This window comes from Agrobacterium genomosp. 2 str. CFBP 5494 (assembly GCF_900013495.1).
Classification (GTDB): Bacteria; Pseudomonadota; Alphaproteobacteria; order Rhizobiales; family Rhizobiaceae; genus Agrobacterium; species Agrobacterium pusense.
Genome location: NZ_LT009719.1, coordinates 55,055 through 108,232, shown reverse-complemented (window position 1 = coordinate 108,232; position 53,178 = coordinate 55,055). Strand labels below are relative to the sequence as shown.

General features: G+C 60.0%; 60 protein-coding genes and 6 pseudogenes (1 of these 66 running past the window's edge). 33 read left to right on the top strand and 33 right to left on the bottom strand.

The annotated features are described in order from the left end of the window. The 5 genes in view from AGR2A_RS15430 to AGR2A_RS15415 are tightly spaced (each overlapping or abutting the next) and all read left to right on the top strand, a layout consistent with a single transcriptional unit that may run on beyond the window. On the top strand, positions 1–532 hold the 3' portion of the coding sequence (locus tag AGR2A_RS15430; protein ID WP_072493723.1) for a cytochrome c oxidase subunit 3. 86 nt of this gene lie to the left of the window's left edge; only the last 532 of its 618 coding nucleotides appear in the window; its start codon lies beyond the left edge, outside the window; its stop codon occupies positions 530–532. After that, positions 513–824: a hypothetical protein gene (locus tag AGR2A_RS15425; RefSeq protein ID WP_072493722.1), complete on the top strand. Its 312-nt coding sequence runs from the start codon at positions 513–515 to the stop codon at positions 822–824. Before AGR2A_RS15430 ends, AGR2A_RS15425 begins: the two co-directional genes overlap by 20 nt. Then, positions 812–1,342 (top strand): cytochrome c oxidase assembly protein, encoded by a 531-nt coding sequence (locus tag AGR2A_RS30360; protein ID WP_337442100.1) that lies wholly within the window; start codon positions 812–814, stop codon positions 1,340–1,342. Before AGR2A_RS15425 ends, AGR2A_RS30360 begins: the two co-directional genes overlap by 13 nt. After that, positions 1,273–1,698 carry a cytochrome c oxidase assembly protein gene (locus AGR2A_RS30355; RefSeq protein ID WP_337442101.1) on the top strand — a complete coding sequence of 142 codons (426 nt, stop codon included), beginning with the start codon at positions 1,273–1,275 and terminating at the stop codon, positions 1,696–1,698. The genes AGR2A_RS30360 and AGR2A_RS30355 overlap by 70 nt, the downstream gene beginning before the upstream one ends. Continuing rightward, positions 1,679–2,086, top strand: a complete 408-nt coding sequence (locus tag AGR2A_RS15415; RefSeq protein WP_072493721.1) for a c-type cytochrome — start codon at positions 1,679–1,681, stop codon at positions 2,084–2,086. The genes AGR2A_RS30355 and AGR2A_RS15415 overlap by 20 nt, the downstream gene beginning before the upstream one ends. Positions 2,087–2,090: 4 nt before the next feature. On the opposite strand, the gene AGR2A_RS15410 is transcribed toward AGR2A_RS15415, so the two are convergent. Further along, positions 2,091–3,032, bottom strand: a complete 942-nt coding sequence (locus tag AGR2A_RS15410; RefSeq protein WP_234797369.1) for a c-type cytochrome — start codon at positions 3,030–3,032, stop codon at positions 2,091–2,093. A gap of 195 nt (positions 3,033–3,227) precedes the next feature. Between AGR2A_RS15410 and AGR2A_RS15405 the strand changes: the two genes are divergently transcribed. Next, positions 3,228–3,425, top strand: a complete 198-nt coding sequence (locus AGR2A_RS15405; RefSeq protein ID WP_234797368.1) for a hypothetical protein — start codon at positions 3,228–3,230, stop codon at positions 3,423–3,425. A 40-nt stretch (positions 3,426–3,465) separates the two neighbouring features. Here AGR2A_RS15405 and AGR2A_RS15400 read toward each other — a convergent pair whose 3' ends face one another. Next, the gene (locus tag AGR2A_RS15400; protein ID WP_004444504.1) at positions 3,466–3,696 is read right to left on the bottom strand and encodes a hypothetical protein; all 231 of its coding nucleotides are present in this window, start codon (positions 3,694–3,696) and stop codon (positions 3,466–3,468) included. Between the two features lie 151 nt (positions 3,697–3,847). Between AGR2A_RS15400 and AGR2A_RS29615 the strand changes: the two genes are divergently transcribed. The 4 genes from AGR2A_RS29615 to AGR2A_RS15380 all read left to right on the top strand — a co-directional run bounded on the left by AGR2A_RS29615 (position 3,848) and on the right by AGR2A_RS15380 (position 5,590). Further along, positions 3,848–4,039, top strand: coding sequence for a hypothetical protein (locus AGR2A_RS29615; RefSeq protein WP_022563909.1), 192 nt, complete (start codon positions 3,848–3,850; stop codon positions 4,037–4,039). Further along, positions 4,008–4,265 carry a hypothetical protein gene (locus AGR2A_RS15390; RefSeq protein ID WP_048902941.1) on the top strand — a complete coding sequence of 86 codons (258 nt, stop codon included), beginning with the start codon at positions 4,008–4,010 and terminating at the stop codon, positions 4,263–4,265. Before AGR2A_RS29615 ends, AGR2A_RS15390 begins: the two co-directional genes overlap by 32 nt. A gap of 11 nt (positions 4,266–4,276) precedes the next feature. Next, the gene (locus AGR2A_RS15385; protein WP_072493719.1) at positions 4,277–4,969 is read left to right on the top strand and encodes a class I SAM-dependent methyltransferase; all 693 of its coding nucleotides are present in this window, start codon (positions 4,277–4,279) and stop codon (positions 4,967–4,969) included. A gap of 96 nt (positions 4,970–5,065) precedes the next feature. Next, positions 5,066–5,590 (top strand): sigma-70 family RNA polymerase sigma factor, encoded by a 525-nt coding sequence (locus AGR2A_RS15380; RefSeq protein ID WP_004444493.1) that lies wholly within the window; start codon positions 5,066–5,068, stop codon positions 5,588–5,590. Positions 5,591–5,592: 2 nt separating this feature from the next. Here AGR2A_RS15380 and treZ read toward each other — a convergent pair whose 3' ends face one another. Then, positions 5,593–7,383, bottom strand: coding sequence for a malto-oligosyltrehalose trehalohydrolase (gene treZ, locus AGR2A_RS15375; protein ID WP_072493718.1), 1,791 nt, complete (start codon positions 7,381–7,383; stop codon positions 5,593–5,595). Between the two features lie 197 nt (positions 7,384–7,580). Here treZ and AGR2A_RS15370 point away from each other — a divergent pair, with 197 nt between their 5' ends. Continuing rightward, positions 7,581–7,793, top strand: coding sequence for a hypothetical protein (locus AGR2A_RS15370; RefSeq protein ID WP_044458872.1), 213 nt, complete (start codon positions 7,581–7,583; stop codon positions 7,791–7,793). A gap of 24 nt (positions 7,794–7,817) precedes the next feature. On the opposite strand, the gene glgA is transcribed toward AGR2A_RS15370, so the two are convergent. The 6 genes from glgA to AGR2A_RS15340 all read right to left on the bottom strand — a co-directional run bounded on the left by glgA (position 7,818) and on the right by AGR2A_RS15340 (position 12,009). Next, a complete protein-coding gene (gene glgA, locus AGR2A_RS15365; RefSeq protein WP_080823114.1) occupies positions 7,818–9,332 on the bottom strand; it encodes a glycogen synthase GlgA in 1,515 nt (504 codons plus the stop codon). Positions 9,333–9,494: 162 nt separating this feature from the next. Further along, complete coding sequence (locus AGR2A_RS15360) at positions 9,495–9,677, bottom strand: hypothetical protein (RefSeq protein ID WP_004444486.1); 183 nt, start codon at positions 9,675–9,677, stop codon at positions 9,495–9,497. A 121-nt stretch (positions 9,678–9,798) separates the two neighbouring features. Beyond that, on the bottom strand, positions 9,799–10,413 hold the full coding sequence (locus AGR2A_RS15355; RefSeq protein ID WP_072493716.1) for a cysteine hydrolase family protein: 615 nt from the start codon (positions 10,411–10,413) through the stop codon (positions 9,799–9,801). 110 nt (positions 10,414–10,523) lie between these two features. Then, a complete protein-coding gene (locus tag AGR2A_RS15350; RefSeq protein ID WP_072493715.1) occupies positions 10,524–10,760 on the bottom strand; it encodes a hypothetical protein in 237 nt (78 codons plus the stop codon). Between the two features lie 113 nt (positions 10,761–10,873). Further along, entirely contained in the window at positions 10,874–11,635 is a 762-nt protein-coding gene (locus tag AGR2A_RS15345; protein ID WP_072493714.1) for a Crp/Fnr family transcriptional regulator, read from the bottom strand. Positions 11,636–11,649: 14 nt separating this feature from the next. After that, the gene (locus tag AGR2A_RS15340; RefSeq protein ID WP_022563920.1) at positions 11,650–12,009 is read right to left on the bottom strand and encodes a hypothetical protein; all 360 of its coding nucleotides are present in this window, start codon (positions 12,007–12,009) and stop codon (positions 11,650–11,652) included. Between the two features lie 243 nt (positions 12,010–12,252). Between AGR2A_RS15340 and AGR2A_RS15335 the strand changes: the two genes are divergently transcribed. The 4 genes from AGR2A_RS15335 (at position 12,253) to AGR2A_RS29610 (ending at position 13,649) form a co-directional block, all read left to right on the top strand. Further along, positions 12,253–12,753 (top strand): ferritin-like domain-containing protein, encoded by a 501-nt coding sequence (locus tag AGR2A_RS15335; RefSeq protein ID WP_004444481.1) that lies wholly within the window; start codon positions 12,253–12,255, stop codon positions 12,751–12,753. A 136-nt stretch (positions 12,754–12,889) separates the two neighbouring features. Then, positions 12,890–13,225, top strand: coding sequence for a DUF982 domain-containing protein (locus AGR2A_RS15330; protein WP_167378216.1), 336 nt, complete (start codon positions 12,890–12,892; stop codon positions 13,223–13,225). A 28-nt stretch (positions 13,226–13,253) separates the two neighbouring features. Further along, entirely contained in the window at positions 13,254–13,478 is a 225-nt protein-coding gene (locus AGR2A_RS15325; RefSeq protein ID WP_004444479.1) for a hypothetical protein, read from the top strand. Between the two features lie 24 nt (positions 13,479–13,502). Beyond that, a complete protein-coding gene (locus AGR2A_RS29610) occupies positions 13,503–13,649 on the top strand; it encodes a hypothetical protein (RefSeq protein ID WP_157952787.1) in 147 nt (48 codons plus the stop codon). A 71-nt stretch (positions 13,650–13,720) separates the two neighbouring features. Here AGR2A_RS29610 and AGR2A_RS15320 read toward each other — a convergent pair whose 3' ends face one another. The 3 genes and pseudogenes from AGR2A_RS15320 to AGR2A_RS15310 all read right to left on the bottom strand — a co-directional run. Beyond that, entirely contained in the window at positions 13,721–14,062 is a 342-nt protein-coding gene (locus AGR2A_RS15320; RefSeq protein WP_072493762.1) for a hypothetical protein, read from the bottom strand. An 88-nt stretch (positions 14,063–14,150) separates the two neighbouring features. Beyond that, positions 14,151–14,807: a UdgX family uracil-DNA binding protein gene (locus tag AGR2A_RS15315; RefSeq protein WP_234797367.1), complete on the bottom strand. Its 657-nt coding sequence runs from the start codon at positions 14,805–14,807 to the stop codon at positions 14,151–14,153. Between the two features lie 4 nt (positions 14,808–14,811). Then, a pseudogene (locus tag AGR2A_RS15310) lies at positions 14,812–15,252 on the bottom strand (TIGR04290 family methyltransferase); the annotation flags it as partial. On the opposite strand from AGR2A_RS15310, the pseudogene AGR2A_RS15305 reads away from it, so the two are divergent. Further along, a pseudogene (locus tag AGR2A_RS15305) lies at positions 15,250–15,933 on the top strand (zinc-binding dehydrogenase); the annotation flags it as partial. The pseudogenes AGR2A_RS15310 and AGR2A_RS15305 overlap by 3 nt on opposite strands. 172 nt (positions 15,934–16,105) lie before the next feature. Beyond that, complete coding sequence (locus tag AGR2A_RS15300; protein ID WP_044458864.1) at positions 16,106–16,879, top strand: Crp/Fnr family transcriptional regulator; 774 nt, start codon at positions 16,106–16,108, stop codon at positions 16,877–16,879. On the opposite strand, the gene AGR2A_RS15295 is transcribed toward AGR2A_RS15300, so the two are convergent. Both AGR2A_RS15295 and AGR2A_RS15290 read right to left on the bottom strand, forming a co-directional pair. Next, the gene (locus AGR2A_RS15295) at positions 16,835–17,074 is read right to left on the bottom strand and encodes a DUF6894 family protein (RefSeq protein WP_072493711.1); all 240 of its coding nucleotides are present in this window, start codon (positions 17,072–17,074) and stop codon (positions 16,835–16,837) included. The genes AGR2A_RS15300 and AGR2A_RS15295 overlap by 45 nt on opposite strands. A 47-nt stretch (positions 17,075–17,121) precedes the next feature. Further along, positions 17,122–17,310, bottom strand: a complete 189-nt coding sequence (locus AGR2A_RS15290) for a hypothetical protein (protein WP_004444474.1) — start codon at positions 17,308–17,310, stop codon at positions 17,122–17,124. Positions 17,311–17,452: 142 nt separating this feature from the next. Between AGR2A_RS15290 and AGR2A_RS15285 the strand changes: the two genes are divergently transcribed. The 9 genes from AGR2A_RS15285 (at position 17,453) to AGR2A_RS15245 (ending at position 24,044) form a co-directional block, all read left to right on the top strand. Further along, on the top strand, positions 17,453–17,656 hold the full coding sequence (locus AGR2A_RS15285) for a hypothetical protein (protein WP_022563935.1): 204 nt from the start codon (positions 17,453–17,455) through the stop codon (positions 17,654–17,656). A 14-nt stretch (positions 17,657–17,670) separates the two neighbouring features. Beyond that, complete coding sequence (locus AGR2A_RS15280; RefSeq protein WP_034497806.1) at positions 17,671–17,859, top strand: hypothetical protein; 189 nt, start codon at positions 17,671–17,673, stop codon at positions 17,857–17,859. Between the two features lie 21 nt (positions 17,860–17,880). Then, positions 17,881–18,171, top strand: a complete 291-nt coding sequence (locus AGR2A_RS15275; RefSeq protein ID WP_080823112.1) for a DUF3175 domain-containing protein — start codon at positions 17,881–17,883, stop codon at positions 18,169–18,171. 127 nt (positions 18,172–18,298) lie between these two features. Next, positions 18,299–18,625: a GCG_CRPN prefix-to-repeats domain-containing protein gene (locus AGR2A_RS15270; RefSeq protein ID WP_022563936.1), complete on the top strand. Its 327-nt coding sequence runs from the start codon at positions 18,299–18,301 to the stop codon at positions 18,623–18,625. 164 nt (positions 18,626–18,789) lie between these two features. Beyond that, complete coding sequence (locus AGR2A_RS15265) at positions 18,790–19,482, top strand: superoxide dismutase (RefSeq protein WP_072493710.1); 693 nt, start codon at positions 18,790–18,792, stop codon at positions 19,480–19,482. Positions 19,483–19,581: 99 nt separating this feature from the next. Continuing rightward, positions 19,582–20,571, top strand: coding sequence for a Bug family tripartite tricarboxylate transporter substrate binding protein (locus AGR2A_RS15260; protein WP_004444466.1), 990 nt, complete (start codon positions 19,582–19,584; stop codon positions 20,569–20,571). Between the two features lie 450 nt (positions 20,572–21,021). Then, positions 21,022–22,812, top strand: coding sequence for an ABC transporter ATP-binding protein (locus AGR2A_RS15255; RefSeq protein ID WP_072493709.1), 1,791 nt, complete (start codon positions 21,022–21,024; stop codon positions 22,810–22,812). A gap of 173 nt (positions 22,813–22,985) precedes the next feature. Beyond that, positions 22,986–23,279 carry a hypothetical protein gene (locus AGR2A_RS15250; protein ID WP_080823111.1) on the top strand — a complete coding sequence of 98 codons (294 nt, stop codon included), beginning with the start codon at positions 22,986–22,988 and terminating at the stop codon, positions 23,277–23,279. A 66-nt stretch (positions 23,280–23,345) separates the two neighbouring features. After that, entirely contained in the window at positions 23,346–24,044 is a 699-nt protein-coding gene (locus tag AGR2A_RS15245) for a glutathione S-transferase (protein WP_072493707.1), read from the top strand. A gap of 47 nt (positions 24,045–24,091) precedes the next feature. Here the strand turns inward: AGR2A_RS15245 and AGR2A_RS30125 are convergent, their stop codons facing one another. The 7 genes and pseudogenes from AGR2A_RS30125 to AGR2A_RS15215 all read right to left on the bottom strand — a co-directional run bounded on the left by AGR2A_RS30125 (position 24,092) and on the right by AGR2A_RS15215 (position 30,459). Then, a complete protein-coding gene (locus AGR2A_RS30125) occupies positions 24,092–24,988 on the bottom strand; it encodes a tetratricopeptide repeat protein (RefSeq protein WP_286079587.1) in 897 nt (298 codons plus the stop codon). Next, on the bottom strand, positions 24,921–25,550 hold the full coding sequence (locus AGR2A_RS30120; RefSeq protein WP_286079586.1) for a hypothetical protein: 630 nt from the start codon (positions 25,548–25,550) through the stop codon (positions 24,921–24,923). Before AGR2A_RS30120 ends, AGR2A_RS30125 begins: the two co-directional genes overlap by 68 nt. Before the next feature lie 393 nt (positions 25,551–25,943). Then, complete coding sequence (locus tag AGR2A_RS15235) at positions 25,944–26,753, bottom strand: cyclase family protein (RefSeq protein WP_072493706.1); 810 nt, start codon at positions 26,751–26,753, stop codon at positions 25,944–25,946. Between the two features lie 95 nt (positions 26,754–26,848). Continuing rightward, positions 26,849–27,625 (bottom strand): annotated as a pseudogene (locus tag AGR2A_RS15230) (FAD binding domain-containing protein); the annotation flags it as partial. Continuing rightward, positions 27,577–28,764 (bottom strand): oxalate decarboxylase family bicupin, encoded by a 1,188-nt coding sequence (locus AGR2A_RS15225; protein ID WP_234800353.1) that lies wholly within the window; start codon positions 28,762–28,764, stop codon positions 27,577–27,579. The gene AGR2A_RS15225 and the pseudogene AGR2A_RS15230, both read right to left, overlap by 49 nt. Beyond that, on the bottom strand, positions 28,736–29,113 hold the full coding sequence (locus tag AGR2A_RS30115) for a cytochrome P460 family protein (protein ID WP_080823110.1): 378 nt from the start codon (positions 29,111–29,113) through the stop codon (positions 28,736–28,738). The genes AGR2A_RS15225 and AGR2A_RS30115 overlap by 29 nt, the downstream gene beginning before the upstream one ends. Before the next feature lie 137 nt (positions 29,114–29,250). After that, complete coding sequence (locus AGR2A_RS15215) at positions 29,251–30,459, bottom strand: MFS transporter (protein WP_034497759.1); 1,209 nt, start codon at positions 30,457–30,459, stop codon at positions 29,251–29,253. Positions 30,460–30,676: 217 nt separating this feature from the next. Here AGR2A_RS15215 and AGR2A_RS15210 point away from each other — a divergent pair, with 217 nt between their 5' ends. Together AGR2A_RS15210 and AGR2A_RS15205 are read left to right on the top strand one after the other, a co-directional pair. Then, complete coding sequence (locus AGR2A_RS15210) at positions 30,677–32,620, top strand: ABC transporter ATP-binding protein/permease (RefSeq protein WP_072493705.1); 1,944 nt, start codon at positions 30,677–30,679, stop codon at positions 32,618–32,620. A 182-nt stretch (positions 32,621–32,802) separates the two neighbouring features. After that, the gene (locus AGR2A_RS15205; protein ID WP_072493704.1) at positions 32,803–33,624 is read left to right on the top strand and encodes a nickel-binding protein; all 822 of its coding nucleotides are present in this window, start codon (positions 32,803–32,805) and stop codon (positions 33,622–33,624) included. A gap of 31 nt (positions 33,625–33,655) precedes the next feature. Here AGR2A_RS15205 and AGR2A_RS15200 read toward each other — a convergent pair. Beyond that, positions 33,656–35,151, bottom strand: a pseudogene (locus tag AGR2A_RS15200) (cation:proton antiporter); the annotation flags it as partial. A 255-nt stretch (positions 35,152–35,406) separates the two neighbouring features. On the opposite strand from AGR2A_RS15200, the gene AGR2A_RS15195 reads away from it, so the two are divergent. Next, complete coding sequence (locus AGR2A_RS15195; protein ID WP_185933380.1) at positions 35,407–36,432, top strand: NADP-dependent oxidoreductase; 1,026 nt, start codon at positions 35,407–35,409, stop codon at positions 36,430–36,432. Continuing rightward, the gene (locus AGR2A_RS15190; RefSeq protein WP_072493702.1) at positions 36,429–37,391 is read left to right on the top strand and encodes a D-2-hydroxyacid dehydrogenase family protein; all 963 of its coding nucleotides are present in this window, start codon (positions 36,429–36,431) and stop codon (positions 37,389–37,391) included. Before AGR2A_RS15195 ends, AGR2A_RS15190 begins: the two co-directional genes overlap by 4 nt. Positions 37,392–37,501: 110 nt before the next feature. On the opposite strand, the gene AGR2A_RS15185 is transcribed toward AGR2A_RS15190, so the two are convergent. Next, the gene (locus tag AGR2A_RS15185; protein WP_080823109.1) at positions 37,502–38,338 is read right to left on the bottom strand and encodes an alpha/beta fold hydrolase; all 837 of its coding nucleotides are present in this window, start codon (positions 38,336–38,338) and stop codon (positions 37,502–37,504) included. A gap of 229 nt (positions 38,339–38,567) precedes the next feature. Here AGR2A_RS15185 and AGR2A_RS15180 point away from each other — a divergent pair, with 229 nt between their 5' ends. Beyond that, a complete protein-coding gene (locus tag AGR2A_RS15180; protein ID WP_080823108.1) occupies positions 38,568–39,566 on the top strand; it encodes a GlxA family transcriptional regulator in 999 nt (332 codons plus the stop codon). A 138-nt stretch (positions 39,567–39,704) separates the two neighbouring features. Here AGR2A_RS15180 and AGR2A_RS30110 read toward each other — a convergent pair whose 3' ends face one another. Continuing rightward, positions 39,705–40,106, bottom strand: coding sequence for a helix-turn-helix domain-containing protein (locus AGR2A_RS30110; RefSeq protein ID WP_234797363.1), 402 nt, complete (start codon positions 40,104–40,106; stop codon positions 39,705–39,707). 111 nt (positions 40,107–40,217) lie between these two features. Beyond that, positions 40,218–40,676, bottom strand: coding sequence for an AraC family transcriptional regulator (locus AGR2A_RS30105; protein ID WP_234797362.1), 459 nt, complete (start codon positions 40,674–40,676; stop codon positions 40,218–40,220). Between the two features lie 314 nt (positions 40,677–40,990). On the opposite strand from AGR2A_RS30105, the gene AGR2A_RS15170 reads away from it, so the two are divergent. Then, complete coding sequence (locus AGR2A_RS15170; protein ID WP_072493700.1) at positions 40,991–43,375, top strand: penicillin-binding protein 1A; 2,385 nt, start codon at positions 40,991–40,993, stop codon at positions 43,373–43,375. A gap of 171 nt (positions 43,376–43,546) precedes the next feature. Here the strand turns inward: AGR2A_RS15170 and AGR2A_RS15165 are convergent, their stop codons facing one another. The 8 genes and pseudogenes from AGR2A_RS15165 to AGR2A_RS15135 all read right to left on the bottom strand — a co-directional run bounded on the left by AGR2A_RS15165 (position 43,547) and on the right by AGR2A_RS15135 (position 50,736). Continuing rightward, positions 43,547–44,296 (bottom strand): glycerophosphodiester phosphodiesterase family protein, encoded by a 750-nt coding sequence (locus tag AGR2A_RS15165; protein WP_072493699.1) that lies wholly within the window; start codon positions 44,294–44,296, stop codon positions 43,547–43,549. 31 nt (positions 44,297–44,327) lie between these two features. Further along, complete coding sequence (locus AGR2A_RS15160) at positions 44,328–45,209, bottom strand: ABC transporter permease (RefSeq protein ID WP_072493698.1); 882 nt, start codon at positions 45,207–45,209, stop codon at positions 44,328–44,330. A 10-nt stretch (positions 45,210–45,219) separates the two neighbouring features. Continuing rightward, entirely contained in the window at positions 45,220–46,146 is a 927-nt protein-coding gene (locus tag AGR2A_RS15155; protein ID WP_072493697.1) for an ABC transporter permease, read from the bottom strand. Positions 46,147–46,156: 10 nt separating this feature from the next. Next, complete coding sequence (locus AGR2A_RS15150; RefSeq protein ID WP_072493760.1) at positions 46,157–47,095, bottom strand: ABC transporter ATP-binding protein; 939 nt, start codon at positions 47,093–47,095, stop codon at positions 46,157–46,159. A 48-nt stretch (positions 47,096–47,143) separates the two neighbouring features. Continuing rightward, a pseudogene (locus tag AGR2A_RS30350) lies at positions 47,144–47,472 on the bottom strand (oligopeptide/dipeptide ABC transporter ATP-binding protein). Positions 47,473–47,664: 192 nt separating this feature from the next. Further along, a pseudogene (locus tag AGR2A_RS30345) lies at positions 47,665–48,036 on the bottom strand (ATP-binding cassette domain-containing protein); the annotation flags it as partial. Positions 48,037–48,250: 214 nt separating this feature from the next. Continuing rightward, on the bottom strand, positions 48,251–49,885 hold the full coding sequence (locus AGR2A_RS15140) for an ABC transporter substrate-binding protein (RefSeq protein WP_072493695.1): 1,635 nt from the start codon (positions 49,883–49,885) through the stop codon (positions 48,251–48,253). Between the two features lie 131 nt (positions 49,886–50,016). After that, positions 50,017–50,736, bottom strand: a complete 720-nt coding sequence (locus AGR2A_RS15135; RefSeq protein ID WP_072493694.1) for an HAD family hydrolase — start codon at positions 50,734–50,736, stop codon at positions 50,017–50,019. A gap of 179 nt (positions 50,737–50,915) precedes the next feature. Here AGR2A_RS15135 and AGR2A_RS15130 point away from each other — a divergent pair, with 179 nt between their 5' ends. Further along, positions 50,916–51,854 carry a sugar-binding transcriptional regulator gene (locus AGR2A_RS15130; protein ID WP_072493693.1) on the top strand — a complete coding sequence of 313 codons (939 nt, stop codon included), beginning with the start codon at positions 50,916–50,918 and terminating at the stop codon, positions 51,852–51,854. The last annotated feature ends 1,324 nt before the right edge of the window (positions 51,855–53,178 follow it).

Sequence of the window (53,178 nt, the reverse complement as noted above, 5' to 3'; positions counted from 1 at the left end):
CTTCATGCTGATCGAAGGAACGGGCTTCGCGCTGGCGGTCGCTGTCTATTTCTACCTGATGAGCCTGGCACCACGATGGCCGATCGACGCCCCGCCGCCGGATCTTTCAGCCGGCACGGTGCTGACAGCGCTGCTTGTCGTCAGCGTCGTTCCGAATGTCCTCGTCAGTCGCTGGGCCAGGCAGAGGCGGCTTGTTCACGTCCGTTTCGGTTTAGTCGTCATGTCCGCAATCGGGTTTGTCCTGCTGGCGGTGCGCGCCTTTGAGTTCCCAGCCCTCCAGGTGAAGTGGGATGACAATGCCTACGGATCGATCGTGTGGACGATCCTCGGACTGCACACGACCCATATTCTGACCGACCTCATCGATACCATCGTCCTTACCTGCCTGATGTCTACCCGGCATGGCGACAGCGCCCGCCGTTACGGCGATGTAGAGGACAACGCGCTCTACTGGAATTTCGTCGTCGTGACCTGGCTTCCGCTTTACGCCTGCCTTTACTGGTACCACGGCTATGACCCTGAAAACCCTTGATATTGCCGGACTGTTCGGCGCTCCCCTGATCTGGGCGTTCAACACGCAGCTCGGCCAGATCTTGCAGGCGGTCGACTGCGGCAGCCGGACGGGCTTTACAGCTGTCGCTGCCTTCCTCTCTGCCGGGATAGCGGTTACCTGCGGCGTTCTTTCGGAAAGGGGCCGGAGTTCCACTGCATCGCGGATGGCGATGTTCCTGATGTCGTTGGGCGTCCTCGTCGCGCTGGTTTTTTCCTTCGCACTCCTTCTTCAGGGGGCAGCGACATTGCTGCTGAACCCATGCGCGCGCTGACACTGATCTTCCTGTTGCTGGTCAGCGCCGGGCCGCTCTCGGCCCATGAGGGGGAGGCGCATCCGACGGCGATGATATGGACTTTCGATGGCTGGATCATCGGACCGCTGCTTGTCGCAGCCGGCCTTTTCAGTATCGGTTTTTTTCGGCTGTGGAGACGGTCGGGCACCCGCCGGTGGATGGCGAGGTCCGCCTTCGCCTTTTCCGGCGGCTGGCTTGTTCTGGTTGCTGCACTTGTCTCTCCGATCCATTCCATGGGCGAGCACCTGTTTACGTTCCACATGATAGAGCACGAGATGGTTCTGGGGGTTGCCGCGCCGCTGATCGTGCTGGCGCGCCCCGTCGGTATCTTTCTCTGGAGCATGCCGCGCATGGTTCGTCGTCGTCTGGCTGCGGTGATGACCGACAGGCGCGTGCGGGCCACTGGAATGTTCTTGCCGGCGGGGCTGTGGCAACATCACTGCACGGGCTTGCCATCTGGGGCTGGCATGCGCCTGCGCTGTTCGATGCGACGGTGAGCGACATGCCACTGCACCGGATACAGCATCTCTTTTTCTTTCTGACCGCGATCCTGTTCTGGTGGGCAGTTTTCTGGCGCGCGGACCGGGGGCTTGCGGCCTGGCACCTGTTTGTCACGATGATGCATACCAGCATTCTCGGCGCCCTGATCGCGCTGGCGCCACAGGTGATTTACGTGGCCCAGACCCGAGACGCGCCGGCATGGGGCCTGACGCCCTTCGAGGACCAGCAGCTTGCCGGTCTCCTGATGTGGGTGCCTGGCGGTGTCATCTATGCCGGGGCGGCGCTCGCGATGCTGGCGATATGGATTTCCCGGTCGGGCAGGGAGGACCGATATGGCGCGTCCCTTCTCTAGAACCGGCCTTATACTCGTTGCGGTGCTTTCGGCGGCGCTTGCCACGGGCATTGCGGTCGCAATCGTCAAGAACGTGTCACAGCGCGGCGCCGTTGCCACGGCAATGACTGGCGGTGATGCGCGCCTGGCGCGCGGGATTTTCCGGCGCTACGGCTGCACGGGCTGCCACGCGATCCCCGGCGTTGCCGGTGCGGACGGGAAGGTGGGGGGCGAACTACGTTCACTTCGCCAGCGGGTGTATATCGGTGACGGCCTCAACAACACACCGGACAACCTGATTCGCTGGATTGTCTCGCCGACGCATTTTTCGCGGCAGAGCGCCATGCCCGAAACCGGTATCACCGAGGCCGAAGCGCGCCATGTCGCGGCCTATCTTTATGCTCACTGACGGGTCACGGATGCGGGGTTTGCCTTGCCGGCAGGGCCTTGATGTAGCGGGCAATCGCGTCGCGATCTTCCTGTGGCAACTGCGAAAGATTGGCGACCACGTCCACCATTGCGGACCCGACATGTCCGTCCTGTGGCTTCTGGCCTGTTGCGAGCATGGTAGAGATGTCGGTCTGCGTCCACCTGCTGAGACGTGCCGGCGTGATGTTTGGCACAAAGCCCGTGCCTTCCGCGTCGGGACCACCAGCGAAACGGGTTTCCGGGCGAATGGCGGCGAAGATATTACGGCTGGAATGGCATTCGGCACAGTGGGCAAGCGTCTCCGTCAGATAGGAGCCGCGATCAAGAGCGGGATCGCCGGTGATCGCCTGCGGTTTGCCGACCTCTTCAAAGAACAAAAGCTTCCAGACGCCAACGGCACGGCGCAACCTGAAGGGTGGCCACAGATCATGCGGCGGCGCTTTGCCGGAAACAGGCGGCAGGGTCCGCAGATAGGCGTAAAGGTTTTTTATGTCCTCGATCTTCATTCCCGTATAGCTCGTATAGGGAAAGGCCGGATAATAATGGCGGCCGTCAGGCGATATGCCGGCGACCAGCGCATTTGCGAAATCTTCAACGGTCCAGGAGCCGATCCCATCGGCAATGTCGGGGGATATATTCGGCGGACGGAAAACGCCGAAGGAGGAGCAAAGCGCCAATCCGCCTCCGAGCACGAGCGAGTCCGGCTGTCCCGGCGTGGCATGGCAGGACCCGCAGCTTGCAGCCAGAAATACCAGTTTTCCCTGCTGCGGATCGCCGGGCGATGATCCGATGTCGTTCGGTCCGAAGACCGGCTTCGGCGTGGTCAGAAGCCAACCCCCCAGACAGGCCGCGGCTGCGAGACACCATATCAACGGCCGGCCTGGCTGAACCGACAGATGAAAACCGGGAGTCTCGCGAACCATCATCGGAAAGGTCCATCGTCAGAGCATACTTTTATGATTGCGCCGGGTTCCGGCCGCACGGCTGATCCGCCGCTATCGAACTTCGCATGCCGTTTGTGGTTCCCGCGCGATCACGTCGCCAGTCATGGCCGCCGTTCGGGAACAACCGGAGCCGACCGTAGTTAGGCCGGCATGTCCAATCCCAATGGAGGTCGGCACGTGGACCCGGAAACTGATCACGAGACCTGCAACAGCCTGAACATAGAGGCCGCAACTCCCAAGGTGGTCAAAATCACCATCGACGGTCGAACGCTCCTCGAAGGCGTGCTGAACACCGGAAGTGTTCTGAGCGTGCAGACGAAGGAGGGCGCCGAGCCGCAATCCATCGAACTGGTTGTCGAGGTCTTGGCTCGGTAGCCGCTTCGCGAACACTCGGCGCGGCAAGGGCACCGCGTCTCTAGCCGCGAAAGTCGCCCTCGTTGCTTTCCCGCTCGTCGTAATTGATGTCCCAGTCTTTTTCCGGCTTTTTTGTACCTGGTGGCAGCTTGTTGGCGGTTGCGTCGTCCGAGCCGGTGATGACCCTCGGCTTCGCGCTCGCAACGCCGTTATTGGTCGAGGTCTTTTTGCCGGGGGCAAACTGGGGCGCGCTGTCCTTGTGAATCTGCTCGAGCTTGTCTTTTTTCGTCATGGCATCCTCCTGTCTGTCCCTAACCTTTTTACGCCAATGCTGTTCCCTCGAACCATTAGTACGGAACCGCTTTTTGCTCCCGGGGTTAGGAGGAGAGAGCGGACCGCAGGGTCTGCGCTGCAGGATGTTTTAAAAAAAAGGGGCTTCCGCGATGACCCGATCACAGGACGATGTCAGGCCCGAACCCGGCACCGATGACGCACGCTCGACTGAAAGCGATGAAAGCCGCAAAGACCGTGAAAAGGCGACAGAAAACGCCGAACGCGAAAGGCGCTCCCGGTATGGACGCGACGAAGACAAGGAGAACAACGATGACGGAATCGGCAACAACCACCGATCATGACACGATACGGAAATGGGCGGAGCAGCGCGATGGCCACCCTGCCAAAGTGGACGTCTCGGGCGATGGAGGGATCCTCAGGATCGATTTCGGTGAGCCGGAGGATGCGCTGAAGGCCATATCATGGGACGAGTTTTTTGAAATCTTCGAGGACAGGAAGCTGGCATTCCTTTATCAGGACAGAACGTCGGGCGGCGAGAGCCGCTTCAACAAGTTCATTTCACGCTGAGGGAGAGGCGAGTGAGCGACGAAACGGTATCGAGCATCCCGAACCGGGCACAGCAGCAAAAGGCATATCGGTTCTGGGCCCCGGTTTATGACCGTGTCTACGGCTTCTTTCTCAAGCGGGCGCAGATGGAGTTGGCCAGATGTGTGGGTGGTGCCGGTCGCGACATTCTCGAAATCGGCGTCGGCACGGGGCTGGTCCTTCCGCTTTATCCTCCGGCCAGCAACGTGACCGGGATCGACATTTCAGCGGACATGCTTCGGAAGGCCAAAACAAAGGTGGCACGCGGTTCACTGCCGCATGTGAAAGCACTGCATGTGATGGATGCCTGCGAAACCACGTTTCCGGATGCGTCCTTCGACGTGATTTCGCTGCCCTTCGTCATCACGCTTATTCCCGATACCGGCCGGCTGCTTTCCGAATGCGCCCGAGTGCTGAAGCCGCGTGGCGAGATCGTCATCGTCAGCAAGATCACCGACAGCAGCGGCGCAGTTCGCCGCATAGAACAGATGGTCTCGCCGGTGGCCCAAAACATCGGGCTCAGTTCGGCATTTCGTCTGGACGGGATTGAGGACTGGCTGCGCCGCAACCCGTCATTCCATCTGGCGGAAAACAGGACGATCCCCCCAACCGGGTATTTTCGTCTGCTGCGTCTTTCCCGCTCATCGCCGGAGACGTCTGAGAAGGCCTCCCCTTCGGGGCACTAGGACCTCTGGCACCGCCGAAAAAATACGCATTGTACGTTGGCGTACGGCAACCAAGCGGTAGATGGGCCATTTCCCTTCTATGTGAAAGGAAGGACCATGGCCAAACACGCTATAAATGAAGAGTCCGGCCCCGCACTAAGCGAAGCGCAACTTGAGACCTTGCGTATCGGAATTGCCGATCTCGCGCCAGCGCTGACGGCGTTTGCGCGTCGTTTCGTCAGAAATGACGAGGATGTCAACGATCTCGTTCAGGAAACCATGATGCGGGGGCTTCGTTCCCTGCACCGCTTCACCCCCGGAACAGCCCTGAAATCGTGGCTGTTCACCATTTTGCGGAACACCTTCTGTACCCGATACAAGGTTGCAAGGCGCGAATGCGTCGGGCTGCCGGCGGGAATAGAGCAAACGATGTCGGTCCCCGCCAGTCAGGAATGGCGGATGGAGCACGATGAAGTCATGCGCGCAATCCGCGATCTGGATGCGGATCAGAAGAAGGCGCTGCTGCTCGTTGCCGGAGGAACGAGTTACGCCGATGCAGCCTCCATCTGCGGCTGCAGGGTGGGCACCATCAAGAGCCGCGTCAACCGCGCCCGCGAATCCCTGCGGCGCAATCTCGCCTGACATCAGCGGGCTACCGCGAACAGCACACTGTAGCTGCAGGATTTCCCCGTTCGCCCGTCGATGTCGCCAAGCCGGTGGAAGATTTCCCCTTCCACCGGTGGCAGATCCGCCGGAGCATCGGATAAATTGGCCCTGAGCTGCAACCGGCCGGCCGCAAACGTCCAGTCTATGGCAAGCGTTCGCGCAGGCGAACCGAGTGCCGTCCCGCCTCCGAATTCCGAAGCGAGCAGGGGCCAGACATACTGCCGGCGCTTTGCAAGCAATCCCGCAAGGATCTCGCTTGCCCGTCTCCCATCTTCCTCATCGGCCTGACGCCAGTTCAAGGTAGAAAGGAGCCGCGTGCGCACATCATTGGGGTCCTGGACAAGATCGCGCGCGTTTTCGGGAAGAGCTCCCTGAAACATTTCAGCCTGCCGCAACCGCCCTTTTATCGCGGCTTCCCGATCGTGTTGCGGGTGGTCGGAAAAGAAGTAGAAGGGCTGCGTCGATGCGTGGTCGTCGCCCATGAACATCAGCGGCGTTTGGGGGGAGAGCAGGAGAATGCACTCTAGTATATCGAAAAGAGCTGGTTCGAGCAGGGCACGCAGTCTTTCGCCGCAAAGCCGGTTTCCGGCCTGATCGTGATTGTGAAGGAAATTCACGAAGGTTTGCGGGGATAGATGGTCGCTGCGTTCGCCGCTCCCCGCAAAGTCCCGGGAAGGGCGCGGATCGCCCTGGTAAACGAAGCCGGTCGCAAGCGACCGACGAAGCAGGCTCTCCGGGTTCGAAACGAAATCCTGATAAAGACCGCCATCTTCGCCAGTCGTCATGACGTGAACGACGTGATGAAAGTCGTCGTTCCACTGGGCGTCTACCAGCGGTGGAGCATCTTCTTCGGGCGTCATCGGCTTTGCCGTGTTTCTTGCATCCTCTATGACAAGATACACATGCCTGCCCGTCACCTTGTGCCTGATCGTCTGGGCAAGCTCTGTCAGGAAATCCACCTCGCCGCCGCCGCCGGCCAGATGGTCGGCGGCATCGATCCGCAACCCGTCAAAACGGTAGGTCTGAAGCCAGTAAAGAGCGTTTTGCAGGAAATATGATCGCACATCCACGCTGTCGAAATCGGGAGCAGGGCCCCAGGGTGTTTCGTTTTTCTGAAAAAAGTCGGGCGCATAAGTTTGAAGGAAGTTCCCCTCCGGCCCGAAATGATTGTAAACCACATCCAGCAAAACCATCATCCCCAGGCCATGGGCCGCGTCTATAAAGGCTTTGAGGTCGTCCGGCGATCCATAATCCCGCTGCGGCGCAAATTGCAGAACGCCGTCGTAGCCCCAGCCGCGATCTCCCTGAAAACTCGCGAGCGGCATCACCTCAATGACGGTGATGCCGAGTTCAGCCAGTCGTTCCAGCTTCTTTTCGGCTGCCCGGAAAGTCCCTTCTTCCGTGAATGTGCCGATGTGAATCTCGTAGATCACAGCCTCGTGCCACGGCCTGCCGGTCCAGTTCTCATGCCGCCACGCAAAGTCGTGATCGATGATGGTTGACGGGCCGTCCAGGCCGCCTTCCTGCCAATGTGAGGCCGGATCGGGGATTTCACGCCCGTCCGGCAGAACAAAGTGATAGGTGGCGCCGCCACTCACATCCGCTGCAACGGCTTCGTACCAGCCGTTCCCCTCAGACCGCATTTCGTATTCCGCGCCGTTTATAACGAGCCTCGGCGCATCAGAACCGGGCGCCCAGATGCGAAAGCGCGCATCTCCTGCAGCATCGAATTGCACGCCCCATTTGCGGTATTTCATTGCGTTGAACATTCACGGAACCTCCAGTCAGCCTCGTTTGGTCCTAACCGGATCGCCGTCGGTCGGTTCCTGCCTCCGCACCGGGAATATGCTGATGAAAGGAACAAACGGGTTTGGCCGTCGTTCGCCGTTGAACAGCCAAAACGACGGCTCGGCGGGCATCAGCTTGCCGCCCGATCGCTGACCTGAAGACAGAAAGAGACGGTGACATGACACAGGAAACCGACCTTGCCGACTTTCTCCGCGTGGCAACGGACGACGAATTATTCCACAAGATGCGCGAACTCGAAGCAAAGAGCGAGAAGGAGGGGCTTGAGGAAGTGGAAGCACTGGTGGATTTGACAGCCACGGAGATCGAAAACCGGTTTCCTGGCCAGTCGCTCGCTCCCTATGTCCGCTGGAAACAGGACCGGCTCCTCTGATGCGCGGTAAAGTCGGCGTTTGCCTTATTGTCTGGCCTGCCGCCGCTCGATACGCATTCTCGCAAATGCGTCCGGCAATATGTCGGGAAACGAAAGCGACTCCTGCGGCTCTTTGCTGACGAGCCCTTCAAAAAGCGCCAGATACTGCGCCGCACTCTTTTCCCAAGAAAAGTTGGCACGCATGGCCTGGGCTTGGAGGCGCTTGAGGAGTTCCCTGTTGTTGAACGCAGCGATGGCGCGCTCCAGCGCCGCCCGCAGGTCGTCGATATTTGCCGGTTCGAACTGAAAGCCGGTAGCAACCCCCGCATCTATGGCGGCGTCGTTGGCGTCGATGATCGTCTCGGCCAAACCTCCGGTGCGGCTGACGATGGGTAAGGCGCCATATCGCAATGCGTAAAGCTGGGTCAGGCCGCATGGTTCGAAGCGCGAAGGCTGGATGATGAAATCCGACCCCGCATGGATCATGTGGGCCAGACGTTCGTCATACCCGATAAGGGCACAGACCATTTCCGGATATCTTTTCGACAGGTCACGCAGGCCATCTTCCAGTTGCCCGTCTCCTTCTCCGTGAACGATCAGCCTGCCTTTCCGCGCGATGATGAGGGGAACAACATCGAGCAAAAGATCAACGCCCTTTTGCCAGGTGAGGCGGCTTACCACACCAAATACCGGGCCCTGTGTGTGGGCAAGGCCCAGAGCCTGAAGCAGCGCATATTTGTTCAGGCTCCGCCTTGCCACGGTCGCCGACATGAAATTCGCGAGAATGAAGGGATCGGTCGCAGGATTCCAGACATCCTGATCGACGCCGTTGACGATGCCGCGCACACTTTCGCTTCGCGTGCCGAACACGCCATGCATGCCCATACCGGCTTCCGGTGTCAGGATTTCGCGCGCATAGGTTGGACTGACCGTGGTGACGGCCGATGCGGTCGTCAGGCCGCCCTTCAGAAAAGAGATGTCGCCGTAATATTCGAGGCATTCCACCGTGCAGAGCTCGTCCGGAAGCCCCAGAACCTTCGCGCGCGAAAAAGGATATTGACCCTGAAATGAGAGGTTGTGAATGGTCAGGACGGTCGGCACCTCGCCCGGCGCCGCGTTGGCGAGATAGACACAGGTCAAGGCGGCGTGCCAGTCGTGAACGTGGACGATATCCGGCCTCCAACCCGGCATTGATCCAAGGGCAATGTCCGCCGCGGTCTTGGACAGGACGGCGAACCGGAGGTCGTTGTCCGGAAACGGGTGGTCCTTTTCGCCGTAAGGATGCCCATCCCGGTCAAAGAGGTCGGGCGCATCGAGCAGCAGCAAATTCTTCTGGTCGGCAACGAGCGAATATACCGTAACATCCTGTCCCAGCACGCTCCCGGAGAAGCAGGGCTGGTGCCCGCGGATGAAGGGACGCAGTTTGCGATAGAGCGGCAGCAGCGTGCGCACCTCCGCACCCAGTTTGGCAAGCGCGTCCGGCAATGCTCCCGTCGTATCGGCCAGCCCGCCGGTTTTGATGAAAGGGAACATCTCGGCCGTGACGGCAAGAATCTGCATGAATGCCTCCGCATTTCGTCGATCTGTCATCGTGAGGAGACGCGGGGCTTCTATTGTTTGCAAAGCCTCTCGCCGCTCTAGTGGGTGTGCCGTGTCACGGGGGCAGGCGGCGGCGCTCAGAAGGACGGCCGATCCGCAATTCTGCCTTGGCGCCGCAGAACGCTATCGATCCTGCTGATGTCCCTGATGGGTGGTGTTGATTTTTATGTTGGCCTGTCGTCCCGTGCGGGTGGAGGCGTTCTTCTCCTTCGCAGAAGAGGCTTCCTCCGCATTGAGGCGCTCATTGTCGCCCGGGCCCTTGTCCGTTTGGTTGTCTTTCGGAATGGGGAGCGTTTTTCTGGTCATTTTGAACCTCGTTCGCATCTGGTGCTGATCGTTTCGATCGAACGAGTCGAACCCTGCTTCCGAGCGATTGTTCCCGTCCGTTTCGTCGCGGTCGCTAATTTTCCACGCGGCGTTTTCGGGGTTAATCGCTGCGCAGGAATTCCTCTTTGGCCTGAAGCCAGTCCTGCGTGCTGACGAGGGTCAATTGTGCCGCGAAACGGCCCCTCAATACCGTCTGCGAGGCATCATGCGTTGCATCGCGTGCGCTGCAGACGGCGTCCTCAAGAAGGAAGATGCGATACCCCAGATCCACCGCCCCCAGCACGGTTGCGAGTACGCAGACATCCGTTTCCCCACCGGAAATGACAAGCGTGCCGACCCCTTGGCCTACGAGTTTTCGGTGCAGGCGACCATCCGTCCAGGGGGAATAGGTGGTTTTCAGGAATTCTTCCGCAGGTGGAACGTAGCCCGCGAACTCGCGGACGATATCGGTCATTTCGGGGCGAAGGTACTCGCCGGTCATCATCCACCATTTCTCATAATAACGCCCCCACCGCCCAGAGGCGGCGTCGGCATCCGGCGGTGGGATGAAGCGGGTGAAAATGGTCGTGTGCGGCGAGTTCTCAACCACCCGCCCGACATTGTCGATGATGCGCGGCATCCAGTCCACGTGCCATGGCGTCTCTTCCGCAAACATGCGCTGCATGTCGATGCAAAGATGACACCACCGGGGAAAGAGGCCCTCTTCAGAATTCATGGGAATGTCCGAATGATTTGTGGGTCAGCTACCGTCAGCTAACAATCCGGTCCGCCGAAAGTTCCGCCCGCACGGCCGCCTTAGCCCCGCCGCATCGACGACCCAAGGGCCTACGCCCGGCGTTGGCCGGCGCGCCTCATTCTGAAATAAAGCGCCGACATTTCATGGAGCTTGCCGGGATCGACAAGGCCCCGATTATACATTTTGAGGACGTAACGGGCGACGTCCTCCAAGCAAAGGCTGGGATCGTGCTCTCCGGCCAGGACGCTGTCATAAGCCGACTTGACCGTATTGATATCGTCATTCAGGAAGATACCCGAACTCTGATAGGCGCGATAGGCGGACAATTTCACCTCCTTGGCGGCTGCGTTTGCGAGGCCGAAAAAGGGATCACCTGTCTATCTTATACGGAAAAGAGTGGAGGTAAATGGTCGTGACCGTACCGAAGGCGCCGATCTGCCTATAATGCGAGATTATGTCTTCCGGCCACTTCGGGTATCTGCGCATGAAAGCGCGCGAATACCCGCGCACTTTCCTCCTCTGCCAGCCCGTAATATTCCTGCGCATATGTTTCCAGCGCTTGCCGGTCCCTTATGGTGATTTTCGCTCTCTCGGCGCGGATCAGGCGTTCGCTTTCGAGGACGTGCAGGGCGTCCGTCACGCTCGGGCGCCTCACCGCCAGCATCATCGACAGGAAATCGTGGGTCAACTGTAGCTGGTCGCCACGCACGCGGTCGTGACACATCAGGAGCCAACGCGCCAGGCGCTGGCTGACCGTGCCGGTGGCGTTGGCGGCGGCCGTGCATTCCACCTGCGTCCTCGCGACGTGCGAGGCGCAGATCACGATGTCCGAGAATATTTGATGTTTCGCCATCAGGCTGCGGAAAACCTCCATGTCCATAGCCACCGCCTTGCCCGGCGCCTGAACGACGATCTCGGTTAAGTTCTCCTCCGCGCCGGCGAGTGCGCCGGTGGGTATGAAACCTTCATGTCCGACGATGCCGCTCTCGGTTTTCCGTCCTGATCTGGAAACTACAACGATGGATGCTATGCCCGAGGCGAGAAAAAGCACGCGATCGATGCGCTGACCGGCTGAGAAAAGTTTGTCGCCAAGCGAAAGTGTCAACGATGTCGACGCCTTCAGCACTTCGCTCCGGATTTCCGCATCAAGAAGGGAAAGGAGGAAACCCGTTTCTTCTCGTCCGTTGCTCCGCTCCAGCATAACACTTTGCCTCGCTAGTGTCTTATGCCCCCTCCCTGCGCCATCAAGGCGGAGACAATGTTGTCTATGTCCTCTGAACGTGCGGAGAGCACAAAAGGTCCCGGTTCGCTCTCGAAGACCGGTCGGGGCACGAAAAACAGGTAGGGAACGGCCTTCTCTTCAAGCTGATCGGTCAGACGAAGCATGATCTCCGCCTCGTAGCGGACATCGATGATGGCGGCGGAAAACAGCAGCGTATCGTCATTTTCCATAACGTCGGCCGGGTAGGGACCTATCAGGCCGACCTGCGCTCGGGACCAGGCTTTTGCTATTTCCGGTGTGACTGTGTCGGCCGCGCCGATGACCATTATAGGGAGACGCTTGATAGTCTGCATGCCTTGCTCCTCGCACGCCACCGGCAATGCGTATCTCTATTCAATACTATAATGTCTAACTAACCGTAGTCGGTTCATCCGATTTCATCAAATATATGCGAGATAGCACTACTGTGTAGTTCTGAACATGCACCGGCGATGAACGCGGCACGTCCGGATGCGCTTTTTTCAGGTCTTTTTTGCCAGAGCGGAACAATTACGGGCACGCGGGGTTCGGGGCGTCGTTCACTCAAGGAGACGTAAATGGCTAGTCAAAAAACGCTCGATGATCTGTTTCTGGATGGCCTGAAGGACATCTATTATGCGGAAAAACAGATACTCAAGGCCTTGCCGAAAATGGCGCGCGCCGCGCAGCTCGAAGAGGCGAAACAGGGTTTCCTGCAGCACCGGGATGAGACGCAAGGCCAGATCGAGCGTCTGGAGCGCGTGTTCGAAATCATCGGCAAGAATGCGCGCGGCAAGACCTGCGAGGCCATTCAGGGCATTATTGCGGAAGCCGAGGAAATCATCGAATCCTTCAAGGATTCGCCGGCGCTCGATGCGGGCCTGATTGCCTCCGCGCAGGCCGTCGAACATTACGAGATTGCCCGTTATGGCACTCTGGTGGCGTGGGCGGGCCAGCTGGGCATCGATGAAGGCGTTCCGCTGCTTCAGGCAAACCTCGACGAAGAAGGCGCAACCGATAAAAAACTGACGAAACTCGCAGCGACGGTTGCCAACCCGAAAAGCCAGAAAGCCGCCTGACGGAAATAGCGCTTGGTCCGTCTTCCGCATTTCGGATGCGAAAGTCGACCCGTAAGTGACGGCGCGGGCTGCTTCCGCGCCCGAACCCTGCATAGTCCACGACCGCGTGGCAAATGCCACGGCGATGGAGAAAAAGATGACGACAATTCCGCTGCTCGGCGCATATCCGCTTGAAATTTTCCTGGGCGGCCGCTGCTTCAACGTTTCTGGCGTGGATGAGGCGGTTCGTTTGCTGGAGGAGGAATGGCCTGAAAAGGCAGGCGTCCATTACGCTCGGGCTTTGAGGAGTTGCCGCCTGGCCATGTTGAGAAACGGCTCTTCGGCGGTTGCAAGAGAGCATTTGATTGCAGCATGCCTGGAGGCCGGTATTCCGCTTGGCCCATCGTCGGGTATCGAAAATACTCAGCTGCCGCTCTTTCCGGGGGCGAAAGCTGGCGGCAAAGGGAGTTTGGCGGCCGCGCCCCGCCGTTAAGACCCGGAACAGAAAGCACGAGGACAAGATGGCCGAGCCACGCGACCGCATAAAACCGGAAGAGGACCTCAATCGCCCTGTCAGCGAGGAGTTCGATTCCAAATATTCGCCCGTCGGCGTCGATGACGGTGCCTTTCGCGGACGGAAGCGAACATGGAAGAGGATGATGATTTATGCTTTGGTTATCTTCGCACTGGCTATCGTGATTGCATTATCTTTCCTTGTCGGTACGCATCCTGGCCGCGTATCCTGACAAGTATCCCGTGAGGAGAGGCAGATGAGCGAACGGACAGACGAAAAATCGATCTATTGGACGATTGTCGGCGCAGACACCAATACCAATGAGGGGCTGGCGCGATTGCTTGGCGTCATCCTGGTCTTCATCCTTATCGGCGGCTTTCTCGTCTGGCTGCTGGCCAGCTGAACCGGCGCCTGGCGGATAGATGGAGCGATGCCGTCCGGGATCTTTTTCGGACGGCATCCATACCGTATCCCTTAAAATTTTCCAGTGACCAGGTCCCGGCCTTCAATCGAGACCGGCGCGTTTATTTCCCCGCGCCTGCGTTTCAAGGGAATGTCCACCTGGTAAGGCGCGGCGACTGTCAGCCGGAACGCTTCACCGTTTCGGCTCGATACCGCCCGGTCGGCCGCCATGACGTCCGTCGTCGAGTGACGCAGTGGCATGGCTTCGTCCACAAGGATGAAGTCCATGTGCCGCGCCTTCGCCGATGTTACCGCGAGATAACGGCTTGGATAAACAGCCTCCATGACGCTGCCGACCAGAACGGCCCAGCCATTTTCATGTGCCATGATCTCACATTCGATTTTCTTCTGCATCGCCATCAATCCTCCCTTTCGGCAGTGCCTAACCACGCTTGAAGAAGCTTGTTCCCGCGGCTGGAAATGATTGCTGCCAGCAGACCGCTTATTCTGCCGCCGCCAGAAATTTCGTTATCTTGCGCAGATCGGCGACGAAGGCCTGCCGTTGTAGTCGCGCCTCGTCGCGGTCGCGAAGGCGCAGCAGGTGGGAAGGGTGAATGGTCACGAGAAGGCGTGTTCCGCCAGGGGTGGTGGAGAGATGCCCCCGCTGCGCGGTCACTCCGCTGGTACGGCCGGTGAGCGAATAAAAAGCCGTCGCGCCCATGGCGACGATCAGCTCTGGTTTGAGTAACCGCAGTTCCGCTCCCAGCCACCACGCGCAGCGCTGCACTTCCCCGCTGTTGGGGCGCGCATGGAGCCGCCGTTTGCCCCTTTGTTCAAACTTGAAATGCTTGACGGCATTGGTGACATAACATTGCGAGCGATCGACGTCTGCTTCCTGCAGGCACGCGTCGAGCAGCCGGCCGGCGGGGCCGACAAATGGATGGCCCTTCAGGTCTTCGTCATTGCCGGGCTGTTCGCCGACAAGCACGACGCTCGCATCGGTTCTGCCCTCGCCAAAAACCAGCTGGGTGGCATTCTTGTAAAGATCGCAACGTTCGCAGCCTTCGGCCTGCCTGTGCAATGCAGCGAGTGAAGGCGCATCGGCATGATCGGGCTGAAAGGCCGGTGGGGGGCGGTTCTTGCGGGCTGCGGTCGGCACGGGGCTATTCTCCCGGCGGCGGATCTGCCGCATAGTGGCGTGCCCCGCGCCGGCATAGATAAACCTCCCGTTCCGGATGTCGCTCTATGATGAAGCCGGCGCTGCGAAGCATTGCCTCCACCGCGGCCCTGTTGGGTATGAACCAGTTCGTTGGATCGGCCGCATACCGTTCCTCCACGAAAAACAGTTTGGGATAAGCGGGATCCTCGAACATGGCCCATTCGGAAAACGGGTAATCTTCTTCAAGGTCGGGTATTCTCCCGTCACCCCGCTGGAGCGACTGGAAGAGCATCAGGTCGGCTGCGACATGTTCGTGGATGAGATCGAGCGCCAGCAGCGGATGCCGCAGATGGTAAAATACGCCCATGAAGATCACGAGGTCGAAACGCTCTTCAAGCTTGGCCACGTCATAAACCGACAATTGCCGGAACTCTATGTCGAGTCCAGCCATGATATTGCCGATGCCGGCCTCGTGGTGCGCCTGCCGTTCGAGCTGGATGGTCATCCATTTCCTGGCGAGCCCCTCGGCTGCGCCATGAACATCTTCGAACGCAGCGGGATTGAGGCAGGGCAGACGGTCGCCATCATCGGTATCGGCTTCATCGGCGCGTTGTTGACGCAGCTTGCCGCCCGCCGCGGGGCACGGGTCATTGCCATATCGCGGCGGCCTTTTTCGCTTGAAATAGCGCAACGGATGGGCGCGACTGAGCTTGTCGAGATGGATGATCACTGGCGGATCATTGAATGTGTCAGGCAGTTGACTGACGGGCGCTTCTGCGATCGTGTCATCGAAGCGGTGGGCAAACAGTGGCCGCTTGATCTCGCAGGCGAACTGACGGCCGAACGCGGCCGGTTGATCATCGCCGGCTATCACCAGGACGGGCCGCGCCAGATCAATATGCAATTGTGGAACTGGCGCGGGCTTGATGTCATCAATGCGCATGAAAGAGATCCGGCCATCTATATCAGCGGAATGAGGAAGGCGGCGGCAGCGGTTGCCGCGGGCGAGCTCGATCCGTCGACATTATATACTCACCGGTATACTCTGAATGATCTGGACCGGGCGCTGAACGATACCAGGGATCGTCCCGAGAGTTTTCTCAAAGCGCTGATAACTTACCCATAAGCGAACCGTGAGGTCGCCTGCATTGATGGGATTCTGGTTTTGCCCGGTTCGATCGCAAGGCCGCGATGGTGCCCAAGGGTACGGAAACGTACATGGCATTTCCTTGCAATTTCAAGCTGCTAAGTTGCCGCGCGTTTGGTGTCGTCGAGCGAGGGGGAAGCGGGTAACGGTTATGCCTGGATCGAGTATTTTTGCGCGCAACCGATTGCTGAGGGCGTTGGGTGAAGAGGGGTTTTCGCGGCTGGTCGCCCGGATGGAGATGATCAATCTGCCCGTGGGCTATCAACTGGTCGGCGCCAACACGCCCATCTCGCGAGTGTGTTTCATTGAGAGCGGTATTGCTTCGTCCGTGGCCCGGACGGAAGGCGGCAAAAGCATGGAGAACATGCTTGTCGGCCGTGAGGGCATGACCGGATGGCCTGTTCTGCTGGGCGCGCGGACAACGCCCGACGAGACGACGATGGGCGTCGCGGGCGAGGGATTCGTCATCGCTGCAGCCGATCTCAGGCGCGAGATGGAACGGGACGCACGCCTTCGCGACCTGTTGCTGGGATATATCAATATCTGTCTGCTTCAGGTGGGTCAGCTTGTCCTCGCAAACGGACAATATGCCCTGCGTGAAAGGCTGTCCCGCTGGCTGCTGATGTGCCACGACCGGCTGGACACCGATGATCTGCCCATTACGCATGAGTTCATGTCTAGTGTATTGGGGGTGCGACGGCCGGGAATCACCAATGAGCTGCATATCCTCGAGGGCATGCGGGCCATTCGGGCAACACGCGGCAATGTGCGAATCATCGATCGCAAGGTGCTCGAGGAGACAGCGGGGGTGACCTATGGTGTCCCCGAAAAGGAATATGAAAGCCTGATGGCGCAATGGCGGGCAGAGATTCCCATCCCCTCAGGGCTTCCTGTCGAGGGCATCGGCGAAGGGAACCACTTTTAAGAGCTCGCGGGCCGAATCGCGGATCACGACGCATCCTTCCGAGATGTCGCGTCCCTGAAGGATCGCCTCGCTCATCAGTTCGCGGGCGTCCTTGTGGGCTTCCTCTATGGCCTGATCGAGCGAGGCGAGATCACTTCCCTCGTTATCATCGAGAATATGCTGGCCACTGACGATGCTGAAGAAAAACCTTGGCATTGATGTGTCCCAAGAACCAGGCGGCTTCCGGCGGGTTTCCGCCGCCGCTAACCGAATTCCCGCAAAATTTGCGCCTGCTTTTCCAGCCGCCCGGCAAGCTCGGAAATGCTCATGTTCGTCGCACAGAGATGGATTGCGCATTCAAGGAACTGCAGCGACGACCGCCTCAGGAAGTCCTGCTGCTGCTCATACACGATCCGGGAGATGCGATCGGGCTCATGGGGTTTGTCCGTCATCATCGTGCTCCACCAGTTTGTGTCAAAACCGCCTAACTTCGACCCGGCGGAATGGTTTCGAAAAATTCGCCCTGGTCGCCGGGCCGGGAACATTACCCGGGCTGAGTGGTTCGGGACCACCGAAACGACGCAGGAGGCAAAAATAGGCAATAATTCGCCAAGCGACGGTGCGCCGGGCACCACCGACCAATCGCCGCGCTGGGAGGGGCCGGAAGAAAACAGGCCGCGCGGCTACCTGAAGCCCAAGGACGATCCAGAACGTGACAGGGACGCCGTGGGCGAAAATCTGCGCGATCCAAGGAAAAAACGTGTCTCCGACGCGATGAAGACCAAGGACGACCAATAAGACAGGAGGAAACGATGTCGACCTCGACAAAGACACCGGCAAGTATCCGCCAGGGCGGCCCCGGCGCGTCCCATGAAAACGCCAAGGCGCCGCTGGACATCAAGAAGCCTCCGGCAGACAGCGACAGGCGCTCCCAAAGCAAGGTCTCCGGCGGTGGCGGCGAGCGCGACAGCCATCACACGCATGATCCGAAGCGAAAATGATGCCGGGTCGGGAGAAGACCGATGAAAAAGGGCAAGAAGAAAAAGAAGTGGTCGCAGAAGGTAACCAGCGAAAGCGATGCGCTTGATCTCGAGAAGGATGTTTTCACGAAAAAGGATCCCACTGGCATTGCCCGGTCGCTGAAAGCCTCGACGGAGCACTCGACACGGCGCAAGGCCAACCCGTTCCGCTCTGCGATGTCGATGCTGGTTTTCTATATCAATCGGGCAGGTGGCAAACTTCCGAAAGAGCGTAAAGAGGTTCTGGAGGAGGCAAAGGACAAGCTGAGAAAGGAATTCGGCAAGTCGGGATAGGGCGGTTTTTCCGGGAATTCATCAGTCGGCGCTGCCGCCGAATTGCCACGAAAACACCCAGATTCATTCAGCCACAGTTCACCCGGCGAGGCGCTAAATCGCTCTATCCCATAAGGAGGGAGATGCGATGCGTAAGATGATTTTAACCGCTGGAGTAATTCTCGGCGCCCTGTTGGGCACTGGCGCGAACGCCATGCCCGTCGGTCAACCATCCGCACCTTCGGCATCCCACATTCAGAATGTGGACTATGCCTGCGGCCGCGGCTTTCATCTGACACCCCGCGGCTATTGCCGCCCGAACGGACCGCGCTACGAGCGTGGCTGGGACCGGCGCGATCGCTGGGAGGGTCGCCGCGAATGGCGCGAACGTCAGGCACGGCGCGAATGGCGCGAGTGGCGTGACCGGCGCGAGTATCGTGACTGGCGAGACCGTCGCGATTATTACCGCTACTGAGCAGACGAGGCCCTCCATCCGGAGGGCCTTTTTGCTTTCCTTCTTTGCGAAATGGCCCCGGGGTTTCTGACCGGGGATATCCGCCCGGACAATTCGGGAAAATCCAGGCAACCTCCGGCGTCCTTCAGGGTTTGCCTCTATCGTCACTGACAAGGAGGACCATCATGGAGATTACCAGACGCACGATTCTCGCCGCCGGCGCGGCAACCGCTGCCGCAGCCATCTTTCCCCGGCCGCACGTGGCGCGGGCGGCGCTTCCCCTCAGCCAGCCGGCACTTCCGTTCGCCGAGGCGGATCTGGCGCCGGTGATTTCGGCAAAGACGGTGGGGCTGCATTATGGCAAGCATCACAAGGCCTATTACGACAAGCTCAATACGCTGGCCGCCGGCACCCGTTATGCCGATATGGAGCTCGATCGCATCGTCGTCGAAGCCGCCCGGTCGAAGGAGGCTGCGGACGTCAGGATCTTCAACAATGCGGCCCAGGCCTGGAACCACGTTGCCTATTGGGATCAGTTCGTTCCGGGCGGCCCCAACCGGCCGCAGGGCGATTTCGCCGCTTCGATCGACAAGGCCTTTGGCGGTTATGACGGCTTCGTCGAACGCGCCGTCGATGTCTCGGACACCGTCTTCGGCACCGGCTGGGTGTGGCTGACGCGTGACGACAGCGGGCTTGCGCTGATCGGCTATGAGGATGGCAACAACCCTGTCGCCGTCGGACGGCCGGCTTATCTCGGCATCGATATCTGGGAACATGCCTATTACGTCGATTATGAAAACCGCAAGGCCGAACACATCCGCGCCGTGCTCGACAAGCTGGTCAACTGGCGGGTCGTGGAGGAGCGCATGAAAGCCTAGCCGCGTTCGCCGCCGGGCCATGTTTCCCGGCGGCTTGCCCTCAGGTGCATTTGAGCTACTATGCCGCCATGGCGGGGAGGCCATGTTACAGGAGGGTTCATGAATTACCGGTTTTCGAAACGGCGCATGGTGTTGAAACTTGCCGCGGCGGCAGTTTCTTTCGGCATGTTGGGAATGACGGCGAGCGCGCAGGGCTTTCCGGATCGGACGATAACGCTGGTGGTTCCCTTTGCGGCCGGCGGCTCCACCGATGTGGTCGCCCGCGTCATCGCTCAGAAGATGGGCGACGAACTCGGCCAGCAGATCGTTGTTGAAAATGTCGCCGGCGCAGGCGGCAATCTCGGCGCCGACCGCGTTGCCCGCGCGGAACCGGACGGCTATACTATCCTGATGGGCACGGTGGCGACCCATGCTCTCAACCCGCTCATCCTCAAGACCAAGCCCTATGATCCCGAAAAGGACTTTGCTCCGGTTTCATTGCTGGTGGTGGTTCCGAACGTGCTGGTCGTTAACCCGAAGCTCAACGTTAACAGCGTCGAGGAACTGATCGCACTGCTGAAAGCCGAGCCCGACAAACACGCCTATGCGTCATCCGGTAACGGAACACCGCTTCATCTTTCCGGCGAGCTGTTCAAGAGCATGGCTGGCGTCAGCATGCAGCACGTGCCCTACAAGGGTTCCGGCCCGGCGCTCAACGATCTTCTCGGCAACCAGATTTCCATCATGTTCGATAATCTGCCGTCTTCGTCAGGCCACATGAAATCCGGCACCTTGCGGGCACTTGGCGTCACCACCAGCGAGCGCGCTTCATCCTTCCCGGATTTGCCGACGATCGCCGAAACCGTACCGGGTTATGAGACCTATACCTGGAACGCGCTCTTTGCACCGGCCGGAACGCCGGCCGAGGTGGTCGACAAGCTGAATGCCGCCGCCAAGAAAGCACTTGCCGATCCGGCCGTCGCCGCCCGCATGGCGGATTTCAGCGCCAAAATCGTCGCCTCCACGCCAGAGGAGCTGAAAACCCATGTCTCGGCTGAAATCGCCAAGTGGGAACCCGTCGTCAAGGCGGCAAATGTCCAGATGGATTGATAGGGCTCGATAGACCGATCTTCCGATTTCCGCTGCGTCCCCAGAGGGGCGCGGCGGGGCTTCCGGCATCATAAGGCCGTGGCCGGGCGCATCGGCCAAGGATACAGTCGCCAAGCGCCAATGTGGCGTTTTCGCATCACTTGCCACAAGGTTGCAAAAACCGGCTTGGCAAGTCTGCCAGGTTCAGCTAGAAATTTCTTTACCGCGTCAGATCGAACCAAGGGAGGCGTTGCATGATACCAGCATTCATCGAAACCCTCCCGCAGGGAATGACCAGACACTAGGTCATATCCATTCGCGGCCCGCCTTTTGCGCGCCCCACATGCGGTTTTGTTTTTCTTCACAGTCCGATTGATCTGACGGGATCATTTTGTCTCCCGCCCGGGCTGTGCCTTCCAACTTCCATTTCAAGGACCGGTCGCCGAGCAGAATGGCGCCGTGCTGGTAAAAATGTCTCGCAAGAAGCTCGATTTCCGCGCCGATGCCTATCGCCATGTGCTCGGCTTTGTCTTTCACCACTGGAGCCACCGGCCGGCGCTGGTGGGTTTCATCATCGTTCTGGTCATCGCCAGCACATTGGCCGAAGTCATGGTGCCGGTCTTCTCCGGGCGGATCGTCGATGCCATCGCCGGCGGCGATGCGGCAGATCAGGCGTTGCGCGCCTTCGTCATCGTGGTGGCGCTGGGGCTGACCAGCGTCGCGCTGCGCTGGTTCATCTTCAACGGCATCATCCGGCTGACGTTGAAAACCATGGCGGATGTTACCAATAACGGTTTCCACAAGGTGCAGCGTTTCTCCACGGACTGGCACGCGAACAGCTTTGCCGGCTCCACGGTGCGCAAGATCACGCGGGGCATGTGGGCGCTCGATTCGCTCAATGACCTCCTGCTCATCGCGCTTCTGCCATCGCTCGTCATGCTGGTGGGCGCCACCATCGTTCTCGGCAGTTACTGGCCCGTCATGGGCCTCATCGTCGGTCTCGGCTCGCTGATCTATGTCGGTGTGACGGTGGGGCTTTCCATGGGATATGTTTCTCCGGCCGCACGGCTTGCCAATGCCTGGGATACGAGGCTTGGCGGCGCGCTGCCGGATGCCATCAGCTGCAATTCGGTCGTGAAGGCCTTTGGCGCGGAAACGCGTGAAGAAACGCGGCTCGGCCAGGTGCTGGTGAAGTGGGATAACCGCACGCGCAGGACATGGAAACGCGGCACGATAAACGGCACGATCCAGAGCTTCATGATGGTTTCCATGCAGGCCGGCATTCTCGGCACCGGCCTCATCATGTGGCGACAGGGACTGGCGACGCCGGGCGACATCACCTTCGTGCTGGCCATGTTCTTCGTGCTGCAGGGATATCTGCGGGACGTGGGGCAGGATATCCGCAACCTGCAGCGCGCCGTCAACGATATGGAAGAGCTGGTGCTGCTTTCCAAGATGCCGCTTGGCGTCGAGGACCGGCCGGATGCGAAACCGATTCATATTGGAAAAGGCGAGATCGTTTTCGATCACGTCACCTTCCAGTATGGCGCGCACGCCACGCCGCTTTATGATGACTTCTCAGTCACCATAAAACCCGGTGAGCGTGTGGGACTGGTCGGCCACTCCGGCTCTGGCAAGACGACCTTCGTCAAGCTCATCCAGCGCCTCTACGATATCAGGTCCGGTGCAATCCGCATCGATGGGCAGAACATTGCCGATGTCACCCAGGCGAGCCTGCGAGGGCAGATTGCCATCGTGCAGCAGGAGCCGATCCTGTTTCATCGCACACTGGCGGAAAACATCGCCTATGGCCGGCCGGACGCGTCGCGGCGCGAAATCGAGCAGGCGGCGAAACAGGCCAGCGCCCATGACTTCATCATGTCGCTGCCCAAGGGCTATGAGACCATGGTGGGCGAACGTGGCGTCAAGCTGTCGGGCGGGGAGCGCCAGCGGGTCGCGATCGCCCGCGCCTTCCTGGCGGATGCGCCGGTGCTGATCCTTGACGAGGCAACCTCAAGCCTCGACAGCGAAAGCGAGGTGCAGATCCAGCGGGCTATGGAACGCCTGATGGAAGGGCGCACCACGCTGGTCATCGCCCACCGGCTTTCGACCGTCAGGGCTCTGGACCGTCTGCTCGTATTCGACAAGGGCAGGATCGTTGAAGAGGGCGACCATCAGGCGCTGATCCGGCTCAATGACGGCATTTATCGCCGGTTGTTCGAGCGGCAGGCCCTGGAACTTACCAAGGGCTTGGTCGCATGACAAAAGCAACGCCGGAGCAAGTGATGCTTCGGCGTTGCCGTGCCGCATCGTCGATCCGCGCACTACTTTTCCGCTGCGGACGCGTATCTCCGAGCAAAAACTGACGGAGCCTGGAAACCACCAGCCTCTCCGGGCGTTTGGGTGTTTGAGTTAAGCCTGAAGGGAGAACAGCCATGGCCGACGATGCCACCGTCACCATTCGCGCCATTTTCGAAACACGCGAGGCAGCCGATATCGCCGTCGAGCATCTGGTCCAGCAGCACGGGATCTCCCGTCCGGATATCTTCATCCAGTCCACATCAGAGCAGAATACGACCGGCACCCAATCTTCACGTGGTGACCTGCCTCGCAGCGATGCGCCGCATGAGGGCGAGATCGAGGTGTCCGCCGATATTGCATCCAGCCGGATTGCAGCTGTCCAGCGCAGCCTCGGTGACGCGGGTGCGATCCGCGTTTCACACCGGTGATGTCAAAACCGGGAGGCCAATTCCGTACCTGCCGCCCGCGCCGCGCACCGCAATGAGGAGCCCGCAATGAGCAACTTCGAACTCTATTACTGGCCGGTCCCGTTCCGAGGCCAGTTCATTCGGGGACTTTTAGCGCATGGCGGGTGTACCTGGAACGAACACGATGCCGGTGCAATCGAGGAGATCATGGGCCGTGATGCCGGCAAGCAGCCCATAGCGTTCATGGGACCGCCGGTGCTGATCGATCGAGAGCGCAATTTCGCTCTCTCGCAGATGCCCGCAATCGCCCTTTATCTCGGCGAGCGGTTGCAGCTTCTGCCGCCGGGCGCCGAGGGCCGCGCGCTCACTGCCAAGATCGTAAACGATGCCAACGATGTGATCGATGAACTGACGCTCGACGGTGGGCGCGAGATGTGGACCCCTGAAAAATGGGAGGCGTTCGTTCCCCGGTTGCAGGAGTGGATCCGTATTTTCGAGGACACGGGGGCGAGACACGGTCTGACCGGCGATTCGGGGTTCATGCTGGGAACGGAGATACCCGGCGTCGCAGATGTCGTCACGGCCATTCTCTGGACGACAGTTGCAGACCGCTTTCCAGTCATCAGGCGCATAATCGAGGATACGTCGCCCGTCATCTGGGCCTATTCCAGCCGAATGAAAGAGACGGCCCCGCTGGCCGCCCTGAGCCGCCGCGCCTTTGACGACTATGGCGACGCTTATTGCGGCGGGCAGATTGAAAAATCGCTACGGAAAGTAGCTGGCTGAGGACCGGGGCATCATCGTCCCCTGGTCAGAAGGCGACCCGGCCACAGCTAGGGTTGCTCCAGCCTTTTTAGCGATTCCTGCGCAGTCGCGAGTCCCTGATCGGCGGCCTTGCGGAACCATGTGATGGCCTCGGCCCGATCCTGCGCAACGCCATGTCCCATTGCATACATGTTCCCTAGATTGCCCTGGGCGACGGCAAGCCCCTGATCGGCGGCTTTTTTATACCAGCTGACTGCTTCACCATAGTCGCGGGTAACGCTGAGACCCTGATCGTAGAGCAGGCCGACAGCGTACTGAGCGGTTGCAAAACCCTGATCGGCGGCACGGCGATACCAGATCAACGCCTGTGCATAATCCTGAGCGACACCCTGGCCGCTTTCGTAGCTGTACGCCAGATTGTACTGGGCGACGGCCAGCCCTTGCTCTGCTGCTTTGCGGCCCCAGGACACGGCGAGTTCCAGGTCCTGCGGAACATCCTGGCCGACCGCATAGAGATCGCTAAGGCTGCTTTGCGCTTCCGCCCAGCCCTGATCCGCCGCTTTGCGGATGTATGCGGCGGCGAGTGCCGTATCACGGTCGACGCCCAGACCCGCCTGGTAAAAAACGGCAACCTTATATTGCGCGGCCGCGCTTCCCCCATCGGCGAGCGGTTTCCACGAGCGCAGGGCGGCGCCATAATTGCCGCTGTCATAGGCCGCCTGTCCTTCTTCAAGTGCCGTTGGCGCGGTAAGTCCTGACGTGAGGGCCGGAGCATTGGCGCCACGTTCCGGCAACGGATCAATGGAGGCTGCAGATACGGTGTGACTGTTCCAGTCCGGCAGGTCTGGCAGATTTCGTGGCAGGTCCTCACGCCACACGTGGGTTTGGGTCCTGATTTTAATGCCGCCGCTTTCCGCCAAAACGGTTTCCGTCGCTTCGAGGGTCGATCCATCGCGCAGTGACATGACGACAGTCATCTGCACGTTTTTGCTTGCGTTTCTGGCGGCCGCCAGTTGCTCGTCGCCAAGCTGTTTGGCCTTTTTCACCGAAGCTTGAGATCACTCCTTCCACCGCAGAAGCCTGTGATTGCTGGAGCGCAACGCGGTCGTAGGTTTTTTGGAGGCTGAAGGTGGCTGTTTGTCCGGAGATATCTGCGGTCTCGAGCGTCCATTCGATGGCGACGGGAATGGGCGTTCCCCGCGCATATTCCACCACCGACGCCGTACCTGACTGGCCGATCTCGTATGTGGAACTATCCTGCTCCTGTACTGTGGAAAGAAGCTCTGCCTCCGGTGCGAGATTATGAACAACCAGGATTGGATTGCTTTTGATGCCCTCGACAATATCGCGCAAACCCGCTGGCTGGTTCGCAACGCTGCCATCCGGTCCGACAACCGAGGTGCTGTGCAGGTTGCCGAGGATGGCATCCAATCCGACGAGTTTGCCAGGAAAGCCGTTAAGTCCCGCTTCATATTCCACGTGCCGGACGCCATAGGCCGACAGAGTGTTCCGATAGAGAGCGTTCATTGCGTAAGTGTCTCCAGCGCCCTCGGCGTCCTGTGGCAAATCTGCGCTGAGGGACCAGCGCACGCGCATACCCTCCGCATCCCGCGACGGGACCGTCATGCGCTGCCGAAAATCTCCGCGCATGATCGCTGCCGGCCTGTCGAACCACAACGACATGTCGGTGGAGGTGGTTCTATGGGAACGGTAGAGATATTCCACCCCCGTTTCGGGGGCGTAGCCGGGAACGACCACGCTGTCGGCGGCAAGAGCTTGAACTCCGCTCAACAGGCATGGCGAAAGGAGCAAAACGAGGGTCTTCCGAAGGCCTTTCATTTTAGAATCCCTTTTGTACCTGCGATGGCAAGCGGATGGTATCCGTCTCGGATTTCGGGTTTGCGGCAAACTCTACCGGCGTCAGACCAGAGCCAAAATACGGGCTGGTCCGCCTGTTCCGCCTCGGTGGGCAGGCGCGCCGACGATGATGGTCGTCCCCTTGGCCGGCAGTGCTTCCAGATTGTTCAGTCCCTCGATCCCGTAGCGCCCAGCGGGTAGCCAGGAATTATGGACAGCGAAGTCTGCAGAATTGCCCGGATCCAGCGAGAGTGTGTCGACGCCGATGGCGACTGTATCCAGCGTGAGCAGGAGGTCGGTGGCCGACTTGCCGAAGCCGGGGAAGGCAAATTTTCCGGCATCGTCATTACGGAAGGCCGGGCTTTTCACCTTCGTTGCCCAGCCGGAGCGCAAAGCCACGATTGCGCCTGCCGGAATGTCGCCATTTTCCGATATCCAGCGTTCGATGTCGCCTGCCTCGACCGTGGAATTGGCGTCCTCCCTGGCGCGATCCGTAATGTCGATGATGACCAGAGGGGCGACGAGCTTTTGCGGCTCGAGTTGATCGACGCTGGCGCCGTCTGCGCTAAAGTGGAAAGGCGCATCGATATGCGTTCCGGTGTGTTCGAAGATGGTCAGCTTATGGAGTTGATAGCCGCTTTTGGCGATATCTGCTGCCCACACCATCTCAATGCCGGGTTTTCCGTCGAACGTCGGAAACGTGGAATCATAGGTATGGGTGAGATCGACGACCTGTCTGGGCGATTGCGCCAGAACCGGGGCCGCGAGGCTTCCCGCCGCCATCGCCGTTACACCCGCCACGGCTCCCTTGAACAGCAGACGCCGTGACAGCATGTTCTGTTTGACGTTCTCGATCACGCAGCTATTGCACATGCCTTATTCCCTCCAATGAGAAATTCCCCGGTTGCAAGCGTAACGCAAACACGCAGGGGCGCAGGGCGGGAGCGTGGCCGATTTTTCACCCGTATTCACATCGCGGTTTCGCCAAGTCGGCGTCCATAGGCCGCGATTGCCTTGCCCACTGGCAGGCGGGTGCTCTGATACCGCGCAAGGGCGGCAGGAAGGTCGTCCGTTTGCCGCAGGGCGTCGCGCAGCGCCATTGCATCGCCTGCCGCCTTTGAAACACCCATTGCCGTGTGAGGACGAACGACAAAGGCGGCATCTCCGACCAGGGCGATACGCTGGGAGACCATGTGTTCCGCCTCGTAATCAAAAATCCCCTGGATGGATGGCGTCTCCTCTACGTCCACGGCAAGCGCCATTTGCGGCGGCAGAAGGGAAAAAGCCTCTTCGCGCAGTTGCGCCCTCCGGCTGCCGGAGAGCTCGCCGCGGGGAAGGGAATGCTCGAAATGCCTGCCGTCCCGGCCCGTGAAGGTTCGGGCAAGATCTTCGGCAGGCGTTGGACGATACCAGACCCAGTTATAGCGACGCTGTCCCTGCCGGGTCTCGCCGCGCGATCCCGGCACGAGATAACCCAGAACATGAATTCCGGACGTGATGTAGAAGGCGAAACGGTCCAGCAGCAGGGCGGCGTCGGCAGGCAGTCTTGTTTCGGGGATCAGCCCGCGCCAGGCGACGTAGCCCGCATAGGTGTTTTCCGAATGGCGGTTGACGGCGCTGCGGATGGCCGAACCCAAACCATCCGCGCCGATAACGAGGTCAGCAGGTTCCTCCATGCCATCGGCAAAGGAGAGCGTCACTCCCTGCGGATCTTCGCGAACGGCGTTGACGTGATGGCCGAGACGGGAAACCTGGCGACATCCTCGATGCTGACATCCAGGTGCTGGGCAACGAGCGCCGGCGGGGTATGCGTTAGCCAGGAAGAGAGGCTGACTTCCTGATACTCTGCCGTCTTGAAGACCGCGACGAACTGCAGGTCGGTCTTGCCGGTATTCTCGATGATGTGGCCTTGGCTCCGTTTCACGTAGCCAATGTCGCCGGCGCGGAAATCGGCGGTCTGGCTGCGCGGACCGGCGTCGAACACGGTCATCCGGCCTTCACCCTTGATCCAGTATTGCCATTCGTCCGCGTTGGGGTGCCAGTGCATTTCGCGCACCCCGCCGGGCTTGATCGTTTCGATAGCGGCGGCGATGGTTTTGGACACGGTAAAGGCGCTGCTGTCGGCAAGGCGAATGACGCCAGCAGCGTTTTCCTTCAGCGGTTTGGAGGCCGCGAGCTTGTAGGTGAAGGGGTGAGGGGGAAGTCCTGCACCGGCAACGGCTTCCTGATCCCTGGAGAGAGGTCCGGGCTCCTTGCCCTGAAAAATCCAGAGGTTCTGCAGTGGAATATTGCGGAACACATCCTGCTCGACGCCGAAATTCTTCGCCAGCAGTTCAGGTGAGGTATGCGCCAGCCAGTCCGTCAGTAGCAGGGTGCCGTATTCGGACTGGTCGCCTTCGTCGAACACAATGACGAATTCGCACCCGTCGGGACCAAGTCCCTGCAGCGAATGGGGATAACCGGCCGGAAAATACCAGAGATCGCCGGCCTTGACGTCCTGGACATAAGCACGGCCTTCGGTATCGAGCACGGTGATACGGCAGCGTCCATTGGTCATGATCGCCCATTCTGCAGCGCGGTGCCAGTGCATCTCGCGAATGCCGCCCGGTGCCAGTCGCATGTTGACCCCGGACACGGCATCCGAAATCGCGAAATCGGATTTGGTCACCTGACGTGCCCAGCCGCCGTTCTGGATACGCTTGGCGGCATTGTTGAACGAACCCCAGAAGAGCTGCATGTCGCCGACATCCGTCGCGGGCGGGCTCTGGAAGGAGGGGAACTGGTCGTTGATAACAAGGTTCTTCGGGCCGGGATCGCTGAGCCCTGCGAACCGCCCGAAGCCCCAGCCATGGCTGTCAGGATATTTCCTGGAGTCCTTGACCATCACCTGCACGGTGGTTGCCCCGCCCGGCACCGTGGCTTGGTGGAAATTCCGCGGATTGCTGCCGCTTGTAGGCAAGCTTCACCAGTATCGAGCCATCATGGAAGGGCAGGGTTCCGCTCTTGTAAGCGTTCACGGCGATGTCGTTTGCCAGAACGGCACGAAGCTCATCGAGCGGCGGCGCTTCCTGTGCGGGAGCGATGAAGCGCCAGTCGCGATATCCCTCGGGAAGCGTAACGCCATAGAGGGGTGAGGCGTTTTCCGGCGGGCTGTCCGCAAGGCTTGAATAAGCGGCTCCGAAACCTGCTGCCGCAACTGCAAGAGCGACGGCAAAAAAAATCTGGTTCTTCATGACAAATCCTGCCTGATCCGAAAACGATCAGACGATGATCTGTGTGGCAGGTATCCGGCATGTTTCCTGAAACGGGGATTTATGTATCAGATCGTAGCAGCGATTGTGCCGGCGAGGGAAGCGCCGGCGCACACATATCAATCGGCGCGCTGCAGCAGCGCGAGCGCGACGGTGGATGTCGCGAGGATTGCGGTCAGAGCCAGCGGCGCGGTGGCGCCGTAGGAATCGACGATATAGCCGCCGAACACTGCACCGATGCTGATGGCCACCTGGAAAGAAACGACCATCAGGCTGCCTGCTGCCTCCAGCGCATCTGGCGCGCCCCGGGAAAGGTTGGTCGGCAGCACGACAGGCGCCATGCCGAAGGCAAGGCCCCAAAGGGCGACGAGAGCAAATGCGGCACCGGTATGGACGCCCCAAAGAACCAGGGAAATCGTTGCAAATGCCATCAGCGCGGCGGTGACGATGAGTGCGAGACGGATACTGGCATCAGCCATCCGGCCACCCGCGACGTTGCCAATCACCGAGGCGACGCCAAATCCAAGCAGTGCGAGAGCAATCGGTGTTGTACCGAGGAGCGTCACCTGCTCGAGGAATGGACGGACGTAGACCGATCCGGCGAAATGTCCCGTCATGAGCAGGAGGATCGCGAGCATGGCCAGCTGAACGCTACGCCGCCGCGTCAGGCGGAAAACATCTGAAAGGCTGTTGCTGGTGCTTGCCGGCAGCGACGGCAGGCTGAGGATTTGCAGCAGCATGGCAATGACGGCAAGCCCTGCCGTCATCGACATTGCCGTGCGCCATCCCAGCCAGTCGCTGATGAGGGCTCCCATCGAAGGCGCGGCGATTGTGGCGAGCGAAACGCCGAGGGTAACGATAGCCATGCCGCGCCCGGTCGCATTTGCGCCGACAAGCCTTGCGACGACGGCAACCGAAAGCGCCCAGAACCCGCTGAGAGCAATCCCGAGCCCGGCCCGGCCAAGCAACAGAAGCCAGAAATCGGTTGCAAAGGAAGCAAGAAGGTTTGAGCCGATCGCCAGTGCACTCAGACCGACTAGCACGGTCTTGCGGTTCAGCCTGCCGATGAGGACGTTGCTCAACAGCGCAGTCACTGCGCCGACGGATGCCGTGGCCGTGACGACCTGTCCGGCGGTCCCTTCGGTGATGCCGAGGTCACGCGCCATCGGCGTCAACAGTCCCGCCGGCAGGAACTCGGCCGATACCAGCGCAAAGCTGGTGGCCGCCATCGAAAGAACCGCGAACCATGTGGCGGCTGTCCACGCGGGTTGCTCCTCGATGTCGAGGGACATTGTTGTCCCGTCAAACTCTGATGTGGTGTCGGTCATGGTATCTCTCCTTGAGTTGGGAGAGTTTTAAAGGAATTTTGCTGGATGATATGTATCTAAAAGTCCGAATTTCATGCCTATTTGTCCAAGTTTGTGCGGCGCACAACGCAGGCGCGTGCGTTGACGCAGGGATGTGTCCGGGGGGCGTGAGCGTTTCTACCCGCGGGAAATCTTTGCGGGCGGGCAACCTTTCAAACCGCCATCCGTTTAGCCGTCCATGACCGATGCTGACGCAAATTCGAAACGAGCCGATGGCACCGGCAAGAATGGTGCAGGGAAAGTACATGTCGAGAATGCAGCCGATGAGCCGCTGCCGCCGGAGGAAATCGAACCTGCTGAGGGCCTGACGCCGGAGGAAGCCGAAAAGGCCCGCAAAAAATATCTACTGAAACGCTTCTGGATCAGCGCGCGCGGCTTCTGGAGCCGCCGCGGCGACGGGCTGGCATGGCCGTTCTCCATCGGCCTGCTGGTGATGATCGGCATCAATGTCGCTTTCCAATACGGTGTCAACGTCTGGAATCGTGGCATCTTCGACGCGATTGAAAAACGGGATGCGTCCACGGTCTATTTTCTCGCTTCCATATTCCCGCCGCTGGTTCTGGGCAGCGTCCTGATTGTAACGTCGCAGGTCTATGTCAGGATGCGGATCCAGCGGCGCTGGCGGTCCTGGCTGACGAAGGTGCTGGTCTCCCGGTGGATTGCAAATGGCCGCTATTACCAGCTTAACCTGATTGACGGCGACCATCAAAATCCGGAGGCGAGGCTGTCGGAGGACATGAGGATCGCCACTGAAGCGCCGGTGGATTTCGTTGCAGGGGTCATTGCCGCCTTCGTATCGGCATCCACCTTCATCGTCGTCCTGTGGACGATCGGCGGCGCCCTGACGTTGCCGATCGGCGGCGTTTGGATAACGATACCCGGCTTTCTGGTGGTGGCAGCGGTAATTTACGCGCTTATCACCTCAAGCTCGATTGCGTGGATCGGCCGGAACTTCGTCAAAGTCTCGGAAGTCAAGAACCAGCTCGAGGCGGAATTCCGCTATACGCTGACCCGTGTGAGGGAAAATGGCGAGAGCATTGCGCTGCTGGGTGGCGAAGAAGAAGAGCGCAGCGATCTCGACAGCAGGTTCCGCAATGTCCGGCATCAGTGGAAGCGAATGGCGCAGCAATATATGCGTACCACCGTCGTGTCGCATGGATCGATGCTGATTGCGCCCGTCGTTCCGGTCCTGCTGTGCGCGCCGAAGTTCCTCGACGGAAGCATGTCGCTGGGCCAGGTCATGCAGGCGGCATCGGCTTTCACCATCGTTCAGTCCGCCTTCGGCTGGCTGGTCGATAACTATCCCCGGCTGGCGGACTGGAATGCCTGCGCAAGGCGTGTCGCATCGCTGATGATGTCGCTTGACGGCCTCGAGCGGGCCGAACAGAGCGATACGCTCGGCCGGATCGTGCGCGGTGAAACGGAGGGTGAGACCATGCTGAGCCTCAAGCATGTATCCGTTTCGCTGGGCGATGGTACTGCTGTCGTCAAGGAAACGGATGTCGAAATCGGACCCGGCGAGCGGGTGCTCGTCGCAGGTGAATCCGGATCCGGAAAAAGCACGCTCGTGCGGGCAATCGCCGGCCTGTGGCCATGGGGCGGCGGCAGCGTCAGTTTTCGTGCCGGCAGCCGGCTGTTCATGTTGCCGCAGCGGCCATATATCCCGTCGGGAACGCTTCGTCGGGCAGTCTGTTATCCGCAGGCAGCGGAGAGCTGGACTGCCGAAGAGATCGGCGCAGCTCTCGATAAGGTCGGTCTCGGCCACCTCAAGGACAAGGTGGAAGAAGAGGCGCCGTGGGATCAGACGCTCTCCGGTGGTGAAAAGCAGCGGCTTACCTTTGCCCGCCTGCTGCTGAACGATCCCGATATCATCGTCATGGATGAAGCGACCGCCGCCCTGGATGAAAAAAGCCAGGACAGGATGATGCAGACAGTCATCGACGAATTGCCAGGTGCTACGATCATCAGCGTGGCACATCGCGCCGAGTTGGAGGCCTTCCACAGCCGCAAGATTACGCTGGAACGCCGGGAAGGTGGCGCGAAGCTGGTCAGCGATATCCACCTCATTCCGAGGAAGGCCCGGTCCGGCTCGTTGCTCCGCCGCATGGTCAAACGCAGGTAAGAAGCGGGCAATCGCGGACGAAAATCGCGCAGCACCTCCACCCCCAAACATAATGCGAATGAGTATCGCTCTTTCGGTGCTTCTATGTTTTCGACGTCACCCGTATGAACGGTGGACGGTCAATCGGTGACGTCGTAATCTGGCGGCCAGATGAGGCAACGACATACTCTCGGGAGGAAACAATGCCTATCTTCATGGACCGGCATGAGCTCGCCGGAGTCTCTGCAGCCGATATTGCGGCCGCACATCTTAAGGATATCGACATTCAGGACCGGTATGGCGTCCGGTTTTTAACCTACTGGTTCGATGAAAGGCGCGGTACCGCCTTCTGCCTCATGGATGCGCCGGATGCTGAAACCGCGCAATACGTGCACCGCGAAGCGCACGGTTTCGTCGCCAGCGAAGTTGTGGAAGTCGCCCTGTCGGCTGTGGAGGCGTTTCTCGGGCGAATACAGGACCCGACGCCGCTCGAGCATGCCCCCAAACACATGGACGCCGGCCACCGTGCGATACTTTTCACTGACATCGTCGGTTCAACCGAAATGACCGCTCGCCTGGGCGATCGTATGGCAGCTAAACTCGTCCGCGCGCATGATGCGCTCGTGCGTGGCTGTCTGGTAAGACGGTCAGGACGGGAGGTAAAGCACACCGGGGATGGTATAATGGCAGTGTTCTCTTCCACGCCACTTGCAGTCGACTGTGCAATCGATATTCAGCGCGCCTTCCATCGCTACAACAGCGACACGGGCGAACCCATTCACATCCGCATCGGGCTTGATTGTGGTGAGCCGATTGAAGACAGCAATGATTTCTTCGGCACGACCGTTCAACTGGCTGCAAGGCTTTGTGCTGCCGCCCATAGCGATCAAATCCTGATATCGGACAAGACCCTGCAGGAATATGGCAGCGCCGATGTCCCCGTATATGGCCATCGATACAGGCTTAAAGGCTTCGCCAAGCCGGTCCTAGCCTATTGCATTGATTATGGTGTTCTTCACGGCTAATCCTGACGCGGCACTACCGTTGCGATGCTTTCCTTCGCAGACGAATAAGTTCCTTTGTGCCGGCGGCGACAGCCTGAAGAACGACATCGAAGTGGGCATGAAGAAGTGGTGAATATTTCTCGGTACTTTCGGCGTATCTGACACTTGCCGCCAGCCGGTGTTCGTATCTCTTCAGGAGTTGGGGATGGATGAGTTCCCCACTTTCGTCGTAGGCAAGCCCCTGAACGGCTGCGAGCTGGACCTGCGCTATGGCGGCTTCAGCCTCACTCATTGTCATCGGTGCGCGCTTCGGTTCGATTTTGCCGAGCCCCGCCCAGGCGATAATCCACCCAAGCGTCGTTCCCTGTATGAGAACGGTTCCCACGATAACCGCGAATGCCATGACCAGAATGAAGTCACGTCCGGGAAAATCCTCCGGCAGGCTGAGCGCAAGTGCCAGCGTCACGACGCCGCGCATGCCTGCCCAGCCGAGCGCCGTCACCCCTCCTGCTCCGAGGGGCGTCGAGCGAGCGACCATGACCCCGTGCAAAACCTGATGACCAGATCCGATGTGAATATCCACACGAACCGCGCGATGACGAGCGTAATGAGGATTGCGGCCGCGGGGAGTGCCATCGAACCAACCAGTGAGCCAAAGCCGCCGCCACGTTCAACGACGTCCCGCAGCGATAGTCCTATCAGGATGAAAACCATAGCCTCCATCAGGAAAACAAGGACGTTCCAGAATGAGGTGCCGCGCATTCGCGTCGCCGCAGAAAAGACGGTGTGCTGATGCCATGACGCTATCAGTCCGGCCGTTACGGTGGCGATTACACCGGACGCATGGATCTGTTCCGCCAAAAGATAGGCGACCCATGACAAGATTGCGGTGGCGGCAATGATGAGGTACTCGTCGCCAAGGTGCCGGACTAGCTTTACCCATGCGAAGCCAACGACCACACCGGTTGCGGCACCTCCAAGAGCCAGAAAAATGAAGGTGCCGATTGCGTCGGTGGTGCTGAATGTACTTCCGGCCGCAGCCGCTACAGCAAAACGAAAAAGAACGAGCCCGCTGGCGTCGTTGAGAAGGATCTCACCTTCAAGAAGGATTTGCAGACGCCTCGGAATCTTAACCCTTTCCAACACGGCACGGGCTGAGACGGCGTCCGGAGGTGAGACGATGGCGCCAAGGGCTGCGCAGGCCGCCCATGGCAGAGACGGCATCAGGAGGTGCACAACGACCGCGATGACGATTGTCGTGAACAGCACTGCACCGATCGCGAGAGATGCAATTCCGAAGACGTGTCGTTTCAGGTGATCGACGGCGATCGACCACGCTCCGTCGAGAAGCAGTGGCGGTAGAAATAAAACCAGAACCAGTTCCGGATTGACAGCGATCGTGGGCAGGCCGGGAAGGAACGCCAGCGTTCCCCCGCCCACCAGTAGCGCTACGGATGGCGGCAGGCCCATGCGATGTGCGATGTAGTGCAGCACGATGATGGCGAGAAACATCGCGATCACGAGTTCGAACAGATGCGTGCCGTCCATATGCGCCCCCAATCCGCGTCGGACTCACATCAAATGACGAGATTTGCGAAAAAGCAACGTAGTCATTTTTGCTGGTTTGACTGAGTTCCGGCAATTATCACCGGTTCTTTAGGCAGCGCACCATATCAAAATGATCTACAACCCAAAACGCAAGCACGCCAGGAACAAGATGCCGCCATTCGCGGAGTTCGAGAACCGGTGGAACATCCAAGCCGATGGCGGCCCAAAACTCGGGCTAATATGAGGAATGACCTTATGATGACGATCAAACGCATTGTGCTGGTAAACCGCCCCTTGGCAGAGCCATCGCATGAAAATTTCCGCCTTGAGGATGCCGAGTTGCGCGAACCAGCCGAGGGCGATGTCACAGTCCGCGTTCTGTATCTTTCGCTCGACCCATACATGCGTGGGCGTATGAGCGATGCCAAATCCTACGCGGCGCCTGTACCCATCGGCGGTATCATGGAAGGCGAGACGATCTGCGAGGTCGTGAAGTCTCGGCACAACGGTTTTGCGCCCGGCGACATCGTGCGCGGGCGGACCGGTTGGTGTACGGGCGCGGTCATCAATGGGGGCATGCTACGAAAGGTTGAGACGCACGGCGCGCCGGTCACGACCGCGATCGGCGTCCTTGGCATGCCGGGATTTACTGCATGGAGTGGTCTGAAGTTCATTGGCAAGCCGAAGCAGGGTGAGACGGTTGCTGTCGCTGCAGCTTCTGGCCCCGTTGGTTCGATGGTCGGACAGCTTGCAAAGCTTTACGGCGCGAGGGCAGTCGGTATAGCCGGTGGACCGGACAAATGTGCATTCGTGAAGGGTGAACTTGGCTTCGACAGCGTGGCTGATCATCGCTCGGAGAATTTTGTCAGCGATCTGACCGCGGCCTCTCCAAACGGGATTGATGTCTATTTCGAGAATGTCGGAGGACGCGTCTGGGATGCGGTACTGCCTCTTCTAAACCAGTTCGGACGTGTTCCCGTCTGCGGCCTCGTTTCTCAATATAACGGTGCAAACTCGACGCAGGCAGACCGTCTTCCGGCAATGATGTCGGCGATCCTGAGACAGAGCCTTCTCGTTCGAGGTTTCATCCAGACTGAATTTGTGGCCGATCATTTCAATGACTTTCTCGCGGAGATTGGCCCAAGGGTCGCTAGCGGCGAGATCAGGTACCGAGAGGATGTCGTCGATGGATTGGAGAATGCTCCCGACGCCTTCATCGGCATGCTGAAAGGCAAGAATTTCGGCAAGCTTATCGTCAAAGTTGACGGCGTCGTCTCATGAGCCGTCGTGACGTAAAAAATATCGCGGTTTTGGATGACTACCAGAATGTGGCGATCACCAGCGCCGACTGGTCGCCATTGAACGACCGTGCCGAAATCACGATCTTCAATGACCACATCGCGGACGAAGAAGGCCTGATTGATCGTCTCTTGCCGTTCGATGCTGTCTGCGCCATGCGCGAACGGACGCCGCTGCCGCGACGTATTCTCGAGCGCCTGCCGAACCTGCGGTTCATCGCAACGACTGGAGGGCGCAATGCCTCAATCGACCTTGCCGCGGCCCGTGATCTCGGCATCGTTGTTTCGGCGACGGGTGCGAACGTATCGGGCGCCCCGGAGCTGACTTGGGCACTAATCCTTGCGGCGGCACGCCATATTCCCACAGAGATTGCCTCGTTTCGGAGCGGTGGCTGGCAAACCACGGTCGGGCGCGACCTTTCGGGCAGCACGCTGGGGGTAATCGGTCTGGGCAGGATCGGCCGCCAGATTGCAAAGGTCGGCCTTGCATTCGGTATGGAGGTGATCGCCTGGAGCCAGAATTTGACCGATGAGGCTGCAGAGGCTGGCGGTGTGAGACGGGTTGAAAAAGACACGCTTCTTCGCGAGTCCGACTGGGTGACGTTGCATCTTGTTCTGTCGGAGCGAACGAAGGGCATAATCGGTCAGGACGAGCTGGCGTTGATGAAGCCAACAGCCTGGCTTGTGAATACGTCACGAGGTCCACTTATCGATGAAGAAGCATTGATTACTGCTTTGGAAACCGAGAGCATCGCAGGTCTCGCATTGGACGTGTTTGATCGTGAGCCTTTGCCCAGTCATCATCCGCTTCGGACTTTAGGCAATGTGATCGCGACGCCGCATATCGGGTTTATTACCGAAAACTCATACCGGATTTTCTATCGAGATACCGTGGACAATATCGTCGCATGGCTGAACGGAACGCCACTGCGGGTTTTGTGAACTTCCGAGTTGATCCTTGGTTCACATCGCACCGCCTAGCGGCACCATCTAGCCTTGCCCGAATAAAAATGCGGCCGAATGATCGGCCGCATTCTGATGTCGCAAAGGTATCAGCCCTTGATGAAGGCCAGGAGATCGGCGTTCAGCACATCGGCATTGACGGTGAGCATGCCATGCGAGAAGCCGGGATAGGTCTTCAGCGTGCCGTTTTTCAGCAGCTTCACCGATTTCAGGGCGGAGCCGGCGATCGGAACGATCTGGTCGTCTTCACCGTGCAGAACAAGCGTCGGAACGCTGATATTCTTCAGGTCATCGGTCTGGTCGGTTTCCGAGAAGGCCTTGATGCCGTCGTAATGGGCCTTTGCACCACCCATCATGCCCTGACGCCACCAGTTCTGGATCACGCCTTCATGCACGGTCGCACCATCGCGGTTGAAACCGTAGAACGGGCCGGCCGGGACATCACGGAAGAACTGCGCACGGTTTGCGGCAAGCGCGGAGCGGAAGCCGTCAAAAACCTCCATCGGGAGACCTTCCGGATTGGCTTCGGTCTTCAGCATCAGCGGCGGTACGGCGGAAACGAGAACCGCCTTGGCGACACGGCCGGCGGGTTCGCCATGCTTGGCGACATAACGGGCAACTTCGCCGCCGCCGGTGGAATGGCCGATATGGACGGCATTTTTCAGATCGAGCGCTTCGACGACGGCGAAGGCGTCGGCGGCGTAGTGGTCCATGTCGTGACCATCGGCAACCTGGGCGGAACGGCCGTGACCACGGCGGTCATGGGCGACAACACGAAAACCCTTGGAGACGAAGAATAGCATCTGCGCATCCCAGTCATCGGACGAGAGCGGCCAGCCATGGTGGAAAACGATCGGCTGGGCATCCTTCGGGCCCCAATCCTTGTAGAAAATCTCAGTGCCGTCCTTGGTTGTTACGAAACCCATGTCAATTTCTCCTTGTGCTGAATGGTTACTGGAAGGGGTCTGCGAGAAGGCGATCGTCGGAATGCTCACGCTGGCAAGCGCGATGCTACCGATCAATACGCTGCGTCTCGACACGAAAAACCGATCTGCGTCAGATGTCATACATATCTCCTGTCGAGCTTTGCCTTCGAATGCCCTTGGTTGACTTGAACAACCTAGCGTCATCCGCCACCACAGGCACGTGGCGCAAATGACTTTTTCAGAGGCAAAAGTGACAAATCTCATGCTGGCTGAGTTCATCGAGGTCGGATTACTGATCTATCCGGATTGTCAGCTGGCTGCGGTCTACGGACTGACGGACTTATTCCGTGTCGCCGGCGATTGGGCGACGGATTTACAGGAGCCAACAAGCCTTCGAAAAATCCGCGTCAGTCACTGGACGGTTGAGGATGGCGCGATTTCTTGCACCTGGGATTCGGAAACCGGAGCATCGCATTCGTTGAGCTACATCATCGCGCCACCGAGCATCGTCATGCCGGAGAAGATGCAAAGCATGCGGCCTGCGTCAAAATGGCTTTCATCCCAGCATGCACTTGGTGTGACTGTCTGCTCGATCTGCGCCGGAGCTTTCGTTCTCGCCGAAACGGGGCTCATCGATGGACGGCGCGCCACAACCCACTGGGCCTTTGCCGAGAGACTTGCCGAGCGGTTTCCCAAAATAGACGTTTTGCCCGATAACATGATCATTGACGATGGTGACGTGATCACCGCCGGCGGCATTCTGGCTTGGGCCGATCTCGGCCTGCTTCTCGTTGAAAAGCTTCTTGGGCAGACCGTCATGCTGGAGACAGCACGCTTTCTGGTCGTGGATCCGCCGCGGCGCAGTCAAAGCCAATACAAGACTTTCATCCCCCGATTTGATCACGGCGACAGAGAAGTGCGTCAAATTCAGCATCAATTCCATGCAGCGCCAGAGCTGCAAAAATCGATTGGTGAACTTGCAGACAGCGTGCATCTTTCAGAAAGGACGCTTCAGCGTCGCTTTTTACGTGCGACGGGATTGAAACTGACTGAATATCTTCAGAACGTGCGCATTATGAAGGCGCGGCAATTGCTCGAGACGACGAATGGCTCGGTCGAGAGTATCGCCTGGGCGGTCGGCTATGCGGATCCGGCAGCATTCCGCAAGATATTTGGCAGGTTAACGGGAGCGACGCCGAACGTTTATCGTGGCGATGTGCGACTGTGATTACGCTTATGGGCGACCAACTTCCTGGTGCGGACCGAGGTCGCCGTCCCGTTGATGCCGAAATCTACCGTTTCGACATCAGCCCATCTTCAGCAATGTGCCTGTTCGGGCAAGTCTCGTCTGAACGGCGCAAACGGGTCATGTGGAGGTAGCCTTTGTCTTCTTCTGACGAAGCGTTTCTCCCAATTTCATCCGATAGGCACGCGCAAGCGTGGAGGGCGAGGAAAACCCTGTGCGAAAAGCAATTTCATAAAGCGACAGATTGGTTTCCACCGCGAGTGCGCGGGCATGAGAAAGTCTGATCTGGCTGTAATACTGGCCCGCGGACATGCCAAGATATTGGTGAAACAGGCGATCCATGCTGCGCTCTGAACCGGCAACACGGTCGGCAATGATTGGCAATTTGAGCGGCTGTTCTGCGGTTTCACGCATAACGATGATGGCACGCTGTAAGGCAGTGGGGTGGCCGTGATCGCTCATCCTGCCTACAAACCCTCGTGCCAGCCCCCTTTCAGCAGGTTTTTGAACACCGCCAAACATGTTGGCGACATCAAACCGCAGCGCCTCGCCCGCGTGTTTGCCGATGAGGTCGAGTGACCAGCTCAGAACACTCTGTGCATCTCCGCAAGTGACGATGTTACCGTCTACGGCTTAGGGTCCGTCTGTGACACGGACCTCGGGAAAATTCTCGGCGAATTCCTTCTTCTCCATCCAGTGGATCGTCGCCTTGCGTCCTCCCAGAAGACCCAAGCGCGCAAGTAGCCACGCCCCGGTGTCATGCCCGCCCACCACCGGCAGTCCGCGGGCTTTTCTGCGCACAGCAGCCGCTGAATCGTGATCAAGGTGATTTCGCACACCGTAGCCTGCGACTAGGACCAGTGCATCGGTCGCTCCGACACGGGACAGGGGTAGGTCAGCGCCAATCACCGCACGTGACGAACTGGCGATGGCGCCATCGTTCAAAAAGCAAAATTGCCATGAAAACAGTTGACGCCCCGAAAGATCGCGGGCTGCCCGCAGAGGTTCAATGGCGCTGGCGAGCACCATGTTGGAAAAGCCCTCGAAAAGCACGAACGTCAGGTGAAACGGCGATTTTGGCGACATTTGCATAAAGGTTGCATTCCAGTCCCCAAGAAAAAGTGTGCGATACGATACACCGCCGGGCCGCCGTCTTCAATGCCGTGGCGCAACAGATTGCCATCACGATCCGGCCAGATAACGGGAGCGACAGACGCGCACCCTTTGACAGCAGTGAGGAAGAATTCTGGAGCGATCGCGTGGTCATCCAGTTCAAAACCGCTATTCCGACACATTCTTGCGTGAGGCCAGTTGTATCCGATTTGCATTAGCGATTCAGATTCCACCAGATGCTGTTTTAGGGCGGAGGGCAGCGTCACTGTAACATTGTGAACAAGGCAGTCCGCATGATCCGTTTAGCCGGTTATCTCGTCTCCGTTCTTTTCACCGGCGCTTTGCTTGCTGCCGGCGGCGTGTGGATTGCGATTTCCGCTATCGAGCCGGATCTGCCGGATTTCGCCGGACTTGCTGATTACGAGCCCCCGGTATTGTCGCGCGTTTATGCCGCGACTGGAGAGCCGATCGCGCAATTCGCAAAGCAGTCCCGAATCTTTCTGCCGATAGAGGATGTGCCGGACCGGGTGAAGGCGGCGTTCATCTCGGCGGAGGACAAGAACTTCTACTCCCATCCCGGCCTGGATTTTTCAGGGCTTGCCCGGGCCGTGGCGGTGGATATAGCCCATGTCGGGAGTGGTCGTCGGCCCGTGGGTGCGTCGACCATTACCCAGCAGGTCGCCAAGAACCTCCTGCTGACGTCGGACCAGACGATCAGCCGCAAAGTGAAGGAGGCCCTTCTCTCACTCAAGATCGAGAGGGTTCTCTCCAAGGACCGCATTCTCGAAATCTACCTCAACGAGATTTTTCTAGGCGAACGATCCTACGGGATAGCCCAGGCTGCCATCAGCTATTTCGACAAATCGGTCTCGGACCTCAGCATTGCCGAGGCTGCGTATCTGGCCGCCCTTCCCAAAGGGCCTGCCAATTATAATCCTGATACCCACGCCGAAGCCGCGATCACCCGTCGTAACTGGGTCATCGATCGCATGCAGGAAAATGGATACGTCACTGCAGCAGAGGCCGGCACGGCCAAACAGCAGCCTCTCGGGGTCGCCGCACATCGTGATACCGGGATGACTGTCGATGCGGCTTTCTTCGTTGACGAGGTCCGAAGAACCCTGATTGCGGATTTCGGGCAGAAGTCTCTCGATGAAACCGGGCTTTCCGTGAGAACGACCCTCGATCCGAGGCTACAGGCGGCGGGGACACAGTCGCTTCGCGCGGAGCTTGTCGCTTATGATGAAGGTAGGGGCTACCGTGGGCCGGTAGACCATCTTGACAGCGTCAAGGACTGGGGCGCGAAGCTTGATAAATTGCATCTGGGTTTCGATGTCCCCGGGTGGTATCCGGCCATTGTCCTCGGCACTGATCGCCAGGATGCCCAAATCGGGATCGGAGGAGGCCTTAACAAAACGCATGCTCTTAAGGCAGCCGGTATGTATTGGGCCCTGGGAAAGAGAACCGTTTCACAGCTGTTGACTGTTGGCGATGTCGTCCTTGTTGAGCGTCAGTCCAACGCGTCGTTCGAATTGCGGCAGGTTCCCAAGGTTCAGGGTGCGCTGGTGGCGATGAACCCGAAAACCGGACGTATCGTGGCGATGGTCGGCGGCTTCTCGCACTCGATTTCGCAGTTCAACAGGGCTGTGCAGGCCATGCGCCAACCCGGCTCGACATTCAAGCCGATTGTCTATGCTGCGGCGCTTGATAGTGGTTACACGCCTGCAAGCGTCATTGTTGACGCGCCCGTGGAATTCCACTTAGGGGATCAGGTTTGGTCGCCCAAAAATGACGCGAACGAATATGAAGGCCCAGCCATTCTTCGATTTGGGATCGAACATTCCCGTAACGTTATGGCTGCGAAGTTGGCAGATGTCGTCGGTATGGATACCGTCACCTCCTATGCCCAGCGGCTGGGCATCTACGACAAGAATGTAAGACCATTGCTGTCGATGTCGATCGGATCGGCGGAGACAAGTTTACTGCGAATGGTTGCGGCCTATGCCGTCATCGATAATGGTGGCATGCAGGTTAAACCGACAATGATTGATCGCGTGCAGGACCGACATGGCCGAACGATTTATCGTCAGCAGAGTGTGACCTGCAATGATTGTGTGGCGAGCAAATGGCAGGGCCAAGACGAACCGGTTTTACAGGATGGGCGTGAGCGCGTACTTGATCCCATGACCGCATACCAGGTCACCTCCATGATGGAGAGTGTCGTATCGGAAGGCACCGCTGCGAAACGCATATCCCTCGGGCGGCCGGTGGCCGGTAAAACCGGCACAACAAACGACAATCGTGACGCATGGTTTGTGGGCTTCACCCCGGACCTCGTGACCGGAATCTATATCGGCTTTGACGAACCAGAGAGTTTGGGCAGGGCAGCCACCGGCAGCGGGGTAGCAGCTCCGGTCTTCAATTCATTCATGCAAGTTGCCCTTGCCGGCCAGCCGCCTGAGAACTTTCACATGCCGGAAGGCATGCAGGTCTACAACATCGATGTCCACTCCGGAATGGAAGCACTCCCCGGCGCACCGGGAGCAGTGCCCGAACCGTTCAAGCCTGGAACGAAACCGGCGGATGTCTTCTCGACTGTTGACGAGACAGAAATATCGGGCGCCACGAGCGCGCAGGTAAGGAATGCACTGCAATCGAACGCTGCGGGGTTGTACTAGGCATGAAACGTGATTCGAAATTGGATTACCATACATCTGTGTTTGGGAAGTACATCAACTTCGCCGTTGGCGATGACGGGGAGATCTCGCCATTGTCCGAGCCGGCATTGAAGCCGGTTGCGATGATATCGCTCATGTTTTCACTCCAGATGTGTGGGTTGGGCAAGGGCTTCAGGCGGCAGCCACGATCTTCTCGCGCAGGGTCAATGCGAGGTCCGGGCTGTCGGAGGTCAAGTGACCGATGCCGCGCTCCAGCCATCGGGTGATTAGCGCCTCGTCGTTCAGCGTCCAGACGCAGAGACGGTCTAGCGGCAGCAGGCTTGTGATCAGGTCCCATTCCGTCTCCATCAGTTCGTGATGGATGGCGACGATCTCGACTAGACCTTCGTCCTGCTCGAAGAAGTGCTTCAGTCCGCCCTGCCTTTCGGCCCAGGCGGCATTGACCGAGACGAGCCGGGCGATGTCCGGAGCAATGCTGCGGCAGCCTTTGAGCACGGAGACGTCGAATGAGGTCAGGTAGCTGCGATTGGCAAGGCCGTTGGCGACAAGTTCAGCGGCGACCTTCTCGATGATGCCCGGGTAGGGCGTTCCGGTGTCGTCGCTCTTGAGCTCGACGTGCAGGGGCAGGCCGTCGGCCGCCGCCAGCACCGAAAGCACTTCGGACAGCGTCGGGATGGTTTCGTTGCTGTCCCTAAGCCTGACGTTCATTCGCGCCTCAGGCGTCAGCGCCCGGACCGCGCCGTGGCCATCCGTCGTGCGCTCCAGGGTCGCGTCATGGATGACGAGGAGTTCGCCGGCATCGGTGACGTGGACGTCGAATTCGACGGCGTCGACGCCGAGCTCGAGCACGTTGCGAAAGCCTTGAAGCGAGTTTTCGGGCCAGAGATTGCGGGCGCCGCGATGGCCGGTGATCAACGTCATGAATGTGGTCCTGTATTTGGGGTAAGAGAGGTCAGCGCACTGTCGGGTCGAGCTTGTCACGCAGCCAGTCTCCGACCAGCGAGATCGACAGCGTCGTCAGCATGATGACGAAGGCCGGGGCGAGCATGATCCATGGCGCGCGCGTCAGGTATTCGCGGCCGAAGCCGACCATGTTGCCGAGGCTGGTTTCGGGCGGCTGCACGCCGAGCCCGAGGAAGGAGAGGCCGCTTTCCATGAGAATGATCTCGGGGAAGGTCAGCGTCATCGAGACGATCAGTGTCGAGGCGACATTCGGCAGGATGTGGCGGAAATAGACCCGTAGAGGCGTGGCGCCGAGCTGGACCACTGCCGAGGCATAGCCCTGGGCGCTCGCCGAGATCGCCAGACCCCGGGCGATGCGCGCGTAGCGCTCCCAGCCGTAGAAGCCCATCAGGCAGACGATCAGAAGCATCGACGAGCCGAAGAAGGCGAGAACGGCCAGCGACATAATGAGGAAGGGCAGGGCCGCCTGGAAGTCGGCGAGTACGAGCACCAGGTGTTCGACCCAGCCGCGGAACTTCGCCGCGGCAAAGCCGAGCACCGTGCCGAACACCGCCGAAAGGATCGTGGCGCTGAACGCGATGACGAGCGACACGCGGATCGACTGGATCAGGCGGGCGAGCACGTCACGGCCGAGCTCGTCGGTGCCGAACCAGTGCTTGGCATTGCCAGGGGGAGCCAGGCGGTTGGCAAGGTCCATCGCCGTGATGCCGTAAGGGCGCAGCAGATCGGCGAAAATCGCTACCACCACCATGGCAACGAGCCACAAAATACCGAATCCGATCGAGAGGGGAACGTTGCGGTGAAGCGCGGAAAGGAAGCTGGTGCGGTGGCCGCTTTGCGGCTGCGCCTGTGCCATGTCTGTCGAGCTCATGGCGTCCTCCTTAATGGGCGGTTTGGGCGCGAAGGCGCGGGTCGAGCCAGCCGTAGAGCAGGTCGACGATGAGATTGGAGACCACCATGGTGGCGGCGATCATCAACAAGATGCACTGGACGACGGCGAGATCGCGGTTGGCGACGGACACTACAAGCAGGCGGCCGATTCCGGGCCAGGAGAAGATTGATTCTACCACGACTGCGCCGGCGATCAGCGAACCGACCATGAAGCCGACGATGGTGACGATCGGCACGGCGGCATTCGGCAGCGCGTGTTGCCAGACGACATCAGGCCATTTCAGCCCCTTGGCCGAAGCGGTGCGGATATAGGGCTGGCCCATCACCTCAATCATGGCGCTGCGCGAGAAGCGCGCGAGGATGCCGATGCCGCCAATGCTCATAGTGATTGCCGGCAGCAGGCCGTGCACCCAGGTGTCCTGTCCGCCGGACGGGAGGAGGGCGAGGCAGACGGAAAAGATCAGCACGAGAAGCAGGCCCATGACGAAGGACGGGATAGTAAAGCCGAGGATGGAGAGCATGATCACGCCACGGTCGATTATGCTCTGGCGGTGAAGTGCAGCATAGACGCCGGCCGGGATGCCGATCAGCAGTTTCAAAACGAGCGCCGGAATCGTGAGTTGCAGCGTGGTGGGAATACGTTCCAGCACCAGTTGCAGTGCGGACGCCTTGTCGCGCATCGAAACGCCGAAATCGCCGCTGAAGATCGATTTGATGTAGGCGAGGTACTGGATCCAGAGCGGCTGATCGAGGCCCCAGGCCTTGCGGAAAGCATCGACCGCATCCTGCGGCACGTCGGGGCCGAGCATGACCTGGGCGGGGTCGCCGGACATGCGCAGCACGACGAAGGCGAAGGTGACGACGGCCAGGATGGTGATGAAAGCGCGAAGCAGGCGGGTGAAGACGAAACGGATCATGGTCGTTTCCTTACGCGGCGAGCGGCGCGTCGGCGCCTCTGACGAGATGGCAGGCGGCGGTTCGTTGGACGTCGATGGTCCGCAGCGGTGGCACGGTGGTGCGGCAGATATCGGTCGCCAGCGGACAGCGCGGATGGAAGGCGCAGCCGGACGGCCGGTTGGCCGGGTTCGGCGGCTCGCCTTGAAGTATCGTTCGGCCGACGAGCAGCTTGCCCGGAACCGGTACGCTGGAGACGAGCGCGTGGGTATAGGGATGTTTCGGCGCGGCAAAGATCACGTCGGAGGAGGCCTCTTCGACAATCCGGCCAAGATACATGACGGCGACGCGGTCGGCGATGTTGCGTACCACTTTCAGGTCATGGCTGATGAACACCATGGCGATGCCGTTGTCTTCCTGCAGGTCGCGCAGCATGTTGACGACCTGCGCCTGGATCGAGACATCGAGGGCCGAGACGGGTTCGTCGCAGACCAGCAGTTTGGGGCGGGTAGCGAGCGCCCGGGCGATGACGGCCCGCTGGCGCTGCCCGCCGGAGAGTTCGTGCGGAAAGCGGTCGGCCTGGTCTTGGCGCAGCCCGACGGCCGCCATCAGCGTCTCGACGCGGGCGGGGCGTTCATCCTTCGGCAAGAGGTCGTGGATGTCGAGCGGTTCGCCGATCTGGGCGGCGATGGTGAGCCGCCGGTCAAGTGCCGCCAGCGGGTCCTGGTAGACGAGCTGCATCTTGGCTCTCAGCGCCCGCCATTCGGCTGTGCCGAATTCCGGCATGGACTTGCCCTCAAAGGTCACCCTTCCGGCCTGTGCCGGGTCGATGCCGAGCAGCATGCGCCCCAGCGTCGACTTGCCGGAGCCGGATTCGCCGACGATGCCGAGCACCTCACCCGGCATGACGCTCAGGGAGACGCCGTCGACGGCGCGAACGGAGGTCGGCCTGCCGAACAGGCCGCGCCGCATCGGGTAGACGCGGGTCAGGCCCTCGGCCTTGATGAGGGGAATGTTCACTTATGCGCCTTCCAGGATTTTCGTCTTGACGGGGTGGGGGCGGCCTGCCGGAACGGGGCTGAAGCAGGCCAGCCGGCGGCCGTCCTCCATCGGTTCGAGCAGCGGCCGCTGGTCAGTACAGGCGTCGGTGGATCGCGCGCAACGCGGTGCAAAGGCGCAGCCGGCCGACAGGTGTTTCGGGTTGGGAACGGTGCCGGGGATGGGGATCAGGCGGTTGCGCGGCCGTCGATGCGCGGGATAGCGTCGAACAGGCCGCGGGTATAGGGATGGCGCGGCTCAGAGAACAATTGCTCGATGGAACCCTGCTCGACGATCCGTCCGGCATACATGACGCAGACGCGCTCGCAGACCTGGGACACGGCGCCGAGGTCATGGCTGATGAACACGGTCGCCATGCCGGTCTCGGCGCGAAGGGCGATCAGCAGGTCGAGGATCTGCGACTGGATTGTCGCGTCGAGCGCCGTGGTGGGCTCGTCGGCGATCAGGAGATCCGGTTGTCCGGCAAGCGCCATGGCGATCATCAGCCGCTGGCACTGGCCGCCGGAGAATTCGTGGGAATAGAGATCGAAACGCCGCCGAGCATCGGGAATGCCGACGAGGTCCATCAGCCGCAGCGCCTCGGCTTTGGCGGCGGCCCCCTGGACTCCGCGATGGAGCACGAGTGCCTCGGTGATCTGCCGTCCGATGCGCAGCACCGGATTGAGCGAACTCGACGGATCCTGGAAGATCATCGCGACACGTCCGCCGCGCACGCTTTCCAGTGCCTCGCGCGGTGCGCCGCAGATCTCGCGTCCTTCCACGCGCACCGAGCCGGAGACGCTCGCCTTGCCCGGCAGCAGGCCGAGCGCTGCAAGCCAGGTCACCGACTTTCCGCAGCCGGATTCGCCGACCATGCCCAGCGCCTCGCCGGGTTTCACGTCAAGATCGATGCCGTGCAGGACCTGAATGCCGTCAAAGGCGACCTTCAGACTGCGAAGTTCCACGAGATTGGGGCTCATTGCGGTCATCTTCTTCAAGGCTTGGTGCGGCTTGGCCCTTGGCCCGCCGCTGCGGTTGCTGAAAGGGCAAATCCGGCGGCGCGGGCCCCGCCGGATCGAAATGAGGCGATCACATCGTCCAGTTGTTAGAACGGAAGTCCATGGCGAAGGCGGGCGCCGCCTTCCACTTGAGCGAGGACTTCATACCGGTGAAGACGGCGTTCTGGTGCAGGACCTGATAGGCCGGGTCTTCGCGCTCGCAGATTTCCAGCATGCGCGCATAGGCCTTCTTGCGCAGCGCGCGGTCGGTCGAGGTTTCCAGCACGACCGACAGCTCGTTCATCTCGGCGTTCGACCAGTCTTTCTTCTGCTGCATCTCACCGTTCGGGCCGAACTGTGTGACCATCGGCGTGACCGGGTCGTTGATATTGGCTGAGGCCGACCAGTCGCGCACGCCCTTGACGCCTTCCGGATCGTGGATCTGCGCCCAGTTTTCCTTCATCTGGATCTCGACGTTGAGACCGACCTGCTTCCACATCTCGACCATGACCTGACCATTGGCGGTCTGGTTGGTGTAGTAGTTGTTGAGCAGGCGGTATGGGATCGCGTCGCCCTTGTAACCGGCCTGCTTCAACAGGTCCTGAGCGAGCTGCGGATTGTATTCCGGTGCTGCCCAGCCGTCGATGAACATGTCCGTCGTCTTGAAGATGCCGAACTGCAATCCCGGCGGAACCACGGTCTGACCGCCCCAGAGCGCGTCAACGATCGCCTGGCGATCGATCGCATGGGTCATGGCGCGACGTACCAGCGGATCGGCGAGGATCTCGTTCTGGGTGTTGAACACGGAGATGCGGTGGTTGAGGATGGTCGAGTTCTGAACCTCGAAGCCTGGGGCGGCCTGGACGGTCGCGATCTGATCCGGGGGCAGGTCGCAGGCGAAGTCGTACTGGCCGGAAAGCAGCCCGTTGACGCGCGAGGCGACCTCCGGAACCTCGACGAAGCGGATTTCCTCGAGGGGCGGGCGGCCACCCCAGTATTCATCGAAGGCGATGAGGGTGAGCGAAACGTCCGGCTTATAGTCGCCTACCATGTAGGGGCCGGTGGTGATCGGCTTGCGCGCCCAGTCGGCATAGGTGGCGGCTTCATCCCAGGCGCGGCGGTTGGCGATCTGGCTGCCGCCGGAATAGAGGCGTCCTTCCAACGTTACGTCGGGCGTCGCGTTATGGAAACGCACGGTGTACTTGTCGACGGCTTCTACGCCGGCAAGCGCCGGCCACAGGCGGCGGCCGATGCCCGGAACGGAAGCCGGCAGTTCCTTGACGGTGGTCGGCTTGTTGTCGGATTCGAAGATCGTCTTGCCGCCCTTCGGCTCGGTATTGCCGAACACGCGCTCCTTCGAGAAGGAGAAGACAACGTCTTCGGCGGTCAGCTCGTCGCCATTGTGGAACTTGACGCCCTGGCGCAGCCTCAGCTCGAGCGTCTTGTCGTCGATGCGCTTCCACTCAGTAGCGAGGCCCGGAAGCGGGCCCTGGTTACCCATCCAGTCACGCTGGATCAGGCCTTCCCAGAAGTTCGGGAAGAAAACGCGTTCGCCGACGTTCGACTGCTCGTTCCAAATGTCGAGCGTGTTGTTGTTGGTGATCTTCTGCACGGCAATCGTCGCCGAGGGGCGCTTGCCCTGGGCGAAGCTCATGCGGGGCAGGATCAGGCTGCCGGCGGTCGCGCCGATCAGTCCAAGCGCGCCGCGTCGATTGATGGAAAGCATCGAAATCCTCCTTTTGGCGTGGGGTCACTCGAACAGAGACCTTCCTCTTGCGCGTCTCGAGTGTCGGTTTGTTAATGGGCTCATGTATTTTGCATGACGGGGCCCGTCGCGGCGTCCGCGGCGGGCATCGCTCAGACGGGCAGGGGCAAATCCTGAGAATTGCGCACAGGACCGGGCTGCAAAGCCGGGGCCAGGACCGAGTCGAAGGCACGCGAAAGTTCGTCCGCGCCAGTTACGACAAGCATCGCGCCGGCATCGGCGAGCACGCCGCGGCGCCCCTCGCGCGGGTCGGCCGTATCGACGAAACCGATCGCCCGCATTCCGGCCGCCACCGCGCCGGTGATGCCGTGCGGGCTGTCGTCGACGACTAGGCAGCGGGCCGGCTCGACGCCGAGCGTTTCGGCGCAGAGCAGGAAGAGATCGGGCGCCGGCTTGGGCGCCGCCACCATTTCGGCGCTGAAGATATGCGGGTCGAAGGCGTCCCACAGGTCGAACAGGCCGAGGCTGTGGCGCAGCCGCTCCAGCGTGCTGTTGGACGCCACGCATTTGCGCTGCGGCAGCGAGCGGATGAGCGCGTCCATGCCCGGCATCGGCTGAAGCGAGCGGGAAAACTCGGCATAGAGCTGGTCGCGCGATCGGGCGAAGGCCTGGTCCACGTCCACGACGCCGAGCTCGTCGAGACAGATGCGCCGGGCATCACTCTCCGAATAGCCGGTGAAGCGCCGGTGGACCTCGGCATGCGAGATCGCCACGCCGGCAGCCTGCAGCGACTGCCAGAAGACGCGGCTCGCGACCGGCTCGCTGTCGATCAGCACGCCGTCGCAATCGAAGATGAGGAGGTCTGCCGTCATGAGATTCCGCTATTTGTTTACGAGCGATGGCCATTCCTTGTGGAGAATGCCGCGCCGCCGCTAAATCGATTGCCGACCGCAGAGCTTTCCGGGACATTGCTTTCGGCCCCGCGGTCATTTATGCGGAGTCTCTAGGTTACATATGTTACGGCAGTGTGACATTTGGTCGAGGACGCGAGTTGGATATTCAGGAACTCATGGTGCGGGCGTCGTGGCTCTATCACGTCGAGGGTTTGACCCAGGCGCAGATTGGCGAGCGCATGAGCCTCACCCGGCGGCGGGTGAACGAACTGTTGGGCGAGGCCCTAGATAAGGGTGTCGTGCGAATCAGCTTCAGTTCCTCGCTCGCCGAAAACGTCGCGTTGGAGGCGCGCCTGTGCAGCCGCTTCGGCCTGGAGGAAGCGGTCGTCGCGCCGACCCCGTCAGATCCGGCGCATATGCACGCCGTCATCGGCCGCGCCGCTGCCGCCTTCCTCGACCGTGTGGTACGGAACCGCAAGCCGCGCGCGATCGGCGTCGGCTGGGGCGCGACCCTACACGAGACGGTGCTGCACATGACCGGCGCGAACGAGCCGGACATGCGGATACGGTCGCTGATGGGGGGGCTGACGCGGGGCTCGGAGATCAACACCTTCGAGATCGTCCGCAGCTTCGCCAAAGTGCTGAACGCCAAGTGCCACTATTTCGCGGCACCTATCTATGCTGGCAGCGAGGGAGCGCATGATGTGATCATGGCCCAACCGGTATTCCAGGAGTTCCTGCGTGATGGCTCGAATGTCGATCTGTCCTTCCTCAGCGTCGGCGACGTGACGGGCAAATCACTGCAGGTCCGTTACGGCCTTCCGTCGCAGACGGATATCGGTGAATTGGTGGCGGCCGGTGCCGTTGGCGATCTGCTTGGACGCTACCTGGACACCGAAGGGCGGCCAATCGACCATCCGCTGAACCGCCAGGTGATTTCGCCCGACCTCGAGGCCTATAGGGGCATACCGAGCCGCATCATCGCCTCCGGCGGGCCGCACAAGCACGCCATCCTGCGCGCGACGGTCCGGGCCGGACTTGCAACGGCAATCGTTACGGATGCCGACAGCGCCCGATGGCTGCTCGACGGTGGTTGACCGTGCTGTGGGCCATTGGTCTGGCAAGGGAAGCGGCTTCCCAGCCTCCGGACTTTGAACCGTTCGCCGTAATTCTTGGTTGCCGCCATTTCCCGTAACCGCCAATACGAGCTTTACGGTGACACCACGCACCACAGCGACAAATAGATCGCGAGCCGAATTGGCTCACTAGAAATGTTCCCTGATTGTTGGCCGTTGCCTCATCTGATTTGCTCCCAGCATTTGTGGGTGCGGAGCAAGTCAGATGAGGCTGATCAGCGCGACGACGAAGACGGAATTGGTTGCTGCTCTGGCAAAGCGTTATGCGGCGGGAAAGCGGGAGGAAAAATCGCGGATCCTCGCATGAAGGGAAGTCAAAAGAACCCGATCGGGATGAATTTAGGATTATTGGCGCCAACGGACCGAAATAGACCCGCTCAGGATGAAACTACAGCGGAAGACTTAATCGCATGTCAGAGGAGCAGGCAGCGAGGCTGGCATCGATAAGGCCGAGCGCTCTGGCTACTTCTACACCACCTATGGCAAGTCAAACCTCACTCCGCTTTCGCACAAGGAGGAGTGGCGCCACCCCGTGTCCACGCCGCTCGGAAACGGGACCGGACTTGCTCAGCCGCAGGACTTTGCGCCCGCCGTAACCGAATGGCAGTGACCGAGCCCAGAGGAAGGGGCGGGAAACCTGACAGAAGACCAGCGCGTCCATTTTGGCGCCCGCGAGCGCGTCCGACTACGAGAAGTCGCCGAAGGCCACGAATTGGGTTGGAGGCGCTGTAGCGTACGCTGTGGGGCTGGATTTGGACGACAACGTGCAGCGCAAGCCTGCGGCCAGCGTTGTGTCGCCCTTATGCTTTAAGGCGCGCTTGTCGAGCGCGAGGAGCGGGATCCTGTCAGGCGCGAGCTGGCGGTGTTTGTTAGGGCGGCTTGAAACCAAAGCCTCTTGGAGGAATGATGGCCTACGGCTTCCTTGGGGCGGTCGATCTGCGCGTTGACCGCTATCTTGCGTAATCCACGGAGAGTTTTGTCAATCGGCATCGTAACGGGACCCCCTATCGGCTCCCAAAAGGGACCCCTGCCTCTGGTTGCATCGGGTCAGCGCGCGTAGGCCCGGAGCTCTCCATTTAGCGCAGGGGCCTGCGGGCGCGGGTTGTTTGTCTTTTCGGCTTTAGATCCCATGAGGAGTGAACAGCGGCCGCCGCTCTGGCAGAGTGAGGTTGCATCTAAACACTCGCTCAGGAGGAGCAGTTTATGGAACCTGCATCCATTCAACCGACCGCTGTCCGCATCGATCTTGGCGCAATTTTTGTGTCATTGGAACTGAGCCGATCGA

Excerpts from the sequence above, each read along its gene's own strand:
- AGR2A_RS15425 (WP_072493722.1), top strand. The coding sequence starts at position 513 with ATGACCCTGAAAACCCTTGATATTGCCGGACTGTTCGGCGCTCCCCTG.
- AGR2A_RS30360 (WP_337442100.1), top strand. The coding sequence starts at position 812 with ATGCGCGCGCTGACACTGATCTTCCTGTTGCTGGTCAGCGCCGGGCCG.
- AGR2A_RS15415 (WP_072493721.1), top strand. The coding sequence starts at position 1,679 with ATGGCGCGTCCCTTCTCTAGAACCGGCCTTATACTCGTTGCGGTGCTT.
- AGR2A_RS15410 (WP_234797369.1), bottom strand. The coding sequence starts at position 3,032 with ATGATGGTTCGCGAGACTCCCGGTTTTCATCTGTCGGTTCAGCCAGGC.
- AGR2A_RS15400 (WP_004444504.1), bottom strand. The coding sequence starts at position 3,696 with ATGACGAAAAAAGACAAGCTCGAGCAGATTCACAAGGACAGCGCGCCC.
- AGR2A_RS29615 (WP_022563909.1), top strand. The coding sequence starts at position 3,848 with ATGACCCGATCACAGGACGATGTCAGGCCCGAACCCGGCACCGATGAC.
- AGR2A_RS15390 (WP_048902941.1), top strand. The coding sequence starts at position 4,008 with ATGACGGAATCGGCAACAACCACCGATCATGACACGATACGGAAATGG.
- AGR2A_RS15380 (WP_004444493.1), top strand. The coding sequence starts at position 5,066 with ATGGCCAAACACGCTATAAATGAAGAGTCCGGCCCCGCACTAAGCGAA.
- treZ (WP_072493718.1), bottom strand. The coding sequence starts at position 7,383 with ATGTTCAACGCAATGAAATACCGCAAATGGGGCGTGCAATTCGATGCT.
- AGR2A_RS15370 (WP_044458872.1), top strand. The coding sequence starts at position 7,581 with ATGACACAGGAAACCGACCTTGCCGACTTTCTCCGCGTGGCAACGGAC.
- glgA (WP_080823114.1), bottom strand. The coding sequence starts at position 9,332 with ATGCAGATTCTTGCCGTCACGGCCGAGATGTTCCCTTTCATCAAAACC.
- AGR2A_RS15360 (WP_004444486.1), bottom strand. The coding sequence starts at position 9,677 with ATGACCAGAAAAACGCTCCCCATTCCGAAAGACAACCAAACGGACAAG.
- AGR2A_RS15355 (WP_072493716.1), bottom strand. The coding sequence starts at position 10,413 with ATGAATTCTGAAGAGGGCCTCTTTCCCCGGTGGTGTCATCTTTGCATC.
- AGR2A_RS15345 (WP_072493714.1), bottom strand. The coding sequence starts at position 11,635 with ATGCTGGAGCGGAGCAACGGACGAGAAGAAACGGGTTTCCTCCTTTCC.
- AGR2A_RS15340 (WP_022563920.1), bottom strand. The coding sequence starts at position 12,009 with ATGCAGACTATCAAGCGTCTCCCTATAATGGTCATCGGCGCGGCCGAC.
- AGR2A_RS15335 (WP_004444481.1), top strand. The coding sequence starts at position 12,253 with ATGGCTAGTCAAAAAACGCTCGATGATCTGTTTCTGGATGGCCTGAAG.
- AGR2A_RS15330 (WP_167378216.1), top strand. The coding sequence starts at position 12,890 with ATGACGACAATTCCGCTGCTCGGCGCATATCCGCTTGAAATTTTCCTG.
- AGR2A_RS15325 (WP_004444479.1), top strand. The coding sequence starts at position 13,254 with ATGGCCGAGCCACGCGACCGCATAAAACCGGAAGAGGACCTCAATCGC.
- AGR2A_RS29610 (WP_157952787.1), top strand. The coding sequence starts at position 13,503 with ATGAGCGAACGGACAGACGAAAAATCGATCTATTGGACGATTGTCGGC.
- AGR2A_RS15320 (WP_072493762.1), bottom strand. The coding sequence starts at position 14,062 with ATGCAGAAGAAAATCGAATGTGAGATCATGGCACATGAAAATGGCTGG.
- AGR2A_RS15300 (WP_044458864.1), top strand. The coding sequence starts at position 16,106 with ATGCCTGGATCGAGTATTTTTGCGCGCAACCGATTGCTGAGGGCGTTG.
- AGR2A_RS15295 (WP_072493711.1), bottom strand. The coding sequence starts at position 17,074 with ATGCCAAGGTTTTTCTTCAGCATCGTCAGTGGCCAGCATATTCTCGAT.
- AGR2A_RS15290 (WP_004444474.1), bottom strand. The coding sequence starts at position 17,310 with ATGACGGACAAACCCCATGAGCCCGATCGCATCTCCCGGATCGTGTAT.
- AGR2A_RS15280 (WP_034497806.1), top strand. The coding sequence starts at position 17,671 with ATGTCGACCTCGACAAAGACACCGGCAAGTATCCGCCAGGGCGGCCCC.
- AGR2A_RS15275 (WP_080823112.1), top strand. The coding sequence starts at position 17,881 with ATGAAAAAGGGCAAGAAGAAAAAGAAGTGGTCGCAGAAGGTAACCAGC.
- AGR2A_RS15270 (WP_022563936.1), top strand. The coding sequence starts at position 18,299 with ATGCGTAAGATGATTTTAACCGCTGGAGTAATTCTCGGCGCCCTGTTG.
- AGR2A_RS15265 (WP_072493710.1), top strand. The coding sequence starts at position 18,790 with ATGGAGATTACCAGACGCACGATTCTCGCCGCCGGCGCGGCAACCGCT.
- AGR2A_RS15260 (WP_004444466.1), top strand. The coding sequence starts at position 19,582 with ATGAATTACCGGTTTTCGAAACGGCGCATGGTGTTGAAACTTGCCGCG.
- AGR2A_RS15255 (WP_072493709.1), top strand. The coding sequence starts at position 21,022 with ATGTCTCGCAAGAAGCTCGATTTCCGCGCCGATGCCTATCGCCATGTG.
- AGR2A_RS15250 (WP_080823111.1), top strand. The coding sequence starts at position 22,986 with ATGGCCGACGATGCCACCGTCACCATTCGCGCCATTTTCGAAACACGC.
- AGR2A_RS15245 (WP_072493707.1), top strand. The coding sequence starts at position 23,346 with ATGAGCAACTTCGAACTCTATTACTGGCCGGTCCCGTTCCGAGGCCAG.
- AGR2A_RS30125 (WP_286079587.1), bottom strand. The coding sequence starts at position 24,988 with ATGTCACTGCGCGATGGATCGACCCTCGAAGCGACGGAAACCGTTTTG.
- AGR2A_RS30120 (WP_286079586.1), bottom strand. The coding sequence starts at position 25,550 with ATGAACGCTCTCTATCGGAACACTCTGTCGGCCTATGGCGTCCGGCAC.
- AGR2A_RS15235 (WP_072493706.1), bottom strand. The coding sequence starts at position 26,753 with ATGTGCAATAGCTGCGTGATCGAGAACGTCAAACAGAACATGCTGTCA.
- AGR2A_RS15225 (WP_234800353.1), bottom strand. The coding sequence starts at position 28,764 with ATGGTCAAGGACTCCAGGAAATATCCTGACAGCCATGGCTGGGGCTTC.
- AGR2A_RS30115 (WP_080823110.1), bottom strand. The coding sequence starts at position 29,113 with ATGAAGAACCAGATTTTTTTTGCCGTCGCTCTTGCAGTTGCGGCAGCA.
- AGR2A_RS15215 (WP_034497759.1), bottom strand. The coding sequence starts at position 30,459 with ATGACCGACACCACATCAGAGTTTGACGGGACAACAATGTCCCTCGAC.
- AGR2A_RS15210 (WP_072493705.1), top strand. The coding sequence starts at position 30,677 with ATGACCGATGCTGACGCAAATTCGAAACGAGCCGATGGCACCGGCAAG.
- AGR2A_RS15205 (WP_072493704.1), top strand. The coding sequence starts at position 32,803 with ATGCCTATCTTCATGGACCGGCATGAGCTCGCCGGAGTCTCTGCAGCC.
- AGR2A_RS15195 (WP_185933380.1), top strand. The coding sequence starts at position 35,407 with ATGATGACGATCAAACGCATTGTGCTGGTAAACCGCCCCTTGGCAGAG.
- AGR2A_RS15190 (WP_072493702.1), top strand. The coding sequence starts at position 36,429 with ATGAGCCGTCGTGACGTAAAAAATATCGCGGTTTTGGATGACTACCAG.
- AGR2A_RS15185 (WP_080823109.1), bottom strand. The coding sequence starts at position 38,338 with ATGGGTTTCGTAACAACCAAGGACGGCACTGAGATTTTCTACAAGGAT.
- AGR2A_RS15180 (WP_080823108.1), top strand. The coding sequence starts at position 38,568 with ATGACTTTTTCAGAGGCAAAAGTGACAAATCTCATGCTGGCTGAGTTC.
- AGR2A_RS30110 (WP_234797363.1), bottom strand. The coding sequence starts at position 40,106 with ATGTTTGGCGGTGTTCAAAAACCTGCTGAAAGGGGGCTGGCACGAGGG.
- AGR2A_RS30105 (WP_234797362.1), bottom strand. The coding sequence starts at position 40,676 with ATGCAAATGTCGCCAAAATCGCCGTTTCACCTGACGTTCGTGCTTTTC.
- AGR2A_RS15170 (WP_072493700.1), top strand. The coding sequence starts at position 40,991 with ATGATCCGTTTAGCCGGTTATCTCGTCTCCGTTCTTTTCACCGGCGCT.
- AGR2A_RS15165 (WP_072493699.1), bottom strand. The coding sequence starts at position 44,296 with ATGACGTTGATCACCGGCCATCGCGGCGCCCGCAATCTCTGGCCCGAA.
- AGR2A_RS15160 (WP_072493698.1), bottom strand. The coding sequence starts at position 45,209 with ATGAGCTCGACAGACATGGCACAGGCGCAGCCGCAAAGCGGCCACCGC.
- AGR2A_RS15155 (WP_072493697.1), bottom strand. The coding sequence starts at position 46,146 with ATGATCCGTTTCGTCTTCACCCGCCTGCTTCGCGCTTTCATCACCATC.
- AGR2A_RS15150 (WP_072493760.1), bottom strand. The coding sequence starts at position 47,095 with ATGCGGCGCGGCCTGTTCGGCAGGCCGACCTCCGTTCGCGCCGTCGAC.
- AGR2A_RS15140 (WP_072493695.1), bottom strand. The coding sequence starts at position 49,885 with ATGCTTTCCATCAATCGACGCGGCGCGCTTGGACTGATCGGCGCGACC.
- AGR2A_RS15135 (WP_072493694.1), bottom strand. The coding sequence starts at position 50,736 with ATGACGGCAGACCTCCTCATCTTCGATTGCGACGGCGTGCTGATCGAC.